We start from the raw sequence: 57,671 nt of genomic DNA on the forward strand, positions 1-57,671 counted from the left end.
TGCAAAAAATTATGTTCCACTTCCTAATTTTTAATTGTTACTGCATTATTACAAAAAAACATCTTGAATCTTCTAAAAATTTTGAGAGTGTTTTTTTCTGTAGATTACGTAAAAACACCTATAAATATATTTAATTTAAATGGATATATTTGATCGTAAAATAATCTTTTAATTTCTAATTTATAAAATTGCTTAAACTTAAAATAACACAAGCCTAAATTGAAATAATGGATAAAAATCTATCTAAACTAATAAATTTAATCATTGATCAGAAAAAATTGCAATTTCCAGAGTCAGAAGTAAACTTTGACAATTCCTTATTTGAAAAAGCGATTTTAAAATTAGAATACAAAAAAGTTTTAATAATTGATTACGGCAGTATAATTGAAGATTTTTTAGATATCTATAAACAAAAGCTAAATTTTAAAAGTTCAGCTAAGTTTATTGATATTGTAGAATTTATAAAAGAATTAAAAGAAGATTTTCTAGCCGAGGGGTATGTATATGATTTTCTTACACTAGAAAAGAAAATATGGAAAACTTTTATATTAGAATTTAATGCAAAATACAAATGTTCATTTGATAATTTTTTAAATTCACTTGATAAAGAAAATAAATCTGATATGATATTTCTATTCATAGAAGCTTATTCAGAAGCTTTACCTCTTTTAGAAATTCCCCCTTTGACTATATATGAGAATTCTATGATTTTAATGGAATTCGCTAAAAGTGATGCACAATATAACATACCTCTTGGAAGTATATTAAATGGTATTAAAAATACATGTAAGACGAATTATGATGTGGGATTGTTTCTTTTATCAAAATCGATAAATATTGATGAGGATAAAGAAAGTTTTTTATCTGCTGTTATAGCTGGTATTTCCGAAAGCAAAAGAAATGAATTTTACAATCCTACATTAAAAGATTTAGTAAATAAGCAAAATAAATTAAACGCAATCTTCCACGGCTTATCCAATATTTACGAACTAGAACAAACTGAATGTGAGTTATTTTTAGACTTTGTCAAAACACATAAATCTAATCCGTCATTAATTTTATCATTATCATCTCTCCTTATTTCAATCTTAAAATCAAATCAAATTAATTATCATAAATCCTGTTTTGATGAATTGAGTTTAATAATAGAAGATGAGCTAGTAGTTAATTATATTTTAAATAATTTAAATCAAATTAATAATTATGATCAAGAAAAAACAGAGCTTATTCTTAAAATAATTAGTCAAGAATATTTCTCAATTGAAAAACATATAAATTCTATTAGTAATTGTTTTTGGGATTTAAAAGAAATTGAATCCTTTAAAAAAGTAGTTCTTGCTATAATTGAAAAGAAACCTTTTAAATCATTTTGCAAAGCATTTGCTTCGTATTTCTCCGAAATGAATCAAATCAAATTAGATGAATTTATAATTGAACTATTAACAGATAATTTGGCTAGTAAAAGAATTGTCGGGGTAGATTTTTTTGACGAGCTTTCCAATTATTCTCCATATAAATTTATTAAAAACTTATTAGAACTTCCATCATTTATCCAATATAAACTATGGGTTTCTTTAACTTTAGATTTTCATCAACCTAAAAATAGATTAATTGCTTTGTTACCTCTTTTAGAATCAAAAAGTAATTGGGTAAAGATTAGTTTTATATGTAAATTACAAGCCCTTTCAGAAGATTATGGTGGGCTCATAACAAAAATACTTCAAGAAAATCTTGATCTTAACAGACCCGAAAACATTGAAGTAATCGAAAAGATTTCTACTTATATTGAAATGTTTTATGATGAAAATATTAATATTAAAAATTCAATAAATGAAATTAATCCTTTTTATACCCATTATAAAGAAATAAAAATTTTCGATGAGTTATTTTCAAAAAAAATGAGCGAATCAATAAGTAAAGGAGCCACTGAAAATAGCTTGCTAGGTCAATTAGGAATAAATACTGTTCAACTTTCAAAAGGTGGAGGATGGAGATTTGGAGCAAATGAAAAGATTTCACAATTAAGTAAAATCGAATCAAGTTTTTCACTGCCTAGAAGTTATTTTATTAATCCAGATATGTTTGAATTAGAAAAAGATTATTTAATCAAAGAAGATTGGAATGATAATGAATTTATAGAAATTAAATCCTATCTTGAAAATGAGTAGTAATAGTTTGATTGTTCGAGAATATTTATCTTCACTTAAAGAAGATCAGGAATTAGATTATCTATTTCCTATTGTTTTAAATCTTATGGGGTTTAGAATAATTCAAACTGCAAAAGATTCAAAAGGTCAATCGCAGTATGGCAAAGACATTATTGCTATTGGCAAAGATGAAAAAGGAATTAAATATAAGTGGTATTTTGAACTAAAAGGATATTCTGATAAAGATATATCAATTACCAATTTTTCAAAGTCTGATGGAATTAGAGAGTCTATTTTAGAAGCAAAATATAGCATTTTTAACGACTCTACAATTCCTGAATTCAATGATTTACCTAAAAAAATCGTCATTGTTCACAATGGTGTACTGAAAAGTAATTTTAGAAACACATTTGAGGGATTTATATCTCAGGAATTTAGTGATGGAGAATTTGAAAGATGGGATATATATTATTTAACAGATATATTTAGTCAATATCTATTCAATGAATATCTACTTTCTGATGATGCAAGTAATAAATTATTAAAAAAGACATTAGCATTTCTAGATTCTCCAGATAATAATTATAAAGAATTCAAAGAATTAGTTAATATCCAATTTAACAAAGTAAATGATGTAAAAAGTAGAGCTTTTAATAAACTTTTCGCAACATTAAATCTTTTAAATTCATTAGTCTATCACTATAGTAATGAAAATAATTATTTGGTTCCTTCAAAAGAGTGTTCTAAAATTTTAGTTTTAAAAACATGGCATTGGATAGTCGAAAATGATTTAGAACAAAAGCAACCAGTTGTAAAAGAATTCAAAAAATTACTAAAAGGACAATATAATATTTTTAATAAATATTTTAGTAAAACATTCCCTATTGCAAAAATAGAAAACGGTCTTTTCTCTGAAAATGGAGCTTTTTTTGAAAGGATTGGTTATCCTTTAAGATGTTTTGAATATTTAGATGATCTGATTTATTATTGCAGATTAAGACAATGTATCTTTAAATCTTATAATTCCGAAAAATTAATAAACAAACAAAAGGACTTATTAATAGAAATCATTGAGAATAATAATGGTTTTAATAAACCAATAATTGACAATCACTCTATACCCATAATTCAACTACTTTTATTCTTTACAGACAACGGTCATTTAAGAGAAAAAGATGTGAATTTTTTGCATAATCACTTTCAACAAATTATTACTCATTTAAAAATTGAAAAAATAAGACATAAAAGACATCCAGAATTAGGCAACAGACTAAATCTTCTCATTGAATTTTTGGCAACTGGTGTTAAACCTCAAGAATATTGTGATAGCTCTTCGGTCTTAATTGCAACACTATTAGAGATCTCTGCTATTTTTGATTCGGAAGATTTTTTTTCTCAAATTTTATCATTCATTGACGATAACTTAAGCCTACAAATAGTTTCAATTGATTTTAACACCAACGATGTTGAAAAGCTTTTATTTCAAAAAAACTTGCATAAGGAATATTATGTCGATTGTATTGAAAGAGTTCAGGATGGTTTAAAATTACTTAAAAAGGATGCCAATTTTAATGATTTTAAGAAATCAATTCTAGAGAAAAGAAAAGAATGTTATTCTTACAAAACTGACAAATTAGGAATTTCATGTATTAGATATTTATCTCATAGTTTTTTTAAGAATGAGATATTACCTGAAGAATGGAGAAAATTAATTGAAAGCTAATAAAAAACCTCGATCCTTAAAAAAATCGAGGTTTTTCCATTTTATAAACTTACTCCTCCCTCAAATAAGGATTCAAAATCTCCGCCAATTCATTGACCCAATAATAATTGTCTTCGAAATTTGTTAGTCCAATTTGGAGGGTTTCGTGTTGTCGCATTACACCGAGCGCTAAAATGCAGTTTACTTGTCTTAAGATTTTAGCCATATCTTCGGGATCGATAATATGGTTAAAAAAATCAATCAGCCTTGTTTCGGCTTCTTTGGAAAGGGTGTTTGTTTTCATAAAGTGAAGAATTTAAGAAAAACCCTCGTGCCTTAGCAGTCTTACGCTTCTTCACGGCGTCAAAGTCCTTTCGGAGCTTTACTACATAGCACAAGGGCAAATTTTGATGCGTTCTTAATGTGAAGATTTAAGAACTACAAATATAGGAAAATTCTTTGTTTTTATATTCTTTTTCTTACAACTAATTTATGTTCTTTAACAAATATACTAAATCTATATTTCGGCAAGCATTTATCACATTTTTGTCATTTCGACGGAGGAGAAATCACACTAGAAACTCCGTACAGAATGTCGCCAATCTTTGTCGATTAGCAAGTGTGATTTCTCGTTCCTCGAAATGATAACTACATTATAAATTCCACCAAAAAAAATGCAAGACCAAAATTGATCTTGCATTTTAATTTGAATATAAAACAAAGACAGTTTTTAAACCCTCTGACGCTCGTGTATTCCTTCTTTAATTTCTTCTACCATTTTTTTATTAAAAGCAGGTAAATCATTAGGATTTCGGCTGGTTACTAATCCGTTGTCTACGACAACTTCTGAATCTTCCCATTGTGCTCCAGCATTTTTCAAATCGTTTTTAACAGAGAAGAACGAAGTTACTTTTCGACCTTCTAAAACATCTGCATCTACCAGAATTTGTGGTCCGTGACAAATAGCGGCTACTGGTTTTTTACTTTCAAAAAACGAACGTACAAATTTTACTGCAGCCTCTTCTCTTCTTAATAAATCAGGATTTATAACTCCTCCTGGAAGAACCAAAGCATCGTAATCGGCTTCATTTGCTTGATCCAATACGACATCAACATTATATTCGGTGCTCCAATTTCCGTCTTTCCAAGATTTGATCGTTCCAGATTTCAAACTGACGATATCTGCGTTCCAACCTTGCTCTTCTAGATAGGCTTTAGGCGATGCTAATTCTGATTCTTCAAAACCGTTTGTTGCTAATATGGCGATATTCTTTTTCATAATTTCTAATATTTAAAACGTGATTAATTTTGATTTATCTAAAATTAGTTATTTCAAATAGCCAGCGAAAACAGATGATGTTAAACCTTTCTTTAATAAAAGTTAATTAATTGAATTACAAGTTTTTATTAAAAATTAAACAAAAATTATATAAGATTGAAGTCGCTAGGATTTGCTATTTTATAGCCTGAAGCTGACCTTTTCGCCTTTGCTCCTTTGTGAGATTTACAATAGAAAAACAATTGCCTCCATCTTTAGATGGAGGTTAAATCAAAAATATAAATGGCTTTAGCCTAAATTGCATTTGGCTAAAGCCTTCCTTTACAAGCTATTTAATTCCTCCAGCTAAAGCAGGAGGCAATTCAAATAATTGGAATCTTTAAAACTCCTATAATAGTCTATCTCAAATCCTTCTTAATAACCAAATATTTCAAATTGGTATTTCCGGCATTGCTTATTCCGTGCTCGGCATTTGGCGGGCAGTATAAACTTGTATTTGGACCGACAACAACCGTTTTTCCATCTAAGAAAAAAGAAGCCGAACCTTCTAGAATATAAAAGAATTCTTCTTCAGGATGATGGTGTGGCGCGTGTGTCGATTTTCGTGGTTCGACAATACTCATTTTTAAGGTATTTTCCTGAGTAAAGGTTTTATCGGCAAACCAATATTGATAGCCTACTTTGGTTTTCGTGGCTTTGTCTAATTCAAAATGATTGACACAATTTTCGATTGAGTATTGTGGTGCTGCGGTTTCTTTTTTGATTTCCTGAGCAAAAGTTATTTGTTGGAAAAGTAAAAGAGCAAATGTGGTTTTAATGGTAGTTAGCGTGTTCATTTTTTTATTGTAATGTTACGAAAAATTGACGTTCATAGATAATTCAAAAAAATAAAATGTAATCATTAACATGGAAATTAGACTTTTGTCTTAACTTTGTTTACCAACTTTAGTAAACTTTAAAATCATGCAAGCAATTAATATCACAGCGTATACAGAAGATGCTTCTCAAATTGAGGCTGTAAAAGCTTTTATGAAAGCACTAAAGATAAAATTTGAAATTGCAAATGTAAAACCTTACGAATTGTCCGAAGAACAGCAACACATTTTAAATGAACAAATAACTTCAGACAAAAAACTTTACTCTGATGCCGAATCCATTTATACTGATTTAAAGAAAAAGTATGAATTATAAGGTTATTGTTTCTCCAATTGCATTAAAAAATATTGAAGAAGCCGTTGAATATTATATAATAAAAGCTAGTAAGAAAGTTGCCTTAGACTTTCTTAATGATTATAAAAAAATCTATAAAGCTTTACAGTTAAATCCACTTCATCAATTTCACGATAATAATTATCGTTATCTTCCTTTTAAAAAATTTCCTTACATCGCATTTTTCATTGTTGATGAAGTAACAAAAACTGTTTTTCTAAATGCTGTTTTTCATACCTCACAAAATCCTGAAAAATATCCTGCGAAATAACGGTCATCAGAATAATAACTAACTGAAAAAAATTATAAAAAATATACTTTCTCGCCTAGCCCCGATCGAAATGGTATCCTTTTATGGTGGGGTTCACCATAAAAGATATAATGTAGAGCGGGACAAATGTTCTTGAAAAACGAAAATTTGCTGCTCCTGAAAAATATTTCAGGAATTAAAAACTTAGTAAATTCAATACTTTGCAAGCGTTTTTAAAATTGCTTATTGTACGATAAGAAAATATTATGACAAAAACATTTTATAATTCGAAAAACCGCCATACATTTGCCTAACAGTGTTAAACGATTTAATACTCGAATAAAATGGCTAGCAAAGATCGAATTTTAAGACAAAAAGAAGAGACAAGGAATAATATTCTTGGCGCTGCTTATGATATCGTAAAAGATGAAGGCTGGAATGGTTTGAGTATGCGTAAAATTGCCGACAGAATCGAATATACTGCTCCTATTATTTATGAATATTTCTCGAATAAAGAAGCAATTTTAGAAGAACTGACTGGCAAAGGTTTTATCAAACTGACTAAAGAGTTGCAAACTGCAATAGATAAGTTTGAAAAACCAGAAGATCAATTGGAAGCCATGTGGATGACTTACTGGGACTTCGCTTTTACTAATACTGAAATGTATCAGCTAATGTTTGGTGTTCAAATGACGTGCTGTGCGCAACGATGTTCGGCTCAAGAGGGACCTTACAAATTATTCACTCAGGTAATTGCTGAAGTAATGAAAAGCAGCAACCCGAGTCAGGATATTATAAAACAAAAGTACTTCACTTTCTTTTCTGTTATACATGGTTTAATCGCCATCAATATCATTAACAAAAGTGACATTTTAGAAACAATTAATGCCCAAATTTTGAAAGATGCCATTGGTGGTATCATCAAATCAATACAATAAAAAAATTTTCAATTTTACTTAACAGTGTAAAATGATTTAAACGGGATAATGTAAAATCCTTTTTTTATAACTTTCGCTTAACACTGTTAGAAAATTTAATCGAGGTAATAAAACTCTTTTTTTAGACTTTTACTTAACGACGTTAGATAATTTAATACTGATTTTAAATAAGATTGGAATGGCTTGCTGTATTGAAATTTGTGCACTTTTACTTAACAACGTTAGATAATTTAATTCAATTAAATATGAATCCCGAGAATACCAGAATACCAGAATTTTTTACCCGAGAAAATGTTCAACCAATTAAAACCACAATGAAAATGAAAAATGTAATTATAACCAGTTTTATTCTGGCATTAGTTTTAAGCAGCTGTGCCGATAAAAATCAGGCTCCTTCTGCTCCACCTCCGCCAGTTTTACCAGTTTTGGCGATAACTAGTGCAAACACAATCACAGACTCTGAATATCCTGCTTCTATACAAGGAACTGTTGATGTTGAAATACGCCCACAAGTGAGCGGAAACCTTGACAGAATTTTTGTAGACGAAGGCGCTTACGTAAATAAAGGGCAAACGTTATTCAAGATTAATGAGCGTCCGTTCCGCGAGCAGTTAAACAATGCTTTAGCAAGTCTTCACGCTGCTGAAGCGGCTTTAATCAACGCTAACTTAGAAGTTGATAAATTGACTCCGTTAGTTCAAAACAAAGTAGTTTCTGACTATCAGTTGAAAACGGCTAAAGCTTCTCAAAAAATTGCTGCTGCCAATATCGAGCAAGCAAAAGCAATGGTTGGTTCTGCTAAAATCAATTTAGGATATACAAATGTTACTGCGCCAGTAAGCGGATACATTGGAAGACTGCCTAAAAAACAAGGAAGTTTAGTTTCTGCTTCTGATGTTGAGGCTTTAACAACTCTATCTGATGTTCACGAAGTTTTTGCTTATTTCTCTTTGGGTGAAACAGATTTCATCCACTTTAAAGAGCAATACGCTGGAAGTTCATTAGGCGATAAAATCAAAAAATTGCCTCCTGTTACTTTGATTTTGGCTGATAACAGCGCTTATCCAAAAACAGGAAAAATCGATATGGTTGACGGTCAGTTTGATAAAACTACTGGAGCAATCACGATTAGAGCTACTTTCCCTAATGCAAACGGAATTTTACGTTCTGGAAACACAGGAAGAATTCGTTTAGGATTAAACCACGACGATGCAATTTTGGTTCCGCAAGCGGCTACTGTTGAAATGCAAGATAAAGTATTTGTTTTCACAGTTGGAAAAGACAACAAAGTAACCAAAATGCCAATCACTGTTGTAGGTAAAAGCGGTACAAATTATTTAATTAAAGACGGCGTAAAATCTGGTGATCAAATCGTTTTAAGCGGTATTGACAAACTTCAGGACGGACAAGCTATTCAACCTGAAAAAACAACTAAAGTTGCCGAAGTAACTAACAAAAAATAATCAAAAGAAATAATGTTCAAAATATTTATACAAAGGCCGGTACTGGCAACTGTAATCTCCATTTTGTTGGTGATCTTAGGTGTACTTGGTTTAACGAAACTGCCTTTACAACAGTTTCCTGATATTGCGCCTCCATCGGTTTTGGTAACGGCGGTATATCCTGGAGCTAACGCAGAAACGGTTTTACGTTCTGTTGCACCTTCTCTAGAAGAGTCTATAAATGGTGTAGAAAACATGACTTACATGAGTTCTACGGCGAGTAACGATGGTAGTTTGGCGATTACTGTTTTCTTTAAATTAGGAACAGATGCCGATCAAGCTGCAGTAAACGTACAGAATAGAGTTGCCCAAGCAACGAGTCAATTGCCTGCCGAAGTTGTACAACAAGGTATTATCACGGCGAAACAGCAAAACAGTTTCATCATGGCGATTGGTATGTACACAGATGATGAGGCAAAATACGATCAGACTTTTGTTGCCAATTATGCTCAAATTAATATTATTCCAGAGCTTAAACGTATTCCCGGAGTTGGTTCTGCTAGTATTTTTGGTGGTGTAAAAGATTACTCAATGCGTGTTTGGTTGAATCCGACACAAATGTCAACTTATAAAGTAACGCCAAATGAAGTGATGGCAGCAATTCAGGACAAAAGTTTGGAAGCTGCGCCAGGTAAATTTGGTGAAAGAAGTAAAGAAGTTTTTGAATATGTAATTAAATACAAAGGAAAACTTACCAAACCAGAAGATTATCAAAATATTGCCATTCGTTCTAATCCTGATGGTTCTGTCCTTCGTTTAAAAGATGTCGCAAGAGTTGAATTAGGAGCTTATTCTTACAACAGTTTAACTCGTCTGAATGGTAAAAAAGGAATTGTAATTGGAGTTATTCAGTTGGCTGGATCGAACTCAAATGATATTCAGATTGCGATTAATAAAATGATGGAAAAGGCTTCTAAAGATTTTCCAAAAGGCATTAAACACAATATTTTCTATAGTACAAAAGTATCTTTAGACCAATCTATCGAACAGGTTGAACACACTTTACTGGAAGCTTTTATTTTAGTTTTCATCGTTGTATTTATCTTCCTGCAAGATTTCAGATCAACATTAATCCCGGCTATTGCTGTACCTGTAGCAATTTTAGGAACGTTCTTCTTCATGCAGTTATTCGGATTTTCGATCAACCTTCTAACGCTTTTCGCATTAATTCTGGCGATTGGTATTGTGGTCGATGACGCGATTGTGGTCGTCGAAGCCGTGCATGCGAAAATGGAACACAAACGTTTGTCTCCAAAAATCGCAACCCATGAAGCAATGCACGAAATAACGGGTGCTATTATCTCGATTACGCTGGTAATGGCTGCTGTATTCCTGCCGGTTGGTTTTATGGAAGGCTCAACAGGAGTTTTCTATCGTCAGTTTGCCTTTACGATGGCAATTGCAATTGTAATTTCGGCTGTTAATGCCTTGACATTGAGTCCAGCTCTTGCAGCTTTGTTCTTAAAAGACAATCACGGAACTCACGGTCACGATGCGCCTCATGAGAAAAAAGGATTTAAAGAGAAATTCTTTAGTGCTTTCAACAGCAGTTTTGAATCGCTTACGAATCGTTATGTTGGCGGACTTAAATTCTTAATCCGTAAAAAATGGTTTAGTTTAGGAGGTTTGGCATTAATTACATTGGCAACAGTTGTATTAGTAAAAACAACTCCAGCTGGATTTATTCCAACAGAAGATCAAGGATTTATTGCAATTGCGGTTAACACGCCATCTGGAACTTCGCTTGACGGAACTCAAAAAGTAATGACCGAAGCTGAAAATACATTAAGAGGTTTAGATGCTTCACGATTTGTAACAGCAATTTCTGGTTTCAACTTATTGACGAATTCTACAAGTCCATCTTCTGCGGTTGTTTTCGTATTGCTTAAACCAAACGAAGATCGTGGTAATATTAAAAATATTGACGAAATCATGAATCAGGTTCGTGGTAAACTGGGTGAGATTTCTGGTGGAAGTTTCTTCGTATTCAGTTTCCCAACTGTTCCAGGATTTAGTAACGTTGAGGCGTTGGATTTAGTTCTTCAAGATAAAACTGGAGGAAAATTGGATAAGTTCAGTGGTATTTCTCAAAATTTCATTGGCGAATTAATGAAACGTCCAGAAATCGCAGTTGCCTTTACAAGTTTCAAAGCCGATTATCCTCAATTACAATTGGATATCAACGACGAAAAAGCGAATCAATTAGGTGTAAATGTAAAAGACATTTTACAAACCATGCAAGCTTATTTTGGTAGCGCGCAGGCATCAGATTTCAACCGATTTGGTAAATATTACCGTGTGGTTGTTCAAGCTGATATTGCCGACAGAGCCGATCCAACAGCTATTGATCGTGTATTCGTAAAAAATAAAACAGGCGAAATGGTTCCGATAAATACTTTAGTGAAACTAACTCGTATTTATGGTTCTGAAACCGCTTCTAGATATAATTTGTTTAACTCAATTTCTATTAATGCAATTCCGAAACCTGGATTTAGTTCTGGAGATGCCATTAAAGCAATTGAAGAAGTTGCCAAACAACAATTGCCTGCAGGTTACGGGTTTGAATTCTCGGGCCAAACGCGCGAAGAGATTTCTTCTGGAGGGCAATCGGCTACAATTTTCTTACTGTGTTTGATATTCATTTATTTCTTACTTGCTGCACAGTATGAGAGTTATATCCTTCCTCTAGCGGTTATTTTATCAATTCCTGCAGGTATTTTTGGAGTATTTGTGGCAATCGGTTTAACAGGAATCGAAAACAACATTTATGTACAAGTTGCCCTTGTCATGCTGATCGGACTGCTCGCCAAAAATGCCATTTTGATTGTGGAGTTTGCGGTTCAAAAAAGAAAATCAGGTATGGCGTTAGTTAGAGCTTCTATAGATGCTGCAAAATTACGTCTACGACCAATCATCATGACGTCTCTTGCCTTTATTGTTGGTTTAGTGCCAATGATGAGCGCCAAAGGACCATCGGCTCAAGGAAATCACTCAATTAGTATTGGAGCTGCGGGCGGAATGATTTCGGGAGTAATTTTAGGATTATTCATTATTCCGGTTTTATTCATCGTCTTCCAATATTTACAAGAAAAAGTTACAGGAAAACCTGTCGCAGTTATTCACAACGAAGAAAAATAAAAATGGAAAACTATATAACGACAATCCTAGTTGCCATCCTATTTGGCATCGGATATATATCATACAGAATCTCGAAAGATCTTGAAACCAAAAAAGATATTTGTACAGAGATATAATCTGCTGGTGAGATTTAAAAAATAAATTTTAACACATTAGAGACATAGAATTAGTGAAACGCCTCTTTTAAAGTTTACAAAAACTATGTTTCTATGTGTTTAAAAAAATTATACCCAAAGCCAAAGGGTACAGAAATCTAATAAAAAGACAATGAAAAATTATATAACCAAAATCGTGACCTTCGCCATTCTGATCACGACCATAATATCCTGTAAAGTATCAAAGGATATTGAAACTCCTAAAGATGCACTTCCTGAGAATTTCAGGAATGCATCGGTTTCGAGTGATACAACAAGTATTGCCGATATTGAGTGGAAAAATTTCTTTACAGAAAAAGATATTGTTACGTTAATCGACAGCGCGGTTGCTAGAAATAACGATCTTCTTATTGCGCAGAAAAACATCGAAATCGCACAATACAGATTTACACAATCTAAATGGGGAAATGTTCCTCAGGTTAATTTAGTTGTAAATGCCAGCACAAGCAATCCTTCTGATAATAGTTTTACCGGAATGAACTTGGGGCAAGCATTAGGACAAAAACATATTGACGATTATTCTGCTGGAGCTTCGCTTTCTTGGGAAGCTGATATTTGGGGAAAGATTAGAAACCAAAAGAAAGGTGCTTACGCAGGATATCTTCAATCTGAAGAAGTAAAAAAAGCATTGCAGACTAATATTGTTGCCAATGTTTCAAGAGGATATTATAATCTTTTGATGTTGGATGCTCAGTTGAAAATTGCACAGCAAAACCTAAGATTAAATGACAGCACAACTACTATCATTAAGTTAAAATACGATGCTGGTCAGGTAACAACTTTAGCCATTCAACAGTCTGAAGCACAAAAATTAAACTCAGAGCAATTAATTCCGTTATTGGAACAAAACATTGCGATTCAGGAAAATGCTTTGAGTGTTTTGACAGGTTCATTCCCGAATTCAAAACAAAGAACTATTTTTTTAAATTCTATTGAAATTAAAAGCAATCCATCTATTGGAATTCCGTCTTCATTAGTAAGCAGAAGACCAGATGTAAAAAGTGCTGAATTGGCGCTTAAAGTAGCAAACGCAAATGTCGGTATCACAAAAGCGGATTTATACCCAGCTCTTAGAATTACGGCTCAAGGCGGTTTGAACTCTTTCGAAACGAGCAGCTGGTTTAACATTCCGGCTTCTCTATTCGGAACTGTTGCGGGAGGTTTAACGCAACCTATTCTGAACAATAAAAGAGTGAGAACGCAATATAATATCGCTGTCGCGGAAAGAGAAAAAGCGGTTCTAAGTTTTAGACAATCGGTTTTAGTAGCTGTAAGCGAGGTTTCGGATGCTTTGGTAAAAGTGGAGAAATTACAGCAGCAGGAAACGTTCTTAAAAGAAAAAGTAAAAACATTACAGCAGGCAATCAAAAATTCAAACTTGTTATTCAAAAACGGATTAGCAGAATATCTTGAAGTTTTAACTGCTCAAGCGAATCTTTTACAAAGCGAATTAGAATTAGCAGATCTTAAAAGACAACAACTAACAGCCAATACAGATTTGTACCGCGCTCTTGGCGGAGGCTGGAAATAATACCCGTTACCCGTTAATTATTTATTTTTTGAGATGAAAACGCTATGGAACCTTTTGGTTTCATGGCGTTTTTTGTTTTTTTAATTTGCCACGAAGGCACTAAGGCATGAAGATTTTTTCTCGCAGAAATCCTGTTTTTTTTTGTTTCTCGCAGATCTAACAGATTAAGCAGATTTTTTTATCTCATTTAATGTCCTCCTGAGCGAAGTCGAAGGACGCGCACAGTGAGACACACTATATAGATTAAGCATAGTCCTTCTACCTAAGCTTCGGGACGGCTCAGGGAGGGTAAATCTTTGCGAATTACTTGTGAAGATTTATCTTTCGTCGAAAAACAAACTTCGACTTATTTTCTTACTTTTGACAAAGAAAATCTCACGTTTCCCAAACATTTATGCCACAATAATTAATTAAACAAATTTAAACTAATGAAGAAAATAGCATGTATCGCGATTTTAGCTTTACTATTTACAAATTGCAAGCCAAAGAATTCAGAGGAAGAATCAGCTAAAACTCCTGCTGATACTGTTACCGCAGTTAAAGAAGAAATAAAAGAAGAGAATCCAGAAACAGATGGAGATTGCAAGGATATTGAAGTAGAAATGGGTTCTGGAAGAGAATGTATTCTAAAAGATACAGATATAAATGAGGTTTATCAAAATATCATTAAAAATAAAGAAGTAGATGAATCTGAATATTATTTAACTACGCTTCCAACTGAAAAAAAATCTGTTGAAGTAAATAAAGAAGGATTAATGTCTATTGATTATGAAATTTCTAAAGACAAAGTTGCTATTTCAATGAACTATGCAGGCGGTGTAACCGAAGTAACGATTGAAAAAATAGATAATACAGTTAAAAGAAGCATTTATCATTATGCTGATTAATGCCTATAATTAATGTTTTTTGAAACCGCTAAAAGCTTTGAGTTTTTTAGCGGTTTTTTATTTGCTAAATGAAGGCATAAAGATTTTTTGTTTCCCGCAGATTTCACAGATCAAGCAGATTTATTCTCATTTTATGTCCTCTCGATGACAAGATTGCGCAAAAAAAACTGTTCTTTATAGAACAGCTTTTTTAGATATTTCATAAATATTATTTCCACTTTAGTTTTTCTATTTCTTTTTTCATGATATTAATTTGCGATTGTTGGGCTTCAATTTCTGCTTGTTGATCTTGGATACCTTTAACCAATACTGGTATCAGTTTTGCATAGTCTACAGCCCATGGATTGGTTTGAGCATCATCTCCTCCAACTTTTACTGCACTTGGAATAACTTTATAAAGGTCTTGTGCCATTACACCAGTATTAACCGTTTTCTCCGCATCTGTTTTATAGTTATAGTCAAAAATGCCAATTTTCATTACATCAGAAAGACCATAGTGAGTGTTTACAATATTTTCTTTCAAACGTTTGTCACTTACCGCAATAACCGCAGTACCTCCACCATTATACGCTATTCCACCAACGCTATTGCCAGCAACTCTAAAATCAAGAAAATATGCTCCCCATCCTTGAGTAGTTATCCCTGCTGGCTTAGAAAGCAATAAGTTTTGAAGTGTACTTTGAATACCCACTTGTCCTCCAGATATATAAGTTCCATTTTCAGTTGCTGTACCAATCACAACATTAGGAGAAACAGGATTGCCTGAAGCACTTACACCAATATCGCCTTTAACTTGTAATTTATTGCCTATTGTATAAGTCCCAATACCAACATTTCCTTTGCCTGCATACACATCAGCAGGTTTAGCGGACATTTCTGTAGCAAAAATTAGCCCACCTATACTCATTTGATTGGAACCATTCACATTAGGTACATTTGCATAATTTCCAATCATTATATTGTCATCGCCGCTCTTTTGTTTTGTGCCAGCTTCTGCTCCTACGGCTGTATTTCCATATCCTTTTACCGCATTTAGCGTCCTATACCCTAATGCAGTATTTCCAGTTCCTGAAATTACGGTGCCTAATGCTGCAAATCCCAATGCTGTATTAGCAACCCCGGTTGTCAATTCATCTATCGTAAAATTCCCCACAGCCACATTAGTCGACCCAGTGGTACAGGCGGTAAGGCTCTCGTAACCCAAAGCCATATTATTATTTCCTCCTCCTGTTTTAAGAGCATGATATCCTAATGCGGTGCTATATAATTCTGATGCACCTCCTCTTCCAACAGTTACATCATTTATCAATGCATCGGCAACTACATCTAATTGTGCCTGTGGGTTATTTTTTCCAATACCCACTTTTCCCATTTGGTAAATATTCTGAGTGTTGGCTGTTGCGCCTGCTTGAGTTGCTACATTATACCAAGGTTCGGCACCGCTTGCTCCGCTTCCTTCGGCTGCAATGCGCACCCATTTTGTACCGTCGTAGTAATACTCTCCAGGTGTTACGGCTGTTGCGCCAGATCCTGCGGTAGCGAGATTGTAGACTTTCATGCCAGACAGAACGGTTCCTATAAGTGGCGCTACATTATCGGTCGCGACCAAAGAAACTCTTGGCAAGAGTAAGCCTTTGTTGTTTTGACTATTGGCACCATTCAAATCTAATTGTGCATTTCTTTGAGGATTATTTGTTGGCATTCCAACTTGTGCATTTGCACTTACAGCTCCAAGAGCTAACAACAAAACCGTTGTTCTTAACATTTTAATCATTGTTTCATTCTTTTAAATCATTGTTTACCCTCTAACTTCTAAATTAGTTTCGCAAATTCTCTATGTATAAAAACACGCTCTTTTGTTAAAAAGAATGTTGCCATATCAAATTTGCGAAACAGGTTTGTTTTAACTCCACTCAAAAACGAAAATCAATTTTTGCATAAATTATACTCCTATCTAAACTTTTACAAAATCCATTTGAGATCTTACTTAATCTCAAACAATAGAAAAACATTCGGAAGAAAAAACATTATTTACTAAAATTCGCGAAGCTGTTTATTGCTTTTATGGCTTCGTTTTCTAATTTTTTATATTCATTTTTAATTTGGTCAGGCATAATTCCTACCCTATCTCCTCTTATAGATTTTCGCACATAATCTATCGTATAGCCATATCTCGTGGCAATTATTTCTAAAGCCTGTCTATTGAAAGTCTGTTTTTTCTTCATATTTTTACAGATTAATGTGTTTGTCTACAAATTAGGACAAAAAAATAGTTTTTTTTCAATATTAAAAAGCAAATGTATAAATTTTTTCTTACATAAAAAATATTACATGTACTTTTTTCAATATTTTTCTTACAATATGAGTAAAACCACGACGGAACGGTTAGCCGATTTTATAAATCACAAAGGTCTCAACAACAATAAACTTACTATTAATGCAGGTTTATCGGTTGGACAAATTGGTAAAGCGATTGCGAACAATTCAGGAATCAACAGCACTTCTGTTGAAAAAATTCTACGTGCTTATCCTGAATTAAATGCCGAATGGTTATTAACTGGCGTAGGAAAAATGATTAAAGACAGCGAAGAGGATATTGAAAACGCTGAAACTAATTCAGAAATCCCGCTTATTTCTTCCGATGCGATGCTCGTTTATACCGAAAACGAAACGCACATGATAAACAGCGAGTCTTTTAAAAAATATAAAATTCCAGAATTAGAAGGTAAAGGTGTTGAATACTTACTAAAAGTTTCTGGTTCTTCGATGTATCCAAAATACAATAGCGGCGATATATTGGCGTGCAAACCACTAAAAGATTTGTCTTTTTTTCAATGGGGCAAAACCTATGTTCTCGACACTGATCAAGGCCCGATTGTAAAAAGATTATTTCCTAGTATTGACGACAAAAATGCTTTAGAATGCCGCTCTGACAACAAAGAGGAGTACCCGCCTTTTATTATTTCTAAATCATCGATTAAGGCAGTTGCAATTGTTGTGGGGGTGATTTGTCTGGAGTAAAATGAGAAACTCGACAAAGATTGAGAATTTTGTTTGCGGAGTCACTTGTAGAGATTTGCTTCGCCTATTCGCTATCGCTGGAAATGAAACTTGAACTTATTTCTTTATTTTTGAAAAAGAATAATTTGTGTCTTAGCGCCTTCGTGGCAAAACTTCAAAAAAATGACTTTCAATAAAGAACCATACCTAAAAAATCTGAAAATCACTATTGAAAGTTATTATCCCATTTCTGAAAAATCATGGGAAATGATTGAAAATATCACGAGTTTTCAAACACTTAAAAAAGGAGAAACCCTATTGCAGAATGGAGAAATTGCTAAAAATCTTCATTTTATTGCAAAAGGAGTTTTAAGGGCTTTTATAACAGATGAACAAGGAAATTTCTATAACAAAAACCTTTTTCTTGAAAATTATCTTGCAGGATCTAAAGTTTCACTGATGCTTCAAACACCTTCCAATTTTACTATTGAAGCTTTGGAAGATTCTATTGTAATCAATATCAATTATAAAAAATACATTGAACTGATTAACGAAAATGATGATCTTAAAAACTTTTATATCGCTCATTTAGAAAAACATTGGATTATCGAAAAAGAAGAAAGAGAAGTCGCACTCGTTATGCAGAATGCAACAGAAAGATATGTCGCACTTTTGAAAAAACATCCTGATATGGCAGATCGTGTTCCTTTATTGCATATTGCATCACATTTAGGCATTACGCCAACGCAGTTAAGCCGAATTAGAAAAAGTCTAGAAAAAGAGTTGTAAATCGACATATGTAAAGGTTTTTCAAGAAAGCTAATTCTATCTTTGTTTAGATTTAAATTCGATATCCAAAAAATGAAAAATACAGACCTCATAAAAGACAATATTGACAATCTTACAGCACTTTGGAAAACTGTTGCCACTCCTCTCCTTTCTTACCATAAAAATGATCCGTTTCAATTCAGTCAGATAAAAAATTCAGGCTGGCCCAACCGATTGTGGTTTCGAGAAGATATAACAGAAGAAAATCTGCCGCAGATTCTAGAAATTATTGATCAAAATCCAGGTTTGATAATTCCGTATTGGGATATTTTTGGAAGCAATTCAAAAGAAATTTTCGAGAAAAACGAATTCAAAATACGAATTCAACTCATGGCGATGGTTTTAAAATTGGGAGAAAAATTTCCAATTGAAAACATTCTAACTTTTAAAAGAGTTTTAAATGAAGAAGATGCTGAAACATGGTCAGATATTTATCCGTTATCTTTTAGTTACATAATCAGTAAAGAAACGCTGATTCATAATTATGAAAATGTGAAGTTTTATTTGGTTCATTTAAATGAAAAACCAATCGGAACGCTTACTCTTTTTCAAACCGGAAAAATTATGGGAATTCATGGTGTCGGTGTAATTCCAGAAATGCGTAAAAAAGGTTATGCCGAAGAAATCATGAAGTTTGCCATCAACGAAGCCATTGATGCTGGCACTGAATTCGCTCATTTACAAGCCTCGCCTTCAGGAAAAGGCATTTATACAAGATTAGGTTTTGAGGATTTATTTCTTATTACGAATTATTTTTTGTGATAAATTCTAATTATCCGCATTTTATGTCCTCCTGAGCGAAGTCGAAGGATCGCATGCTGAATCTATAAAGCATGTCCTCACTTTGCGCGTCCTTCGACTTCGCTCAGGAGGACAAACTGTTGCGGTTTATCTTGCGAAAAATATTCTCTCGCAGATTTTGCAGATTGTACAGATTTTTTTAATCTCATTTTATGTCCTCCTGAGCAAAGTCGAAGGATCTCATGCTAAATCTATAAAGAATGTCCTCACTTTGCGCGTCCTTCGACTTCGCTCAGGAGGACAAACAGTTGCGGTTTATCTTGCGAAAAATATTCTCTCGCAGATTATACAGATTGTACAGATTTTTTTAATCTCATTTTATGTCTTCCTGAGCGGAGTCGAAGGATCGCATGCTAAATCTATAAAGAATGTCCTCACTTTGCGTGTCCTTCGACTTCGCTCAGGAGGACAAACAGTTGCGGTTTATCTTGCGGAAAATATTCTCTCGCAGATTTTGCAGATTGTACAGATTTTTTTAATCTCATTTTATGTCTTCCTGAGCGAAGTCGAAGGATCGTATGCTGAATCTATAAAGCATGTCCTCACTTTGCGGGTCCTTAGACTTCGCTCAGGAGGACAAACTGTTGCGGTTTCCTTGCAAAAAATATTCTCTCGCAGATTTCGCAGATTATACAGATTTTTTTATCTCATTTTATGTCCTCCTGAGCGAAGTCGAAGGATCGCATGCTGAATCTATAAAGAATGTCCTCACTTTGCGTGTCCTTCGACTTCGCTCAGGAGGATAAACTGTTGCATTAGAAATTTATGCTCTACAATTCATAACTCATAATTCATAACTCATAATTCATAACTCAAAACTCACATTGTCCAAAATGCCCCTAAAATAGTCGCAAATGTATATTTTTTTAAAAGGAAAACATTCTTAGATTTGTAATACATTAACTAATAACCTTTTAAACAAAACCTAATGAAGACAACAAAAATTATTTTTTGGACTACTACAATTCTTATTTTCTTATTTGAAGGCGTAATGCCAGCTTTAACTTCACAAACCGAATTGGCAAAAGAAGGAATCAGACATTTGGGTTATCCTGAATATTTTGGAAACGCATTAGTTGTGTTTAAGATTCTTGGAGTTTTAGCTTTAATTATTCCGCAAGTTCCTGGACGTATTAAAGAATGGGCTTACGCAGGATTTGCTTTCGATTTCATATTTGCTTCAATAAGCCACTTTGCAGTAGACGGAATAGATTTTCAAGGTTTTTTCCCTCTAATTGTTTTTGCCATCTTAATTGTATCGTATGTAACATATCATAGAATACGTCGTTATAAAAATATAGCGCTCTAAAAATCAAAACTTTATGATTGAAGTTTTTAAAACAAATGTTCAAGAAGAATCTCAATGCTCGATAATCATTGAGAGGCTTCTGGAGCATTATCCGAACAGCTCGATCAACTTCGATTTAGAAGATTGTGACAAAATCCTCCGTATTCATGCGCCAGCAATTTCGAATACAAAAATTATCGACATCTTAAATTCGCACGGCTACATCTGCGAAGCGCTTCCATAAAATTAACACTTACCAAATACTTGATTTATAGTATTTTAATATTTTTTATTGTATATTTGAAGAAGTACCATTTCCACTAATTCTATAAATTTAATTTCACAAATAATGTACTGAGGTTTTCATAAGCCAATCGGTAAGCATGAACTGTAGAATTTTCAATTTCTAAAATTAAAAAAATGAAGAGCTATTCAAAATACCATATTAGAAACTTACGGCAAATTGCACGATTTCACATTTTGCAATTGTACATACGCATGAGCTAAAATCGATTTACTAACATATTAAAAAACAATAGACTAGTATTTAACTCAAAATTAATTTTATGAGATCAAAAGTTAAGACCATTGTTTCATCTGGCTTAGTTGCAGGAGCATTAGATATTACTGCTGCTATTTTGATTTATGCGGGCATACTTCATAAAACAACAGCCGAAAAAATTTTACAGTCTATTGCAAGCGGCATTTTTAAAAAAGACGCATACGTAGGCGGAACAGAAATGACTCTTGCGGGTTTAGGACTTCATTTCTTAATTGCTTTTATTTTTGCCTGGTTTTATTTTAAAATTTTCCCTTACATCCCATTTTTCAAAATAAATACTTTGCTATCGGGTGTTTCGTATGGCTTTTTTATTTGGGTGATAATGAATCTTGTAGTTCTGCCAATTGTATTTCCAGTTTTACCCGAGAAGAAATTAGATTTTCCGCTTTTGCTTTCCATTCTAATTGTAATTTGCTGTGTCGGAATTCCGATTGCTTTTATAACTAGAAAATATTATGCGAAATGGTATTAGTTTGAGGCACTAAGAATCTAAGGTTCTGAGGCGCTAAGATTAATTAGATTCTAAGATACTGATTGTAAAAGCTTATAAGGTTCAATTTGATAAAGTAAAAAACCTTAGAATCTTAGTAGCTCAGTATCTTAGAACCTAAAGAAAATTAAACTTTTTTTCTTCCTGTAATTAATGAAATAATAAACAGGACTAAAAAGATGAAGAATAAAACTTTTGCGATGCTTGCGGCTCCGGCAGCAATTCCACCAAAACCGAAAATTCCAGCTATGATAGCAAGAATTATAAATATAACTGTGTAACGTAACATAATATTTGATTTTTAAGTTCTTAATACGACTATTTTACAAGCCTTTTTTTTGCTTATCACAAAGTTCTTTTATTCCTACAAATCTTGTTAACTCTATACGCTTAATTATTATCCCAATAAAACTAAACTAAAGCCAGAGTACACGCCACTTTCACTATTATTTGCAAGCCTTACAGAATTACCATGTTTATGCTTTTGAGTTAATTTTTAAACGGATTGCGTTAATCGTCGCTTCAGTCTCAAAGTAATTTTAGATAAAATTTTGAACTGCACGAAAAGAAATGGCTTCATTAAAAGTTTTTGCTTAAAAAATTGATAATTGATACCAATGAAAATATTATGGCGCTGCCGATGATACGATTGCGGTGGCAATTTTGAACCTTAACGAGTTATTAACCGAATTAAAATGTGTCTCATGAAAACAATATCAAATAAATCAAAAATCGTTTTTTTATCTACTTTTCCGCCTACGCAATGCGGCATAGCAACCTATACTCAAGATACCATCAAAGGAATCACAGATGTTTATGGTAAATCTATCAAATGCGAAATATGTGAACTTGTTGACAAACCCAAAGACCAACCAACACAAGCATTTACCTTAAACACAAAAAACCGAGAAGAGTATGCCAAAGTCGCTGAGGAAATTAATCAGGATGAAACAGTGAAACTCGTTCATATTCAACATGAATTTGGTTTGTTTTCAGGAAATTATGGAGACCATCTTTTAGATTTTCTAAATGTTATTAAAGCACCAGTTACGTATACTTTTCACAGCGTAATTCCGAATCCGAATGACGAATTGAGAACATTCGTAAAGCTATTGTTGAGCTACAGCAATTCGGTTTTTGTAATGACGAATAAATCTAAAGAAATACTAATTAACGACTACGAAATCAATGAAGAAATAATTACTTGCGTACCACACGGAACTCATATCGTAATATATGAAACTCCAGAACAGGCAAAAGAAAAATTAAACATTCAAGACAGATTAGTTTTATCTACTTTCGGACTTTTGGGCGAAGGTAAAAATATAGAAACAGGTTTGCAGGCTTTACCAAAAATTGTAGAAAAAGCGCCAAATGCTTTATACCTAATTATTGGCAAAACGCATCCAAATTTAATTAAAGATGGAGTTGATGCTTACAGAGACAAATTGGAAGGTTTGGTTAAAGAACTAAATCTTGAAGATAATGTTCGCTTTATCAATCAATATCTAGATACAGACGAGCTTTTAGAATATTTGAAAGCCACAGATATTTATATGTTTACATCAAAAGATCCTAATCAGGCAGTTAGCGGCACTTTTGCGTATGCGATGAGTTGCGCTTGTCCGATTGTGGCTTCAAAGATTCCGCATACAAAAGAAGTTTTGACAGCAGATTCTGGAATTTTGTGTGATATCGGAAATTCAGATCAATTTGCAGCAGCGGCAATTAAACTGATTGAAAATGAAAATTTAAGACACGAAATGGGAATCAGTTCATTTACCAAAATGAGAGCTTCTTCATGGGAAAATGTCGGAATCACGCAAATGAATGCTTATAAAAAATTATTTGCAAATCCGGCAGAAATTAAATTCAGCTATCCTGACATTCAATTAAAACATATCAAAAAACTGACTACAGAATTAGGTATTGTTCAATTTAGCAAAATTTCAATTCCAGATTTAGATTCAGGTTATACTTTAGACGATAATGCTAGAGCTTTAGTTGCATTTTGCATGCATTACAAATTAACTCAAGACAAAGAAGATTTAGCTTATATTTTAATATATCTGGATTTCATTCAGCGTTGTCAACAGCCAAAAGGTGACTTTATTAATTATGTAGATCAAGAAAACCGAGAACATGTAGAACAAAACGCCGAAGTTAATCTAGAAGATTCAAACGCAAGAGCATTATGGGCTTTAGGAACAGTAGTTTCTATTTCTGATATTCTTCCTGAAGCGATTACAAAAAAAGCGACAAAATGTTTATTGAATTCATTAAAATGGGCAGAAACTATTCAATCGCCACGTTCGATTGGTTTTGCAACTAAAGGATTATATCTGTACCATTCAACTGTTCCGAATTTGTATGTTGCGGCAATCATTAATAAATTGAATGCTAAACTTTTGGCAAACTACGAAGATACAGCCACAGAAGATTGGCAATGGTTTGAAAATTATCTAACGTACGGAAATGGAATTCTACCAGAATCTATGCTTTACGCTTATTTAATTACAAATAAACCTATATATAAAAAAGTGGCGTTAGACTCTTTAGATTTCTTAATTTCTAAAACTTTTGTCAAAGGAAATTTCAAAGCCATTTCTAACAGAAGCTGGTACCACAAAGGTTCAGAGCCACAAGAATTTGGAGAACAGCCAATTGATGTAACATACACAATTATGACTTTAAATGCATTTTATAATGAATTTAAAACTCCACAATATAAAAAGAAAATGAAAGCTGCATTTAACTGGTTTTTAGGTAAAAATCATTTAGGGCAGATTATGTATAATCCAGTAAGCGGAGGCGGTTACGATGGACTTGAAAAACATAATGTAAACTTAAATCAAGGTGCAGAATCTACCGTTTGCTTCTTGACCGCAAGATTACTAATGGAAAAATTAGCCCAATCACAATCTCGTGTTATTCCGTTAATAAAATCCCGAAGCGGAATCGCTATAAACTCTTAAATAATTGAAGCTAACCAAAATACTTCACTTTTAAACCCAGAAAATCCCTTTTGCATAAAAGGGATTTTTTGTTTTTAGAAACATCCAAACGTCCTTTCTGTTTTTTTATTGTGTAATAGCGATGAAAATTATATAAACTTCAAAAAAAGTTGTGTAAGATTTTTTATTCATAAAAAAAGTAATTTTCATATAGAAAAATAGTGGTTTTTATATCATTAAAATTTTCATTTTATATCATTCACATTAAAACAAAAAATTTTGATTCTCGATATTAAAAATACATTCGCCGAAATTGGAGAAACCACAATATTCGCCAAAAGGTTTTTTAAGGAGGTTTTTGTTCCGCCTTATGAGACTAGAGAGTTCCTAAAACAATGCTACATTATAGGATACAAATCTCTGCCGTTGGTTGCTATTACAGGTTTCATTATGGGATTGGTGCTTACATTGCAGTCACGCCCGACATTAGTGAAATTTGGTGCCGAATCGTGGCTTCCCGGAATGGTGGCGCTTTCGCTAATACGCGAAATTGCTCCTGTGATTACAGCTTTGATTTGCGCAGGAAAAATTTCGTCAGGAATTGGAGCCGAATTAGGATCGATGAAAGTAACAGAACAAATTGATGCTATGGAAGTTTCAGCTGTAAATCCGTATAACTATTTGGTTGTAACGAGAGTGCTTGCCTGCACTTTGATGGTTCCTCTTTTGGTGTTTTTTGCTGATGCGATTGGAATTATTGGCGGTTACGTGGGCATCAACATTCATGGAGATGTCAATTTTTACCGTTTTTTAACCCAAATCATTCAATCCTTAGCATTTTTAGATCTTTTTCCTGCCACGATAAAAACTTTCTTTTTTGGATTTATTATAGGCATGATTGGGTGCTATAAAGGATTTACCGCTTCAAACGGAACAGAAAGTGTGGGTCGAGCTGCCAATTCTGCAGTTGTAACAGCATCGTTAAGCATTTTTATTATAGATATGGTCGCGGTGCAAATAACCGATTTATTCTTTTAAAATGATGGAAGAAAAATTACATAAAGAACCTAAAACGAAAGAGAAAGATCAAACTCCAATTATTGAGATTAAAGATCTGCATAAAACTTTTGGAAAAGATAATACCATTTTAAAAGGCGTTAATCTCACGCTGAATAAAGGTGAAGATTTAGTCGTTTTGGGTCGTTCTGGCTCTGGAAAATCGGTAACTATAAAATGTATTGTTGGATTAATTGAACCAGACAAAGGCGAAATTAAAGTTTTTGATGAAAACGTTCTTAACATCTCCAAAAGCGAACTGAATGAAATTAGAGTCAGAATCGGATTTCTTTTCCAAAGCGGGGCGCTCTACGATTCGATGTCAGTTAGAGAAAATCTCGCTTTTACATTAACCAAACACAAACGCGATTTAAGTCACGAAGAAGTTGAAAGTGAAGTAATGGAAGCGCTGGAAAATGTTGGCCTTGCCGAAGCAGTAGACAAAATGCCTTCAGAACTTTCGGGCGGAATGAGAAAACGAATCGGTTTGGCGAGAACTTTAATCTTAAAACCAGAAATAATTTTATACGACGAACCCACAACTGGTTTAGATACGATCACTTCGAGAGAAATCAGCGAATTGATCTTAGATATTAAACACAAACAAAAAACTTCTTCGATCATTATTACTCACGATATGGCCTGTGCAAAAATGACTGCCGATCGAATTGTAGTTTTAAAAGATGGTGTTATTCACGCCGAAGGAACGTATGAAGAATTAGAAAAAGACGAAGACGAATGGGTACGCTCATTTTTTGAATAAAGCAAAATAAATAATCAAAATCATGAAAAAGGAATCTGGATATACTTGGAAATTAGGAATGTTCGTTACGATAGGTTTACTGCTTTTTGTTATGGCCGTATACTTTATTGGAAAACAGCAGAATCTTTTTGGTTCAACCTTTCACATTAGTTCTCAGTTTAAAACGGTAAGCGGTTTAGAGGTCGGAAACAATGTTCGTTTCTCTGGAATTAATGTCGGAACTGTAGAACAAATTCAGTTAAAAAATGACTCGACTGTAAGAGTTGTTTTGGTTATGAAAGAAGATGTTCGAAAATTCATTAAAACTGATGCCACAGCCAGCATTGGTTCTGATGGTTTAATGGGCGATAAAGTTTTAACTATTTCACCAGGTGCAAAATCTCAAAAAGAGATTGAAGACAACGGACAAATTGCTTCTGTAGACGGAATCGAAATGCAAGATATTATGAAAAGCGTGAAGAAAAGCGTGGATAATATTGGCGTGATTTCAGACGAAATAGCGATTTTCAGCCACAGTATGAACAACGGAAACGGCGCTTTGGCAAGATTGGTTAAAGATGATAAAATGGCTAACAGCGTTTCAAATACGCTTTCTAATTTAGAATCTGGAACGAAAGGATTTAGTGACAATATGGAAGCCGCAAAAAGCAATTTCCTTTTGAGAGGTTATTACAAGAAAAAAGAGAAAGAAAAAGCTAAAAAAATAGAAGAGAAAAAAGAGAAACAGGAAGAAGCGAAAGAGAAGCAAGAAGAAGAAAAGCAAAAAGCAGCTAAAGAAAAAGAAAAAAAGGATAAAGAGCTGAAAGAACAAAAAGAAAAAGAAGAAAAACAAAAACAGGAAGAAGCTAAAAAAGCAGAAACCGAGAAAAAATAAAAAGACAAATTCCAATCCTCTTTTTATGTCTTCCTGAGCGAAGTCGAAGGACACACAGTATAGACTTAGCATGAGATCCTTCGACTTCGCTCAGGAAGACAGCCAATCAGCATCTCACATCTCACAATTTACAATTCCACAATTATAAAAATATATGCCTAATTCATTCAAACATACCGCCTTTAAAGTTTTAAAAATTACTGGAATTACGATTGCTGTGGTTTTGTTTTTGCTTTTTATTATTCCGCTGCTTTTTCCCGGGAAAATTGCTACTGAAGTAAAGAAAATTGCAAACGAGCGATTAGACACCAAACTTGATTTTACGAAATCTAAACTTTCCTTTTTTACGCATTTTCCGTCATTAACCGTTTCGCTTGACGAATTATCTTTAACTGGTTCTAAGCCTTTTAGTAACGACACTTTATTAAAAGCCGATCAGGTAGCTTTTGGAATCGACATAAAAAGACTGCTTTTTGACAACGAAGTTAAAATCAATAAACTCTATGTTTCTAATGCTTTGATCAATGTTATGGTGAATGAAAAAGGTCAGGCAAACTATAATATTTATGTTGCTCCAGAAGATAGGAGCAAAAAAGTAGATCCGAATGCTCCAGAAGAAGGAACAGCAATTCGATTGGAACGTATTGATTTACAAAACTGTCACGTAAAATATAACGACCGTTCTGCAAAAATTTTGGTTGATGCAAAAGGTTTTAATTATATCGGAAAAGGAAATTTAAGCGAAGATATTTTTGACCTAGCAACCGATGCTAAAATCGATAATCTGGATTTCTATTACGATCGAACAGGTTATTTAAGACGAAAAGAAGTTCGCGCCGATTTAATTACCCGAATCAACACGCACGCCCTTACATTCATTCTTCAAAAAAATGAACTCCATATTAATAAACTTCCTCTAAAATTTACGGGGTTATTTAGCATTTTAAGAGACGGATATAAAATCAATATCAAAGCAGCTTCAGAAGATACAACTGTAAAAGATTTGCTTTCTGTAATGCCTCCTGAATATTTAACTTGGTTAGAAAAAACAGAAATTTCAGGAAGAAGCGATTTATTGCTCAGCTTTAAAGGAGATTATAATGTTCAGAAAAAGCAAAAACCAAACTTGGCTTTCAATTTAAAAATTAATGAAGGTTCGGTAAATTATAAAAATTCGCCCGTTCCTTTAACCGATTTTCAAATGGATTTGAATGCCATGCTTCCGTCTTTGGATACCGAACAATTATTGGTCAATCTGAGAACTTTGAAATTTAAGGTTGGCGAAAAAGATTATTTTAATGCTTATCTTCACAGTAAAGGTCTAAGCGAAATGTCGATTAATGCAAGTGTGAAAGGTGCATTAGACCTTGCTGTTGTTGATGCTGCTTTAGGTTTAGAAAATATTGACATCAAGGGAATTTTAAAAACCGATATTCAGGCACGCGGAGTTTTCAGCACTTCTAAAAAATTATTTCCAAAAACTATTGGAGGCATTTCACTTCGAAATGGATGGCTTAAAACCAAATATTATCCAAATCCAATTACGAATATCACTTTTGTGGCAAACATGCTTAATAAGGCTGGAACATATCAGGATTTGATTGTTGCCGTTGCTCCCGCTTCTTTTACTTTTGAAGGAAATCCTGTTTACGTAAACGCCGCTTTATCAGATTTTAGCGATTTAGCTTATAATGCCAAAATTAAAGGCGAACTGAATGTCGGCAGAATTTATCAGGTTTTCTCTCAAAAAGGCCTTGACTTAACGGGTTATGCCAAAGCTGATCTTTCGCTAAAAGGAAAACAAAGTTATGCCACCGCTGGGCAATATGATAAATTGGATAATAAAGGAACATTAATCCTTAAAAACATTAAAGCGACTTCAGAATTATTTCCGAAAGCATTCTTCATCAAACAAGGAAATTTCCGTTTTCAGAATGAAAAAATGTGGTTCGAAAAATTCAATGCTTCCTACGGAAAATCAGATTTTGATATCAATGGTTATCTGCTGAATACGATTAATTATTTTTTAGAATCGAAAGGAACTCTGAGCGGAAACTTCAAGCTAAAATCAAAACTGATTAATGTCGACGAATTTATGGCGCTTGAAGAAGGCGAAAACAAAGACCGAAACATTGAGGTAGAATATGCCAAAGAAGACCATCCAAAAATGAGCGGTGTGGTTATTATTCCGAAAAACCTAAACGTCAATTTAGATGCCAGCGCAGACAAAATAGAATTCAATAAATTGGTATTTAACAAATTAAACGGAAAAATAGGAATAAAAAAAGAAGGATTTTACTTAGAAAACATTACCTTTAATATAATTGACTGTGTTTTAGGAGTTAATGCGCTCTACAAGGACGAATCTCCAACCTCGGCACGTTTTGATGCTCATTTTACAGCTAAGGATTTTGATGTTCAAAGAGCTTACAAAGAAATTCCGATGTTTCATGACATGGTGACTGCTGCTGAAAAAGCACACGGAATAATCTCTGTCGATTACAAAGTGAAAGGAGATTTGAACGGAAATATGAGCCCAATTTATGAATCTATGCAAGGTGGAGGGACAATAAATTTACGTGATGTAAAAATTAAAGGACTGAAACTTTTTGACGGAATTAGTTCTAAAACAGGACAAAACGGTTTGAATAATCCTGACATGAAAGGAATTGAAATCAAATCGACTATAGACAACAATCTTATAAATATTGAGCCATTTACCTTTAAAGTTGCCAGTTTTAGACCAACTGTTAAAGGAACTACAAGCTTTGATGGACTTTTGGATCTTAGAATGCGTTTAGGTCTTCCGCTCTTCGGAATTATAGGTTTTCCGATTGTAATTACTGGAACACATGAAGCTCCAAAAATTAAAATATTCAGTAAAACGGGGCAAGAAATTAATCCAGCTGTTTATGATGAAAAAAATAATAAAGTAATTCGAGAAGAAAAAGTTAGTAAAAAGAAAACCAAATAGCAATGAATTCTAAAATAAGTACATAGCCGAAAAAAGAAAAACACTACACCAAAAATACCTCTAAAAAAATAACCAAAAATGAAATTGAGCTCTACTGAAACCTATTGGCCTTTAAAAAATGCCATAAAACAAAGTTACCCTTCAATAGATTCTGATATCCACACTGACATTTTAATTATTGGTGGAGGCATAACAGGAGCTTTAACAGCCTATAAATTATTAAACGAAGGAAAAAAAATAGTTCTTGTAGACCGTCGGGATGTCTGTGGCGGAAGTACATCGGGCAGTACCGCTTTATTGCAATATGAAATTGATGTTCCTCTACATCAGCTCATTAAACTTCGCGGCGCGAGATGTGCCGTTGATAGTTATCAAAACGGGAAAAAAGCTATTTTTGATCTTCGAAATATAATTGACACAGTAGGAAGTGATTGCGGTTTTGAGTTCAAAAAAAGCGTTTATTTCACTACTCTAAAAAAAGATGTTCCTTATTTAAAAAATGAATTTAAAGCTAGAAAACAGCATGGTTTTGAAATCAGCTGGCTGAGCAGATCAGAATTGCAAAAAATGGGATTGAATGCAATTGCAGGAGTAGAATCTAAAACTGCTGCTGTTATGGATCCTTTTAAGCTTGCAAGCGATCTTTTGTTTCATTGCCATGAGAAAGGAATGCAGATTTTTGACCGAACTAATATTGCTTCTATTCAGCATCAAAAAGGCGACATTATTGCCACTACAGATTCAAAACACGTCATCACGGCCGATCATATCATACACTGCACAGGTTACGAAAGCACAGAAACGCTAAAAGAAAAAGTAGTTGATTTAAAAAGCACTTACGTTATTACTTCCGAAAGTCTGTCTGATCTTCCAGAGAATTTTAAAAACACCATTTTTTGGGATACCGCAGCACCTTACCACTACATTCGAACTACAGAGGATAATCGAATTATTATGGGAGGTGGCGACGAAGATTTTAAAGATACTTCAAAACGCGATAAATTACTTCCAAAAAAAGAGGCTTATCTTTTAAAACAATTCTCAAAAAGGTTTCCTGGTTTAGATTTCAAAATCGATTATTCTTGGGCTGGCACTTTTGGGGAAACTAAAGACGGACTTCCCTATTTCGGAAAACCAAATCCGAGGAAAAATGAGCATTATATTTTAGGCTTCGGAGGAAACGGAATCACTTTTAGCGTAATCGGAATGAATTCAATTCTGGATTCTCTCAATAATAAAAAAAATACAGATTTGGATTATTATCGTTTTGGGCGTTAAAAAGACACCAAGACACTAAGATACTGAGATGCTAAGGTTCTAAGTTTTTTCTTAGTAGCTTAGCATCTCAGCCCCTTAGCAACTTTAAGAAATCACCAACTCCATCTGAATATTGCAACGTTTATAAGGTGTTTCAAGTCCGAAAACTTTTTCAAAGCCTAATTTATAATATAGATTTATTGCAGGTTTTAAGATGGTATTGCTTTCTAAATAAATTTTCCTTGCTCCCATTTCTTTAGCCGAATTTACGATTGCTTTTCCTAACATCCAGCCAATATTTTTCCCTTGTGCTTTTGGAGAAACCGCCATTTTTGCCATTTCAAAATCATATTCCGAATTAGTCATTTTGATTAGCGCGCATACACCAACAGGCTCATTTTCATACAATGCCACTAGAATCTTTCCTCCTTTTTTCAAAATATAATCTTCGGGATTATCCAAAGCTTTATAATCAGCTTCTTCCATTTCGAAATAAGTTGAAATCCATTCTACGTTTAATGCTTTAAAAGCTTCTTTGTATTGAGGCTGATATTCGATAATTTTTACATCTTTACTTTCCCTTTCTTTTTTCTGCTCACTGACTCTTTTAACCAATGATTTTTGCTCCAAAAGAAATTCCCATTCTTCAAGGGCAGCCCACAAATTATGTTTAGCTTCTGAAATTACGCCTTCAATTGCAACATCAATATCTTTTAATTGTTGTTTTACAATCTGAGAAATTGCGATTCCTTTTTCAGTCAAAACTACATTATTTTTGCGTTTGTCATCGGTTTTTAAACTTTCCTGAACCAAGCCTGCGGTAATCATTTCTTGAATAATTTTACTCACAGAAGGCTGAGAATGCCCGATTTCATTTGCGATTTCTGTAATTGTAATTTCACGTTCTTCAGCTAGCGTGTAAAAAACTGGAAACCATTTAGGTACAAAATCAACACCGTATAATTCATAAATTTTAGAAGCATCATCAGTAACAACAGCAGTCATTAAACGCAAACGGCTCCCAAGAGCAGATTTACCAACTTTATTAAAAAATTCCATAAATAATTAATTATATAACTAGTTATGCAAATGTACCTAAAAAAAACTTTTTGGCAAAAGTTTTTTTTAGGTACAAAGGTTCAGAGTTACAAAGTGACAAAGTTTTAAACTTTGAAACTCTGTTGCTTTGAACCTTTGCAACTTTTATATATTATGCTTTAGAGCTAACGACTTTAAATAAAAACTGTGTTTTCTTTAGTAGAACATCAAGTGAAATCTTTGAACCTTTGTTCCTTTGAACCTAATTAAGCTGTAATAGCCAGAGAATTCAAATTAAACTTATACTCTTTCGGGCTGCAGTTGAATTTTTGTTTGAATATTTTAGAAAAATAGCTTCTGCTGGTAAAACCAATGCAATACACGATTTCTGAAATATTTAGGTCGGATGTTCTAATTAAGATTTCGGCTTTTAAAACGCGCATGTGTGTAATGTAATCGTTGACCGTGCGATTGTGAATCATCTTGAAACCTTCTTGAAGTTTGTTTGGAGACAATCCAGATTTTTTACTTAGAGATTTAATTGAAAAAGCTTCTTCTGGACTTGATTTTATGAATTCCGAAAGCTCTTTTATTTCTTCCAATTCTCTCAAAGTAAGTCCGTTTGGTTCATTCGCGAAAGCGTGTAAATCATCAGAATGCTGCTGGATTTCCATTGCAAGAATAATTCTCATGATTCCTTCTTTCAACAAATTGCGAACAATTCCTGTTTGAGTAATAGAATTAAGCTGTTCAATTTTTTCTGCAATCTGCAAATTATATGAACCAATGTAAAAGAAATCAGTTACTTGATTATTTTCAAAGAAAGTGTCTTTTACCTGTTGGTTTAACGAATGAACTTGATTTGCTGCATCAATCTGAGTTCCGACAATAATTAAGGTAAGTTTTGTTTTCTTCCCTTTTTCAAAAAATAAAACATTGTCCTGATTTTCTTTTGATGTTACAATTGCAGTCTGAAAGGTTTTAAGTTTTCGCTCTTCTCCATCCAATCCAAAACTATGCGAAAGATTTCCTTTAGAACAATATGCAAAATAAATAGGTGACGATTTTACGTTTAGAAAATCCAGTCTGACATCTTCAGTAAATGTCATATCAAACTGAACATAAGAAATATTATCGTTAAATGAAGCTCCTATAATTGCGCCTTCAGCAAAGTTATTTTCTATTTCAAGTGAATATTCGTCTAAATCAAAAGTCACTTTTCCGCCAAAACTAGTCTGAAGTTCATCAAATATATTTTGAGTTTTTTCTGTATTTATAGTAACTATTTTCATGGTTCGCCGGATTTAAAATTATAATTTGCTAACAGATAATTTTGTAAAAATCTGAAATTCAAAGTTCGTTTAAAGACCCGCCAAGAATGTTATATAATTTTTTTGTTTTGTTTTATAATTCCTTATAAATGTTTATTTTAACATACATCACAATACATTTAATAGATTAAGTATGAAAAGTTTTTCGTTTGCCCCTATTAGTTCTCCAACTTCAAAAATTCTGATTTTAGGCACCATGCCTGGAACGAAGTCTTTAGAACTCAATCAATATTATGGTCACAATCAGAATAATTTTTGGAAATTTATGTTTCCTATTCTAGGAGAAGAATTTTCCAACGATTATGAAATACGAAAAGAATTATTAATTAAAAACAACATTGCGCTGTGGGATGTCTTACAATTTTGCGATCGTGTTGGAAGTTTGGATAGCGCCATCAAAAATGAGATTGCAAATGATTTTGAAGATTTTTTAGAAAAACATCCTGATATAGAAAGCATTCTTTTTAATGGACAAAAAGCGGCGGCATTTTTCAAAAAATATGTTCACTTGACAAAAGAATACCAAACCTTTACGCTTCCATCAACAAGTCCCGCTAATGCTAGCAAGACTTCCCAAGATAAATTAAACGAATGGAATATCATTAAAACCTTATTATAAAGCTTGCTTTTACATAATTACAATGCCAATATTGGAATCATGTAACTTTTTCTTCTTAAAGTATAACAAAAAACAACCACTCTCAATCTAATTTTACATCAAGAAAATAAGTCATATTGAAGATTGATAAACGAAATGAAAAAGGCTTTCTTCTTATTAAAATTTACAAAGCAAACTGTAAAAGGTTTAGTCTATAAAGAGAACATTGGTTATGTTAGTTTATTTTTGGGAAAAAGCTACTCTATAGAAATATAGAGTAGTTTTGTTTTTATAGAATGCCATTTAAACGTGAAAACATGAAAATTCAGACATATAGAAATCATATCAGGTTTTATACTCCACACCATTTTATATATTATCCTGTTTTAATTTTGTTCTTAATTGGCAGTATTTATTTGTCCATTACAACAGAAGATCATTTAATATGGGCATTTATTAGCGTGGGTTTTGTATTTCTTTTTGCACTTGCCTACATGCTGCGCCAACATTATGCTTTAACACTTCAAAATAGAATTGTACGCTTAGAAATGCGTTACCGATATTTTACACTTTCAGGCAAAAGATTCGAAGAATTTGAATACAAACTCACAGACGATCAAATATTTGCGTTACGCTTTGCGCCAGACGATGAATTAGTTCCTCTTGTTGAAGATACTTTAAAGAATAGCTTAACTGGCGACGCGATCAAGAAAGCAATTGTACACTGGAAAGCAGATTATCATAGAGTTTAAAAATGACAATTTCAAATTAAAACTTTTAAGCTTTATTCGGCATTGCGTATTAATTATTTTTGAAATTGTTATTTAACTTTTTTCTTATTGAAAGGAAGGTAAAACAAAAACAAAATGATCCAAACTGAAAAAATTACAGCAAAATAAATTCCAATAATATTTGGATGCAAATATTTAGGTTCGTAAAATAATCTATCTAGTGCTTTAAATTTTTCTGACAAAACTTGTCTATCAAAAACATTTCTGATTGCATTAAGCGGTTCTTCTTGATTATCTCTATAATGATATACATCTTGAGCCAACTCTTTCGGAACCAGCCTTGTTTCTATGTTGAATTTTCTTAGGAGCGTATCTAATTTCTGAAAGGTATATATCATCGAATCTTTCTTAGCCTTATAAAGTAAGTTATAACGCTCTACAGCCACTTCATATCGCTGTTTCTCAATTGAATCTCCGTGAATGGGCTTAAACAAAGATTTGTTTTCTAAGAAAATGCAAATATCATCATCATGTTCTGCATTCACAGAAATGCTCTTAAAAACAATTTCAGTACTATCTCCTACGATCTTTTTTGAGATCACTCTTTTGTGCAATTCTTCTTTATCAAAACCAACAATATCAAAGATACTGTCTGCCTTGCTTGTCGTCTTTTCAAAAGTATCTGTTAAAGTCCTTATGGTGTCAATACTGTAATAATTGGTTTCTGTAATAGGAAATTCACCTGGTACAATTGTGTCTACTTCCTTGATTACAGGATAAGGTTTTGGGTATAAAATGTTTTCATAATTGAACAATTTCTGCGAAGTATAAGAAGTATATGCATACAGAAACGGATTTAAAACATTGAGCAGTTTTTTATCCTTATTAAATTCATTTTCAGACAATTCAGCTTTAAGTTTGGCGTTCATACCGAAACTGTAGCTTATAAAAAATGAGAAAGTCAGAAATGAAATAAAAAGCAGGCAGCCGCTGATTTTAAGCAATTTTTTTCCTTCATAATTTCCTGTTGAATGATTTCGAATTAAAAAAATAAGAAAGAAAAACAAAAACAAACCACTCACGAAAAAATGCGAAATCGAAACGTCATCGTAAAATTTAAATCGATAAAACTCAGTGCGGTCACCGATATTTTTTAGTCCTTGAAAAGTAAAATAACCATACAAAAAGTATATTAAGTGAATTATGGCTAATACAATAACAGATTTTACAAAATAACGCTTTAGAGTTTTATTCATGGCTTTTTTTTAAAAGGTTCTGAGTTACTGAGCTTCTAAGATGCTAAGTCTTTTTGAGGTTTCTAATATACTGAAAATTTATTTTATCGAAAAAATATTACAAAAAAAAGACGCACAAAGTGCGTCCTCAAAAAGCGTCGAAACTTAGCATCTTAGAAACTCAGCACCTTAGTATCTTTATTTAGAAATATCAAATCCCTCTTTAACTATTTCGCTTTCAACTTTATCAATCAATTTATTAGTTTTCCCTGAAAGCCTTTCTTTCTTCCAGTCTCCTTTTATGTAAAGAATTAAAGTAATCAAAGCAGTTACAACTGAAGCAATTGGAAATGCCCACCAAATTCCGATTTTACCCAAAGAAGTATTGTGAGACAAGATATACGCTAATGGAAACTGAATTACCCATTGTGAAACCAAAGTTAGAATCATAGGCAATTTTGTATTTCCTACGGCACGAAAAACTCCCGTTAAGCAAAGCTGTAAACCTAAAAATCCCCATGAAAGACAAGTAATTCTCAACAATTCTGTTCCTCCTTTAATAACCGCTTGATCATTAGGAACAAAAAATGCGATTAAATACGGCGCAAAAATAAAAGCGATAATTCCAAGACCCGTCAATAATCCGAAACCTAAATAAGCGCCGAGTTTTGAGATTTCTCCTGCGCGTTCTATATTTCCTGCACCAATATTTTGTCCGACAAGAGTCGCTATCGCCATTGATAATCCTAAAGCAGGAATTAAAATCAGCTGAATCAAATTGGAACCTGCTCCATAAGATGCTACCGTTAGAGTTCCAAAACGAACGATCAAAAATGTGATGGCCATCATTCCTAAAGCGCGCATAGATTGTTCGATTGAAGAAGGAAATCCAATTTCAAAAGCTCTTTTTATGTGTTGGTAATCAGGTTTAAAATCCGAAATGCGAAGATGGATTCCGTGTTTTCCTCTAAACAAAATTGCGAAACCAATCATAATAGCCAGAAGTTGTGTAAATAAAGTTGCTAAAGCCGCACCTTTTACGCCCATTGCAGGAATAAAATTCCATCCGTAAATAAACAGCGGATCAAGAGCAAAATTCAAAATCACAGTTCCTAAAACAATGTAAACCGGCAATGTCACACGCCCGACTCCACGCATAATCGACTGGAAAATCATAAATCCGAAACTAAAAACCAAACCGACAAAGGCGACACGCATAAATCCTAATGCATCAACATAAACCGCTGGCTCTACCTTTAGCAGATATAAAAAATACGGACTTAAAAAATATCCTATAATCGATAAAAAAACAGAAACTATTATCACCATCGACAAAGTCTGCGCTGCCACATGATTGACCATTTTCTGGTTTCCTGCACCAAAATATTGTGCAATCAAAATAGAACCTGCTATCGCTAATCCGGTTCCTAAAGCAATGGTTAAAAATATTACTGGCGTACTTATTGAAACCGCGGCAACGGCATCGCCACCTAAACGTCCTACCCAAAAAGCATCAACCAACTGATATGCGGCTTGCAGTAAATTAGCAATCATAATCGGAACTGCTAATTTTAATAAAGAAGAAAGGATTGGCCCTTCTAACAATTCATTTTTTTTCATTTATTCAAAATAATTATTTAAAAATAAGTTGACATGTCAACTTTTAAAGTTTAAAAAAAATTAAAGGGTTTCTAATTTGTCTGCATACAGTTTTATTGTGTTCAACGCTTCAACTCTTTCTTTTGGAGAAAAAACAGACATTACTTCCTCTTCTGCCCTTTTCATTAGGTAACGAATGTTTTTTGCCAGCGTAACGCCTTCATCTGTAAGACTTACAATATTTTTACGTTTGTCCATTTTATCTTTTACAACCTCAACCAGTTTCTTTTTTTCAAGTGCAGAAATACTTCTCAAAATAGATGATTTATCACGCATTGTTTTGTCTGACAATTCTCTTTGCGAAAGACTTTTATGATGCAAAATCATTAGCAATGGCAATTGTTCCAACTGCAATGTGATTCCTGCTTCATTCATTAGCGCATTTGTTCTTCTAAAAATGGCTCTTTTTATACGGTGAATCTGAAAGAAGAAACTTTCTGATATTTCTTCTTTCCAAAAATTTGAAAAACCTTCCTTATCTGTATGTTTATTTTCCATGATGCAAAATTACGAAAAATATTGACATGTCAACCATTTTTAAATAAAATCCTTATTTTACTGATATACAATTGATTCACAAAAATATTTCAACTTCAAAAACAAAAATGAACGATTATTTTTACTAACTTTAATTGTTAAATATTACCTAATAAAAACTTAAAAACTACTCTGATGAAACAATTATTTATTTTTTTGGTAATGATGCTCCTTTGGATTCCGCTAAACGCTCAAACTGTTGCTGAAACCACTAATAATGAAGATTTAACAGCAAACTTAAAAATCGAAAACAAAGATTTTCAAGATACTAGCTTAGAAGATCTTCCTTGGCATAATAGACGATTTAAAGTTTCTGCCGGAGGTTTTTTTCCTGTAAATAATACCATCGTTAAAGTTGAAGGCAACAACGGAAATGTAGGAACTGAAATTGATCTTGAAAGTGATTTAGGTTTTTCTAAATCATCTGCGTCTTTTTTAGGAACATTTGACTGGAGAATATCTAAGAGATCAAGATTGGGTTTTGAATATTTTGTATTAGATAGAACTGCAACCAAAACGCTTCAAAGAGATATCAACTTTGGAGACAATACCTATGAAGTAAATGGAAGAGTACGAGGTACTTTTAATGTTCAGATTATGAGAGTTGCTTATGGCTACGCCATTCTTTCTAAACCAAAGTATCAAGCTGGTTTATTGGTCGGAGCCCATGTGCTCTTCGCAGATTTAGGCTTGCAATTAGAAGCTAACACACAAAGCATAGAAAAGCATGATAGTTTTGACTTTACTGCTCCGCTGCCAGATGTTGGAATTTGGGGTGAATTTGTTCTGGGAAAACGCTGGGGTTTATATGCTAACGTAAATTATCTTGCCGTACAAATTGATGAAACCGATGGCCGAATTATAAGTTATGGTTTGTCTGTTTTATATAATGTTCATCAAAACTTTAGTCTTACAGCGGGTTATACTGGATTGAATTTTAGAGTAGATACAGTTCAGGAGCGTTTAAACGGTTTCCTAAAATGGGGTTACAACGGACCAACATTAACTGCAGTCTATACTTTTGGAAAGCATGTTAAGGTTACTAAATAAAGGTTCCAAGTTACTAAGTTGCTGAGATGCTGAGATGCTAAGATTCTAAGTTTTTTTACCGCTAAGAACGCAAAGATATTTTTATTAAGCATTCTAAATATAGCCTAAAAAATAAGTTCGCAAAGCTTTGTGTAGATAAAGCTTTGCGAACTTATTTTTTTAAATGACTCAAAAAAACTTAGCGGCCTTGCGTAATTCTTTACGCTTTTTGCGGTAAAAGCAACATGCTAAATAAAAAAACAAACCCCATAACTTCTCAGCTATCGGGTTTGTCACCAAACTTAAACTTACTTAACTCAAAATAAAACTTTATAAACTAGAATCTAAAAAACTTTAGAACCTCAGCATCTTAGAAACTTAGAACCTTAAAAAACTATTTTTCAATTGGTGTGAATTTCACTGCTGTTCCTCCGCCAGCTGCTAATTTGATATCTAATATCGTTTTGCTATTTACTTTTTGTTTAGAGATTGTAACTGGATATGGATTTGTTTTATAATTTGCCCCTGGTCCGTCTTCGTAGATTTGAGCTTCGTATTCTTTATCTTTGTCTAAAAACGAAAGTGCTACTTTTAAATCTCTTGCATTTCTATTGGTAATCGAACCCAAGTACCAATTTTTCTCATCCCAATCTTTACGGGCAATTGTGGTGTATTCTCCAATTTTAGAATCTAAAACTTTGGTGTCTGACCAAGTGCAAGGCACATCTTTTATGAATTGAAACTCTGGCTTTCCTTCATAATTTTCAGGTAAATCTGAAGCCATTTGCAACGGACTGAAAATGATCACATACAATGCCAACTGATTCGCCAAAGTCGTTTGCACTTTTGCTCCAGAAGGTGTTTTATAGTCAAAATTGAAATTACCAGGTGTGTAATCAAAAGGTCCTGAAAGCATTCTTGTAAAAGGCAAAGTCGTTAAATGCTCTGGCGTATTTCCGCCATCTACAGACCATGCATTATATTCTTGTCCGCGTCCGCCTTCTTGTGACATAAAGTTCGGATAAGTACGCTGTAAACCAGTTCCTTTCATTGGTTCGTGGTTATCAATCATGATATGGTATTTAGCAGCCATTTCAATTACTTTTCTGTAATGACGAGCTCCGTATTGACTATCATGCCATTCTTTTTTATCCAAAAATTTATTGACATAACCTGTTTTAACCGAATTTACTCCCATTTTCTGATAGAGTTTGAAAGCCTCTTCCAATTGGTTTTCATAATTTTTGGTTGCTCCAGCTGTTTCATGATGTCCAATTAAACGAACATTTTTCATAGCTGCATATTTTGTGATTTCTTCTAAATTAAAATCTGGATAGGCTTTTACAAAGCTAAACGCAGATCCGTCTGCTGTCCAATCTCCATCCCAGCCTTCATTCCAGCCTTCGACCAAAACTCCGTCAAAATTATTTTTCGCAGCAAAATCAATGTATTCTTTTGTATTTTTAGTTGTAGCGCCATGTTTTAAGCCTTGTCCCCAAGTGTATTTTTCTAAATGCATTCCCCACCAAATTCCGATATATTTTGAAGGTGTGATCCAAGATAAATCTTCAATTTTCGATGGTTCGTTTAGATTTAGCATAATGGTCGAAGTTGCCACATCACCTGGAGTTTTACCTACAACAATAGTTCTCCAAGGCGTTTTAAAAGGAGTTTCTGCATATACTTTTACGCCATCAGCCCACGGCACTAAATCACTTTTATATTGTTTGTCTTTTGTTTTTAAAAGCGTCATTGAAGCAAAATCTGTTAGGTTGGCTTCGTGAATCGCAACGTACAATTTATCTTTAGTTTCAAAAGTTGCAGGCGTGTTAATCGTGTCTGTTTTACTCATTAAGGTTTTACGATATTCACTTTCGTAATAACTATTTTCACGGTGAACTGGAATCCACCAAACTTCATTATTATCTTTAAAAGTAAATTGCGTTACTTCATTAGAAATTTTGACTTTTCCTAAATGTGGCTGTTTCGGAAATTCATAACGAAATCCAACTCCGTCATCAAAAACTCTAAAGATGATATCGACCAAACGCTCCTCGCCTTTTGCTTCTTTTAAATGAACAATCAGTTCGTTATGATGATCTCTCACTTTTTTGAATTCGCCCCAAGGCTGTTCCCAAGTTTCATCTGCTGATTTTTCTTCTGTTGAAACCACTTCGAAACCGTCGGTCATTTTTGCTAAACCTTGAAATTCAAATCCCATAAGTGAAGGTTCAATAACCGATTTTCCGTTAGAAGAAAAACTATATTGAGGCTGTCCAGAAGGTGTTAGTTCAAAAGTTAATTCAGAAATCTTTTCCGGAGAACTGATTTTATACGTTTTTTTAGTACTGCAAGCCATAACGAGCATCGAGGCAAAGGCGATTAGACAGTATCTATATTTTCTGTTTTTCATTATTTATATTGTATTAATTACAGCTCTATTTTATTTCGCTTAATGTTTGTTTTGCTTTTGCAGGCTGCATTGAAACAAAATAATTAAACGCCTCATCGAGTTTTTTCTGGGCTTCGACATTTCCTTTTTTCTGTACGCGTAAATCATACAATTTGCTGATATCTGGAAATACACTTTCTGTATTTTTTACTCCAGCAAAAGCTTTTATTTTTTCAATGAAAGAATATCCAAATTCAACTGTCGGTTCAATCATGGTTCCTTCTCCGAAATCATTCCATGTAATCAGCTGCAGGTAGTTGATGTTTGCATTTTTAGCTAAAGCTAAAGTCTCGTCCAATGTCGCTCCGTTGTTGTGTTCAATCGTCCATGCGATTGCTGCACCGCCTCCGCCTTCAGCATAAAAATCTTTGAAACCAGGATAAGCGCTCCCCATAGCAACACCCAATTTTGGTTTGGTATTGGTATAGAAATTAGTTAGGTAACTATTGTCTTTGTACACCCAAGCATATTCGCCAGAAGCATTTTCTCCTGCCATTGAAGAATGATCCCAAAGTGTTAGGAAAGTCGGTTTTGCTGTTAAAGTATTAAAGACATTTGTCCATTCAGCTGGGGTCTTAAGTACAATTGGTCCAAAATTCATTAACAGCGGTTTACCATTAATTTTGATGTAATTTGCATCATAAAAATAATTCTTCTCTACATAAGCCAAATCTGTTTTTGCAGCGCCGGTTACCGAAATTGCTTTTCCTGCATTAACAACATTTGTCAGAAATCGGTCTTCGTACACAATCGCATATTCTAAACCAACTTTATCGAGCATTTCGATTAACTGATCTGTATTTTCTTTGACCATTGCATAATCGTTTACATCGTAAGTGCCGTACCAATCAATCAGAATTCCGTCAATTCCTGAATATTTCATCAACAGTAAATGATTTTCGATCACATTTTTATCGCCTGAGTGATAAGGCCCAATCAGCGGATAATAGTATGATGCAATTTCTTTACGGCCGTTTGCTCCTACGTTATTCGGATTTTTGTTTGCCATTGTCCAATGATATCCCCATTTTTTATCGGCACTGCTTTCGTTGGTTTCAAACCACGGCATGTAGTGCATATAAATTTTGGTGCTGTTGGTTTTCTCAATCGCAACAGGTTCTGTTTTTTCTGGTTCTACCGGTTTGTCTGAGCCTTTGTCATCGCTGCTGCAGCCAGCAACCATCGCAATGCTCATCAAACCAAAAACCAACGATGTGATATATCTTTTCATATTGATGTATTATTTTTTCTCACTGATTAAAGAATTAAAAGATTTGTTTCACGCAGATTTAAAAAAGATTTTAGCAGATCAATAAGGATTAATATTATTTGCTTTAATAAAATCTGTTTCAATCTGCAATAATCTGCTGAATCTGCGTGCAACAAAATCACTTTAATGTTTAGCTAAAAAACTGTAAATCTTTAAAAACATGTCAGCCTTCCACGACTAACCAACATGGAAGACTGACATTCTAGTACCCTAATTTGGATACCCAGGATTTTGTTTAAGGTTTTTATTTGTAGTTAAAACAGTACTTGGAATTGGGAAAATCGCTCTGTATTTCTCCGTTGCTCCTTTTGACCACCATGGCTCGAAGAATGTTCCGAAACGAATGTTGTCTGTTCTTCTTCTTCCTTCGAATGTAAATTCTTTCAACAATTCTTGATCTATGAACGGAAGATCAATTGTTGCTGGCAATTCTTCGCCTGCGCGAGACGCTACTTGCTGTACAAATGGTCTTGCTAAATCTGGCGCGCCTAAACGAACGTAGCATTCTGCCTGCATCATCAAGATTTCAGAGTAACGGATTAAAACAAAATCGTGATCACGTTCCCATTGTTCTCCTGCTTTCATTTCGTATTTAGACAAACGAACTCCTTCATTCTCTTTTGCATCTTCCAGACTAGTTAAGTTTTCCGTATAAGTAAGTGGTTCTCCGTTGTCCATCATAATCACAGTTCCTGTTGCAAGATTGATCTGATCGCCCTGAAGCATACATTTTTTTCTCTTGTCTGTATCTCCAAAAGCAGAATAAACTCCAGGTTGTGCGCACATTCCGTTTGCGCTCCAAGGGTAATTGTTTGGAATTGCAGAAATCGCTAATTTTTGATTGTAATGTGCAGACATTGAGTTCATATAATTCCCAACTGTTCCTGCTTTTGAATCGTAAGGAATAGCAAAAATAATTTCAGGAGAAATCTGATTTTCAGTCACAAAATTGGCAAAGAAATCTGGTGTCAAACTGTATCCTGTAACTTTCTGGCACATGTCGATGCAATCTTGCCAACGCGCCTGCCCAATAAATGCTTCCGAATTAAGATATAATCTAGCCAAAATAGAATATGCTACATTTCTAGTTAATTTAGAATACACCGGATTTGGATTTAAATATGGAAGAGCATCTGTCAATTCTTTTTCAACAAAATCGTAAACTTGTTTTCTTGTCGAATTACTTGGAAGATCTGTATCTTCAAAATTGGTTACAATTGGCACATTTCCGAATAAATCTAAAAGATTGTAGTAGTAATACGCTCTAAGCGCTTTTAATTCTGCAAAAATTGGCTCTTTTGATTTTTCGCTAAGAGATGATTTATTGATCTGATAAATGATTGCGTTGATCTTAGCAATTCCAGTGTAATTGTAACGCCAAGCCGAAAGAATCATTCTGTTATCTGATTTCCAAGTATGTTTTTGAGCATCTTGATATTGCCCGCCATCGTACCAGTTTGTACCTCTTGTCGGAATTGTAGCTTCATCTGAAACTACTTCATTCAAAAAGAAAACATATTCGCAAGTCGGGAAATTATTTGAGATTGCATCAGAGAATCCTCTTAACGAAGAATAAGCTCCACCTACCAGCGCATCGATTTCTTTGGATGTATTTCCGAAATTTCCATCTTCTACCTGATCATACAACTGCTCGTTCAAATCAGTACATGATACCGTAAAAAGCATGCTTAAAAGTATTGCTGCTGTTATTTTGATTTTCATTGTTAATATTTTATGGTTATCAATTCGCTTAGTTATTCAGCGTAAAATTTAATCCAACAGAAATTGTAGTTGGTCGAGGATAATTGTTGTATCTGTCAATTCCAGGAGCTGCCAAACCAGTTTGATCCATTTTTCCAGTTTGGTTTATTCCGTCCTGAGCATTTAAACCAATCTCTGGATCTACACCTTTGTAACCTGTAATTACAAATAAGTTTTCTCCCATTACATACATTCTCACTTTAGATTTTTTGTATTTCAATGGTAAAGTATAACCAAGAGATAAGGTTTGAAGTCTGAAGAAAGAAGCATCTTCGATCCAATAATCTGAATACTTTGGAGCCGAAGTAATACCGCTGCTTAAGAAAGAATCTGGCACATTAAAAGCGGGTAATCTGTTTGGATCGTTCAACATCATGTTTGTAGCATTTAAAGCCTTTTGTCCAAACATTCCGTATCCAGAAACTCCAAGATCAAAATTTCCGTAAGTAAAATTCATACCGATACCCAAAGTCAAATCTGGCTGAATGTTTCCTAAATCTGTTTTATCATCATCAATCAATGCATTTTCAGCAACTACTTGTCCTGCTGCATTATAATATTGAATTTTTCCATCAGCATCTAAACCAGCATTTTTGAATCCCCAGAAAGTTCCAACAGGATATCCTTCAGCAATAATTTGAGAATATTGTCCCGACATACCTGCTAAACCATGAAGAGATCCGCTGTAGATAACATCTGTTTTATAAGTCGGATTTGAAAGTTTCTCGATTTTCTGAACGTTATGTCCAAGAGTCAAATTCGCATTCCAATTGAATTTTTCCCCTTTAATAATATCAGCGTTTAAAGTTAACTCAACTCCTTTATTTGACATTTCACCAACATTCGCAAGCATTGTTCCTACTAAATATGGAGGCTGAGGCACTTCATAAGTATATAATAAATCTTTTGTCGTTTTAGAATAATATTCAAAAGATCCTGTAATTCTATTGAAAAGTCCGAAATCAAAACCAACGTTAATTTGTTCTGTAGATTCCCATTTCAAATCAGGATTTGGGTTTTGTTTTGGAGAATAAGCCAAACTCCACGTTTTGGTAACTGGATCGTAGTAACTGTCGCTTCCAACTCCTAAAATAGAAAGCGATTTATATTCGCCAATTCCATCTTGATTTCCTGTAACTCCGTAACCCACTCTCAGTTTTAAATTATCCAACCAGCCTTTTGAAGATTCCATAAATTCTTCGTTAGAAATTCTCCAAGCCGCAGAAGCAGATGGGAAAGTTCCCCACTTATTATTTTCTCCAAAACGGCTAGATCCGTCGCGTCTTACTGTTGCAGTCAATAAATATTTGCCATCGTAGCCGTAATTCGCACGAGCGTAAAAAGACACTAAATTTGATTTTCCTTTATATGAATACACATCATTTAAACGATAGTTGTAACCAGCACCTAAATTATTATAACTGAAAGCATCTGTTACAAAACCGCCTCTTTGCGCTCCAAAACCTTCGTAAATGTTTTCAAGGTAAGAATACCCCGCCAAAGCTCCGATGTTGTGTTTGTCTATAACTTTGCTGTAATTTACGTACAGTTCCCCTTGCGCATTTGTATATTCTGCATAAGTTCTTTGTGCAAAACCGCCTTCAGTCTGCCCTTCCATAACCGCGTAAGATGGCTTGTAAGTTCCCGCTTTTACTGCATTATGTTCTAACGAAATATTTGCTGTAGCCGTAAAGTCATTCAAGAATTTTACATCTGTTTTAAAGTATCCCAAAAGTCTGTGTCTTTCGTTATCGAATGTTCTATTCGTTAAAATCTCAACTGGATTTTCGTAAATATTTCCCGTTACAACACTAAAATTTCCGTTGGAATCGTAAACTGGAATCGTTGGATTTAAATTGTAAGCTCTTTCAAAAATTCTGTAATCAATTGGATGCCATTTGTCAATGTTTGCAAATAATCCCATATCAAATTTCACCTCTTTATTGTCTCCAAGAAATTGGTAAGCGCTAACATTTCCGCTTAATCTTTCTAAACCAGATTTTTTAATAACTCCTTCATTGTTTAAGTAAGAAAGTGAAGTTCTAAAACCACTGTCTGCTTTACCCGAATTGATGCTCAAAGTGTGAGATTGAGAAATTGCCGTTTGTTCGATTGCTTTCTGCCAGTTGGTATTTGCTCCATAATCAACCGCATCTGCAATTTGATTTTGGCGTACATATCCTCTCCATTGGTTTGCTGAAAGAAGATCTAAATTATCATTAACAAAACCAAAACTAGTTTGTCCGTTGTAAACAACAGAAACGCCTTTTGTTCCCGATTTTGTTGTAATCATGATTACTCCATTTGCTCCGCGAGAACCGTAAATTGCTGTTGCCGAAGCATCTTTAAGAACATCAACCGATTTAATATCTGAAGGCTGAACCACATTAATATCAACTCCTGCAATACCATCTACAACAATTAACGGACTATTGCTTGCTGTTAAAGAAGTTCCTCCACGAAGACGAATTGTAGAACCCGCTGCAGGATCTCCAGAAGGACGAATAATATTCAATCCTGCTACTTTTCCTTGCAAAACCTGCTCTGTGGAAGAAATAGTTCCTTTTACTAAATCATCTGCTCCAACTGTAGAAATTGCTCCAGTCAAATCTGATTTTTTTACTTTTCCGTAACCCACAGAAACTACCTGAACTTCTGCCAATGCATATCCGTCATTTTGCAAAGTAATTTCGTAATGAGAAGTATTTCCGGTAATCTGAACTTTCTGCGTTGTCGATCCGATAAACGAAATTTCGATTGCACTTCCTACAGCTACCTGAAGGCTAAACTTACCATCAAAATCTGTTGTCGTTCCGTTTTTAGTTCCTACTTCAATGATAGAAGCTCCTGGCAATACATTCCCTATATTGTCATAAACAGTTCCCGATATCTTTTTCGTCTGCGCGAAAGAATTGGCAGAAAGAAAAAGCATAAAAATCATCAATACCGCTGCCTTAGCAGTCCACATTTGATGCAGGACGCTTTTTGTATTTTTACTATTCATTAGAATTGGTGTTTTAATTTAATAGTGATTATTTATCTAAAGTTTTTAGCGGAATCGTCGTATCCGAAATCGTTTTGTCTTTATTGTCTTTTACCAAAACATGAATTTCACTTAAACTCGGAACTCCATTTAGTTCTGAAACCAGATTGACAAAACCTTTAATTTCTGCAGTTCCTCCAGTAAACTCACCAGAAATTGTTTTTGGTCCAGCTGTAATCGTGTAGATTAATTTGTTTACACCTGCTTCGTTATTTTTTCTTGACATTCCAAGAAAATCTTTCTGACTGATTTGTGATGGAAAGAAAGCAAAACTTGGTGGCGGTGGCGGAATAAATTCTCCTGCATAAATAACCTGATCGCCAGAAGTTGCTGTCCAATCTTTCGCAACCATCAGGAAAGTAATATTTTCCATAACAAAATCTGGTTCTGTATTGTAGTATTGCTGCGGAATCAAATCCATTCTGTAAAAACCGTTTCCAAGATCTTTTAATTTTGTTTTCTCAGACACTTCTGGAATCCAAGCTTGGTATTCTTGTAAAACTGCCCAATCGTTCAATCCGCTATGAAAATGAACGCTTGGAACACCAGCAAAACCATCTTTCAAATTAGAATTGAATAAAATACTTACCGGTTTATCAATTAAAGGTTTTGAGGGATAAGATCTAATTAACTCATTTGCCGTATAAAACGACGAAAAATCAGTGTAAGCCATATTGGCAACTTCACTTTGTTTAGATCCGTTTTTGTTTTTTAAACGAAACCAGAATCCGTCACTCGCTGCAATTTGCTCTGGAGTTTTAGAAAAATAAAGTGTTGGAGTCAATGTAAAACTCCAGATTTTATTTCCTTCATATTTCAGTTTTGCAAAATCTGATGAGTTTTCCCAGTTTCCAGCATCTGGTTCAGATGGAGACCAGATCCAGATATATAAATCTTCTGTTTCAGCAAATGTCGATGCCGACATATCAAAATACCAAGTAACTTGTTCATCATATTTGTAAACAACAGGAAATGATGACATTGGTCCCACAGATCCAGCAGCTTCCTGTGCATGAATAAAATTTGGAGCCATCAACAAGGCAAGTAAAATTGTATATATAAACTTTTTCATATTACTTTTTAATTAATAGCATTTAATTTAAACACATAAGACACGAAATCTACACCACCAGAAGAATGCGCCAATTGAATCTGCATTTCTTTGCTTTTACCTGGAACTGAAATAAATCTAAGTTCATCTGTTTTTTGCGTTTTCTGAGCATCGCTGTACAAATAGATTTTTGTTCCAACACCATTGGACTGCTGAAAATCTGCGCTAAGCGCCCAATATCCCTTAGGAGCAAATAACGGAGGAACATCTCCTGTCACTTCATAACTTGTAGGATTGTTATTCTCGTCTACATTAAATTTGATTTTGAAATCTTCGTAGTTAAAATAAGTACTCAAGTTTTCTTCGTTTGGTTCGATCTTATTTGCTTTCGCAACTTCATCAACCATTTTCAGATTTGTTAATCCCCAATTTCCATTTACTTTTTCATAAAGGGTAATCGGTTCTACGTAGCTTCCGTCATCTGTGTTATCGCATCCAATAGCAAAAAAACACATCAAAAAAGCTAGCCAATAAAGACTTTTACATTTCATAAATTTTTGGTTTTCGTTAGTTTGTTATCCCCTTCAAAAGGATATAGCGAAACTAGACGTTAAATAAATCCGAAAAAAAAAATCTGAGAAAAATCAAGATAAAATTTGAATACAATCAAACACAAATAACTATTAATCAGTCTTTTATATTTTTATTTATAAGTAAAAAATCAAGATGCTGTTGAGATAAAAAATGCCGATTTTCAAATGGTAAAAATGACAATATGTAAAATAATCAGTATAATTTTTTCATTATACATATATATAAGTGGTTTTTATTGTATAATTGCAAACAAATCAACTGTTTTAACATTTGTCGCTTATTTTTACTCCGAAAATCCCCTTCAAAAGCGATGCTATTAAACTATTTACCATAGTCCGATAAAAACAGATTTAGCTTAATCTCAAACTTATTCTTAATTTTAAATCGAATTAATTAACTATCAATCAACCAACCTTTTCCCTAAACCAAAACAAAATCATGCGAAGAATATTAATGCTGCTTTTCTTCTTAGGAGGTTTTTCTCTTATTGCAAAAGAGACTAATCCTTATTTAGAAGAATTAGATCAGGTTCTCTTAAAAAAAGAGGTTTACCTGAAACAGAAATATCGAAAAATAGAAGCTTTAAAGAAAAATGTATCCAAGTTTACGCTCAATCAAAATAATGAAGAGCTCTACAATTGCTATATGTTATTGTTTGATGAATACAAATCGTTTAAGTACGATTCGGCATATTATTATTTAGATGAAGCAAAAATCAAGGCAAAAGCTTTAAAAAACCCGAAATATTTATCTAAAAGCCGAATAAAAGAAGGTTTTGTTCTGCTTTCTTCTGGACTTTTTAAAGAAGCAATTGATACTTTAAATGTGATTGATGAAAGCAAATTGGATATCAAAAATGGATTTGAATACTATAGCATCAAAGCCCGTGCTTATTACGATTTAGCAGATTATAGCAGCGATAAACGGTTTAATATCCATTACATACAGCAGGGAAATTATTTTCTGAAAAAAGCATTAGAATTAATCGAAACGAATACAAATGAATATTGGGCAGCAGAAAGTTTAAAACGCTTGAAACAGCAAGATTGGCGTGGTGCCGAATTTGCTTTCAGTTATTGGATTAACAACTACAAGCTGCCTCCTGATTATTATGGAATCGCAACTTCGAGCCTTGGTTATATTTATTCGGAACGAGGTTACACCAAAAAAGCCATTCAGTATTTGGCACTGGCCGCAATTGCCGATGTTAAAAATGCAACCAAAGAAACCGTTGCGCTTCGAAATTTAGCCAACGAACTCTTTAAAATGGGATATTTGGATAAAGCCAACGAATACATCAACATTGCCATGGATGATGCGACTTTTTACAATGCAAGACATCGCAAAATTGAAATTTCGTCGATTCTTCCTATTATCGAAAAAGCGCAACTGAATAATGTAAAAGATAAAAATGATAAACTAGAGAAAATCATTATTCTGTTGACGATTCTTACGGTTATTATTTTCGTTTTCCTCGGAATCATTTTCAAACAATTAAAAGAAAAAAATAAAGCCAGAAAAATCATGGCCGATTCGTACTTGCAATTGAAGGAAATGAATGTGAGTTTGAGCGAAGCCAATGCAATTAAAGAAGAATATATTACGTATTTTATTAAAGCAACTTCAGCGTTCATTAATAAAATAGATCATATACAGAAAAGTACTTTGCACAAAATCATCACCAAAAAAACCGATGAAGTTATTGCGAGTTTAAAACGTTATAATGTAAAAGAAGAACGAGAAAATCTTTTTCATCAATTTGATGAAATTTTCTTGAAACTGTTTCCAACATTTGTAACGGATTTCAATAATTTATTCCCAAATGATCATAAATGCATTGTCAAAAAAGGCGAGCTTTTAAATACAGAATTGCGAATTTTTGCTTTGTATCGATTAGGAATTCAAGACAGCAGTCAAATGGCAGAATTTCTCGAACTTTCTGTAGCTACAATTTATACGTACAAAACCAGAATTAAAAGTAAATCAGATTTTAAAGATACTTTTGAACAGAAAATTATGGAAATCAAAACGATTTAATTTTTTTTTCGCCACGAATTCACGAATTTTCTTTTTCTAATCAATTCGTGCAATTTATCGCGTACAAATTTCACGTATCCTTTTTAAATAAAAATTCGTGAATTCGTGGCTATCTTTCATTATTCAGTTACTTCCAACTGCAAAATAGTATTCTGATAAATTTTACTCAACGAAAACAACTGCTCCACAAAAATCATAATTGCAATTGGAACAAAGAAAAATATTAGCAAATCTTCTTCGTATAAAAAATAAGTCGAAATCAAGGCGAGACGAGCATATTCTAAATAGTAAATCCATTTGCGCTGTTCTAGTAAAGCACCGCAATTGATTAAAGTTAGAATAACTAGCGAAAGCACAAATATCTTGTCGTAGCTTTCTAAATAATCGAAATAATAGGTAAAAACGGTTAAAATAAGCGTACAGATTCCTAATTGTATATAAAGGTAATTTTTAAATCGAAGTCGTTGATTCGGCGCCGCTTTATCCTGCAGAAAACGCTTTTCAAGAATCGGACGAATATCTTGATCCATATCGGCTGGGCTTCCGAAAACTGCGCTCCATCTTGCTTTGAATCCGCTCGAGCGTTTCCATAATTCGTAGATTTCGAAGTAATAATGAAAATGCTGCCACAAGAAACTATAACTTTTTAGCGGATGCGTTAATCCGTATTTTGGTTTTTCTTCTTCAGTTTGGAAAGTTCCAAAAAGACGATCCCAAAAAGTGAACATATCACCGTAATTTTTATCCAAATATTTTTCGTCAGAAGCATGATGAACTCCGTGAACAGAAGGCGTTACAAAAACATATTCTAACCATTTTATTTTACCGATAAGCTGTGTATGCGTAAAAAATGAATAAGCGCCGTGAACGATCAGCATCGTAATCACCATACTCGGATGAAAACCAACAAAAGGCAAAATACACCAAAATCCCGTTCGAATAACGGCTTGAAAAGTAGTAATTCTGGCTGCAGCTGTAAAATTAAATTCCTCACTATGATGATGTACAATATGTGCTGCCCAGAAAAAATTGACTTCGTGGCCTAAACGATGGTACCAATACCAGACAAAATCGGTCGCAAGAATTAAGGCAAACCAAACTAAAGCATTACTCGGAATCTCGAATATTCTATAATCATCATAAATCAAATAATACAATTGGTAAAAACTCGCAGCAACAAATAAGTTAATCAAACGCTCTGCAATTCCGATGGAAATATTGGAAACAGAACTTTCATAATTAAAAATTTCAGGCCTTTTTCTGCGCTGAGCAAGCTTATATTCCAAAAACAAAAAAAGAAAAAAGGCCGGCATGGCAAATGCTAGAAAATTGATGTTTTTCATTTTGTATGATACTTTTCGATTCTAAAAATTATATTTAAAAGTTCAAACGGAAAAGACACTTCCATCAATTACGTTCTTTTGCGAGAGACAAAAAACGTAATCAACGAAAATGATCTTTTACGAAGTAAACCTGATTTTAATTCTGCTTAAACAAAGGAGCTTCCAACGCCACTTCTTTAACCGACTGTGTTTCGGCTACTTTTTTCAAAGCAATAATATAAGCAGCAATACGAGGCGTTACATCGTGTTTTACTGCAACTCTAAAAACAGTATCAAAACCTTTCTCTAAAATATCTTCCAGACGTTTGTTAATCTGGTGAATTCTCCAAGATTCCAAAAGCGAATTCTGAAGCCATTCGAAATAAGAAACGGTAACACCGCCCGCATTGGCCAAAATATCAGGAACAACTAATATATTTTTATCATGTAAAATCTGATCTGCATCTGAAGAAACTGGTCCGTTTGCTGCTTCAATAATAATTCTTGCCTGAATGTCGTTCGCATTTTTCTGTGTAATCACATCTTCTTTTGCAGCCGGAATCAAAACATCAACATCCAAAAGCAATAAATCTTCATGTTTTATTGCAACAGAATTTGGATAGCCTTTTATAGTTTTGTTATTCAAATTATAATATAAAATCAGTTCCGGAATATTGATTCCGTTCGGATTGTAAAATGCCTCTGAAACATCGCTCACTGCTACAATTTTCACTCCTTTTTCATGAAGGAATAAAGCAGAATGCAATCCCACATTTCCAAATCCTTGAATTGCTGCTGTAGCTCTTGCTGGTCTGATTTTCAATTTCTGAAGTGCCAAAAGCGTAATAATGCTCACACCTCTTCCCGTCGCTTCTACTCTGCCTAAAGATCCTCCAGAATGAAGATGTTTTCCTGTAACCACGGCATGAATTGGTCTTCCGTGCACTAATGAAAATTCATCCATTAGCCATCCCATTTCGTCTGGGCCTGTTCCCATATCTGGTGCTGGAACATCTTTTTCTGGTCCGAAAATATCAGCTAAAGTTTTAGTGTACGCTCTTGTAATTTTTTCTAATTCCGTTTTAGAATGGTTTCTCGGATCGCAAATAATGCCGCCTTTTGCTCCTCCAAATGGAATTCCAGTTACAGCAGATTTCCAGGTCATCCAGGCGGCAAGTGCTTTGACTTCATCCAGATTTACAGCTGTATCGTAACGGATTCCACCTTTTGAAGGTCCTAAAGCAGTATTGTGAATTACGCGGTATCCTTCGAAATTCTGAACGTTTCCGTTATCTAAAGTAATAGAAAAATTTACTGTGATTTGTTTTTCAGGGCGCTGCAATTTTTGTCTGATAGAATCATCTAAATTTAAAATATCTGCGGCGATATTAAAACGATCAATCATCGATTGAAACGGATTATGTTTTATAATTTCTGAGCTCATAGTATATAGTTTTTTGGTTTGGGTTATCTTTTTATGTTTTAATGATCTTCATTTTTTTGAAGATATTTTCTCTTTATTCTTCAATTTAGTTGCAACACGGAATTTTGATTAAGCAGCTGCGCATCAAAATTTTCATATTTCTGTTGGTTCTCATATCTAGATTTTTTAACGATTCAAAAAAAAGCCTTTCATGGTGCAATGAAAGGCTAAAAAAAAAAATAACTAACAAGTACTTTCTCTATTAACGCCATTTCAAAACGTGATTCATTACGCAGCACATCGCAAAGCTGCAATTGAAAGACGTCATAATATTTCGGCTATAGTTTTTCATTGTTGAGACAAATCTACAAAATTATATTTATAAATTCTATAGAATTAGTCGAGTTTATTTTAAATAAAAACACAATCAACCACTAAAACACCTGTAAACTAAAGGATTAAATGCTAAAAAAAATTACTTTAATTGCGAAAAAACTATAAAAACAACAGCAATCAAAGCCAAAAACAATCCTAAGATATTGATTTTGGATAGTTTTTCTTTGAAGAAAAAAGCTCCGATAAGAGTTCCTAAAATAATTACGCCCATATTCATTCCTGCAAAAACGGTTGATGGATTTTCTGCGAATGCTTTATGAGCTTTCAAATAGAATAATATATTTCCGAAATTGAAAATTCCAACCAATATTCCGAAAGGAATGCTTTTTAAAACAAAATTTTCTTTCGCTATAAACAACTTATATATGACAATAAGAATAGAAACCGCAAAAGCAATTAGAAAGACAAAAAATAAAGATGTGGTGTAAGGAACAACCGTATATAAGGCAATTTTCTTAAAAAGAATATCGACAACTCCAAAACCAAGTAAAACTGCTGCTGGATAAATCCATTTGTTTTCTGTATTGTCTGATGGCTTTTTTAAGATGAATAAAAGTGCCGCAAAACCAACCAAAACTCCAATAACTTTATACGTATTAAATCCTTCATTAAACAATAGCCAAGCTGCCAAAATCGGAATAAACAATGACAATCTTTGTGCTGCATCAGTTTTTGCAATTCCCATATATTTTATCGAAAGTGCCAAAAAAAGAAATAATATTGGAAGCAAAATCCCAACGGAAGTATAAATTTCTAAAGGTGCATTATTGTCTAAAGCGTTAAGATCTGGCGTAAAGGTAAAGTAACAAAGCGTAATCGCGGCAATGTAATTGAATGAAATAATCTGTGACGGATTAGCATCATATTTTCTAGAAATCTTGAATATAACGCCCACAATAACACTGCAAAGAATACTTAATATAAGGAATAACATAAATTTATTTTTGGACTGTAAAAGTAACTATTGCAAAATAAAAAAGCCCAGCCGGTTTTAAAAAACCAGCTAGACCAGATTTATTTTTTTTCAAACACATAGATTCGCTAATCTTTGTAGAGTTTCTAACGTGTCCTTCGACTTCGCTCAGGATGACAAACAGTAGTGAGTCTATGTGTTAGAAACTAGTTTCTTTCAATTACCTTTTTACAAATCTAAAAATCCTATGTTTCGATGTGTTTAAAAATAAACCCAATAAAATTTAATCTATTGGGTTTAACTTTATTAAATATAATTTTAGAATTTACTGATGTAACTTCCGTAAATATCTCTAAACTGATTTCCTTTTGCAAAACGATCTTTGCTCAATTTTTTATATTCAACCAATCCCCAAAGAATGAATTCCTTCATAAAATATTGATCTTCTTTTGCTAATTGAGGCTGATATTTTTTCAATAATTCGTCAAGCGGACTTACTTCATCTAAAATACTTTTATATTCTTTGTCTGAAGCATCGTCTAATAATTCGAAACCGCTTTCCGCGAAAAACCATTCCACTAAATCAGAATATGGCGTTTTCTCGTCTGGTTTTTCTAATTTTTCGATTTTTGGGAAATATTCAGGGAACAATGTTCGAATTGCAGAACCGATTAAACTTTCAGCTACAACATCGGCTCCCTCCTGCTCTCCTTCATAAACCAATTCGACTTTTCCTGTGATCGCTGGAATAATTCCGACAAAGTCTGACAAACGTAATGTCGTTTTATCAACGCCAGAAATCAAAGCGCGACGTTCTGCAGTACTAATTAAGTTTTCGAATGCCGTAATACTCATTCTCGCACTTACGCCACTTTTGTTGTCGATATATTCGCTTTCACGAGCTTCAAAACTAATCTGTTCTAAAATATCTCTCGCCAAACTTGGAACATGAACTACATCGGTTTGATTTTGATCTAATTTAGATTCTTGTTCTGTAATCGTTCTTGCAATTTCTATACTTTCAGGATAATGCGTTAAAATCTGAGAACCAATTCTATCTTTAAGAGGCGTTACAATACTTCCTCTATTGGTATAATCTTCTGGATTTGCCGTGAAAACGAATTGCATATCCAGAGGCATTCTTAATTTGAAACCTCTAATTTGAATATCGCCTTCCTGCAAAATATTGAATAAAGCAACTTGAATTCTAGCTTGTAAATCAGGTAATTCGTTGATTACAAAAATACAGCGATTCGCTCTCGGAATCATTCCGAAATGAATTACACGATCATCCGCATAAGACAGTTTTAAATTTGCTGCTTTAATCGGATCAATATCGCCAATTAAGTCGGCAACTGTAACGTCTGGTGTTGCTAGTTTTTCGAAGAAACGTTCATTTCTGTGCAACCACGAAATAGGAGTTTCATCACCTTTTTCAGCAATTAAATCCTTAGCAAAACGAGAAATCGGATTTAAAGGATCATCATTAATTTCTGAACCTTCCACAAACGGAATATATTCATCTAATAATTCGATCATTTTACGCGCCAAACGCGTTTTTGCTTGTCCGCGAAGCCCTAATAAATTGATATTATGACGAGATAAAATCGCGCGTTCTAATTCTGGAATTACTGTATTTTCGAATCCGTGAACGCCTTCAAAAACA

Annotated in this window: 46 protein-coding genes (1 of these 46 only partly in view); 25 read left to right on the forward strand and 21 right to left on the reverse strand. The window is 33.6% G+C overall.

The window, feature by feature from the left end; genetic code table 11:
- The first annotated feature begins 227 nt into the window (after positions 1-227).
- Positions 228-2,168, forward strand: a complete 1,941-nt coding sequence (locus tag QLQ96_RS19780) for a hypothetical protein (protein WP_482492755.1) — start codon at positions 228-230, stop codon at positions 2,166-2,168.
- Complete coding sequence (locus tag QLQ96_RS19785; RefSeq protein WP_482492756.1) at positions 2,161-3,870, forward strand: hypothetical protein; 1,710 nt, start codon at positions 2,161-2,163, stop codon at positions 3,868-3,870. The genes QLQ96_RS19780 and QLQ96_RS19785 overlap by 8 nt, the downstream gene beginning before the upstream one ends.
- A gap of 49 nt (positions 3,871-3,919) precedes the next feature.
- On the opposite strand, the gene QLQ96_RS19790 is transcribed toward QLQ96_RS19785, so the two are convergent.
- The 3 genes from QLQ96_RS19790 to QLQ96_RS19800 all read right to left on the reverse strand — a co-directional run bounded on the left by QLQ96_RS19790 (position 3,920) and on the right by QLQ96_RS19800 (position 5,964).
- On the reverse strand, positions 3,920-4,153 hold the full coding sequence (locus tag QLQ96_RS19790) for a hypothetical protein (RefSeq protein ID WP_379700309.1): 234 nt from the start codon (positions 4,151-4,153) through the stop codon (positions 3,920-3,922).
- Positions 4,154-4,579: 426 nt separating this feature from the next.
- On the reverse strand, positions 4,580-5,128 hold the full coding sequence (locus QLQ96_RS19795) for a type 1 glutamine amidotransferase domain-containing protein (protein ID WP_482492757.1): 549 nt from the start codon (positions 5,126-5,128) through the stop codon (positions 4,580-4,582).
- Between the two features lie 398 nt (positions 5,129-5,526).
- Positions 5,527-5,964 carry a cupin domain-containing protein gene (locus tag QLQ96_RS19800; RefSeq protein WP_482492759.1) on the reverse strand — a complete coding sequence of 146 codons (438 nt, stop codon included), beginning with the start codon at positions 5,962-5,964 and terminating at the stop codon, positions 5,527-5,529.
- Positions 5,965-6,091: 127 nt separating this feature from the next.
- Between QLQ96_RS19800 and QLQ96_RS19805 the strand changes: the two genes are divergently transcribed.
- The 7 genes from QLQ96_RS19805 (at position 6,092) to QLQ96_RS19835 (ending at position 14,738) form a co-directional block, all read left to right on the forward strand.
- A complete protein-coding gene (locus QLQ96_RS19805; RefSeq protein WP_482492761.1) occupies positions 6,092-6,319 on the forward strand; it encodes a DUF2683 family protein in 228 nt (75 codons plus the stop codon).
- The gene (locus tag QLQ96_RS19810; protein WP_482492763.1) at positions 6,309-6,608 is read left to right on the forward strand and encodes a type II toxin-antitoxin system RelE/ParE family toxin; all 300 of its coding nucleotides are present in this window, start codon (positions 6,309-6,311) and stop codon (positions 6,606-6,608) included. Before QLQ96_RS19805 ends, QLQ96_RS19810 begins: the two co-directional genes overlap by 11 nt.
- 323 nt (positions 6,609-6,931) lie before the next feature.
- The gene (locus tag QLQ96_RS19815; protein ID WP_482492765.1) at positions 6,932-7,525 is read left to right on the forward strand and encodes a TetR/AcrR family transcriptional regulator; all 594 of its coding nucleotides are present in this window, start codon (positions 6,932-6,934) and stop codon (positions 7,523-7,525) included.
- 245 nt (positions 7,526-7,770) lie between these two features.
- Positions 7,771-8,988, forward strand: a complete 1,218-nt coding sequence (locus QLQ96_RS19820) for an efflux RND transporter periplasmic adaptor subunit (RefSeq protein ID WP_482492767.1) — start codon at positions 7,771-7,773, stop codon at positions 8,986-8,988.
- Positions 8,989-9,000: 12 nt separating this feature from the next.
- Entirely contained in the window at positions 9,001-12,165 is a 3,165-nt protein-coding gene (locus QLQ96_RS19825) for an efflux RND transporter permease subunit (protein WP_482492768.1), read from the forward strand.
- Between the two features lie 267 nt (positions 12,166-12,432).
- Positions 12,433-13,851: a TolC family protein gene (locus tag QLQ96_RS19830; RefSeq protein ID WP_482492770.1), complete on the forward strand. Its 1,419-nt coding sequence runs from the start codon at positions 12,433-12,435 to the stop codon at positions 13,849-13,851.
- 428 nt (positions 13,852-14,279) lie between these two features.
- Entirely contained in the window at positions 14,280-14,738 is a 459-nt protein-coding gene (locus QLQ96_RS19835; protein ID WP_482492772.1) for a hypothetical protein, read from the forward strand.
- 208 nt (positions 14,739-14,946) lie between these two features.
- On the opposite strand, the gene QLQ96_RS19840 is transcribed toward QLQ96_RS19835, so the two are convergent.
- Together QLQ96_RS19840 and QLQ96_RS19845 are read right to left on the reverse strand one after the other, a co-directional pair.
- Positions 14,947-16,512: a tail fiber domain-containing protein gene (locus QLQ96_RS19840; RefSeq protein WP_482492773.1), complete on the reverse strand. Its 1,566-nt coding sequence runs from the start codon at positions 16,510-16,512 to the stop codon at positions 14,947-14,949.
- A gap of 253 nt (positions 16,513-16,765) precedes the next feature.
- Complete coding sequence (locus QLQ96_RS19845; RefSeq protein ID WP_482492775.1) at positions 16,766-16,963, reverse strand: hypothetical protein; 198 nt, start codon at positions 16,961-16,963, stop codon at positions 16,766-16,768.
- Between the two features lie 106 nt (positions 16,964-17,069).
- Here QLQ96_RS19845 and QLQ96_RS19850 point away from each other — a divergent pair, with 106 nt between their 5' ends.
- From QLQ96_RS19850 to QLQ96_RS19875, 6 genes are all read left to right on the forward strand, one after another.
- Complete coding sequence (locus QLQ96_RS19850) at positions 17,070-17,759, forward strand: S24 family peptidase (protein WP_482492777.1); 690 nt, start codon at positions 17,070-17,072, stop codon at positions 17,757-17,759.
- A 162-nt stretch (positions 17,760-17,921) separates the two neighbouring features.
- A complete protein-coding gene (locus tag QLQ96_RS19855) occupies positions 17,922-18,527 on the forward strand; it encodes a Crp/Fnr family transcriptional regulator (protein ID WP_482492782.1) in 606 nt (201 codons plus the stop codon).
- A 72-nt stretch (positions 18,528-18,599) separates the two neighbouring features.
- Complete coding sequence (locus QLQ96_RS19860) at positions 18,600-19,328, forward strand: GNAT family N-acetyltransferase (protein ID WP_482492783.1); 729 nt, start codon at positions 18,600-18,602, stop codon at positions 19,326-19,328.
- Positions 19,329-20,295: 967 nt separating this feature from the next.
- Positions 20,296-20,676, forward strand: a complete 381-nt coding sequence (locus tag QLQ96_RS19865; RefSeq protein ID WP_482492784.1) for a DoxX family protein — start codon at positions 20,296-20,298, stop codon at positions 20,674-20,676.
- A gap of 13 nt (positions 20,677-20,689) precedes the next feature.
- Entirely contained in the window at positions 20,690-20,899 is a 210-nt protein-coding gene (locus QLQ96_RS19870; RefSeq protein WP_482492785.1) for a hypothetical protein, read from the forward strand.
- Between the two features lie 322 nt (positions 20,900-21,221).
- Positions 21,222-21,689 (forward strand): DUF1440 domain-containing protein, encoded by a 468-nt coding sequence (locus tag QLQ96_RS19875; RefSeq protein WP_482492786.1) that lies wholly within the window; start codon positions 21,222-21,224, stop codon positions 21,687-21,689.
- Between the two features lie 145 nt (positions 21,690-21,834).
- Here the strand turns inward: QLQ96_RS19875 and QLQ96_RS19880 are convergent, their stop codons facing one another.
- On the reverse strand, positions 21,835-21,996 hold the full coding sequence (locus tag QLQ96_RS19880; protein ID WP_482492787.1) for a DUF1328 family protein: 162 nt from the start codon (positions 21,994-21,996) through the stop codon (positions 21,835-21,837).
- A 415-nt stretch (positions 21,997-22,411) separates the two neighbouring features.
- Between QLQ96_RS19880 and QLQ96_RS19885 the strand changes: the two genes are divergently transcribed.
- The 6 genes from QLQ96_RS19885 to QLQ96_RS19910 all read left to right on the forward strand — a co-directional run bounded on the left by QLQ96_RS19885 (position 22,412) and on the right by QLQ96_RS19910 (position 31,606).
- Positions 22,412-24,682, forward strand: a complete 2,271-nt coding sequence (locus QLQ96_RS19885) for a glycosyltransferase (RefSeq protein ID WP_482492788.1) — start codon at positions 22,412-22,414, stop codon at positions 24,680-24,682.
- Between the two features lie 258 nt (positions 24,683-24,940).
- Positions 24,941-25,699 (forward strand): MlaE family ABC transporter permease, encoded by a 759-nt coding sequence (locus tag QLQ96_RS19890; RefSeq protein ID WP_482492789.1) that lies wholly within the window; start codon positions 24,941-24,943, stop codon positions 25,697-25,699.
- A 4-nt stretch (positions 25,700-25,703) separates the two neighbouring features.
- Positions 25,704-26,480: an ABC transporter ATP-binding protein gene (locus QLQ96_RS19895; protein ID WP_482496987.1), complete on the forward strand. Its 777-nt coding sequence runs from the start codon at positions 25,704-25,706 to the stop codon at positions 26,478-26,480.
- 22 nt (positions 26,481-26,502) lie between these two features.
- Positions 26,503-27,354 carry an MlaD family protein gene (locus tag QLQ96_RS19900; protein ID WP_482492791.1) on the forward strand — a complete coding sequence of 284 codons (852 nt, stop codon included), beginning with the start codon at positions 26,503-26,505 and terminating at the stop codon, positions 27,352-27,354.
- A 154-nt stretch (positions 27,355-27,508) separates the two neighbouring features.
- Positions 27,509-30,328, forward strand: coding sequence for an AsmA family protein (locus tag QLQ96_RS19905; protein WP_482492792.1), 2,820 nt, complete (start codon positions 27,509-27,511; stop codon positions 30,326-30,328).
- A gap of 78 nt (positions 30,329-30,406) precedes the next feature.
- Positions 30,407-31,606, forward strand: a complete 1,200-nt coding sequence (locus tag QLQ96_RS19910; protein ID WP_482492793.1) for an NAD(P)/FAD-dependent oxidoreductase — start codon at positions 30,407-30,409, stop codon at positions 31,604-31,606.
- 84 nt (positions 31,607-31,690) lie between these two features.
- Here QLQ96_RS19910 and QLQ96_RS19915 read toward each other — a convergent pair whose 3' ends face one another.
- Positions 31,691-32,644 (reverse strand): bifunctional helix-turn-helix transcriptional regulator/GNAT family N-acetyltransferase, encoded by a 954-nt coding sequence (locus tag QLQ96_RS19915; RefSeq protein ID WP_482492794.1) that lies wholly within the window; start codon positions 32,642-32,644, stop codon positions 31,691-31,693.
- Positions 32,645-32,889: 245 nt separating this feature from the next.
- Positions 32,890-33,915 carry a helix-turn-helix domain-containing protein gene (locus QLQ96_RS19920; RefSeq protein WP_482492795.1) on the reverse strand — a complete coding sequence of 342 codons (1,026 nt, stop codon included), beginning with the start codon at positions 33,913-33,915 and terminating at the stop codon, positions 32,890-32,892.
- A gap of 172 nt (positions 33,916-34,087) precedes the next feature.
- On the opposite strand from QLQ96_RS19920, the gene QLQ96_RS19925 reads away from it, so the two are divergent.
- Together QLQ96_RS19925 and QLQ96_RS19930 are read left to right on the forward strand one after the other, a co-directional pair.
- Positions 34,088-34,573 carry a DNA-deoxyinosine glycosylase gene (locus tag QLQ96_RS19925; protein ID WP_482492796.1) on the forward strand — a complete coding sequence of 162 codons (486 nt, stop codon included), beginning with the start codon at positions 34,088-34,090 and terminating at the stop codon, positions 34,571-34,573.
- Positions 34,574-34,869: 296 nt separating this feature from the next.
- Entirely contained in the window at positions 34,870-35,304 is a 435-nt protein-coding gene (locus QLQ96_RS19930; protein WP_482492797.1) for a DUF6526 family protein, read from the forward strand.
- Between the two features lie 68 nt (positions 35,305-35,372).
- Here the strand turns inward: QLQ96_RS19930 and QLQ96_RS19935 are convergent, their stop codons facing one another.
- From QLQ96_RS19935 to QLQ96_RS19945, 3 genes are all read right to left on the reverse strand, one after another.
- Entirely contained in the window at positions 35,373-36,539 is a 1,167-nt protein-coding gene (locus QLQ96_RS19935) for a hypothetical protein (protein ID WP_482492799.1), read from the reverse strand.
- Between the two features lie 177 nt (positions 36,540-36,716).
- Positions 36,717-38,138 (reverse strand): MATE family efflux transporter, encoded by a 1,422-nt coding sequence (locus tag QLQ96_RS19940; RefSeq protein WP_482492800.1) that lies wholly within the window; start codon positions 38,136-38,138, stop codon positions 36,717-36,719.
- 60 nt (positions 38,139-38,198) lie between these two features.
- Positions 38,199-38,675, reverse strand: coding sequence for a MarR family winged helix-turn-helix transcriptional regulator (locus tag QLQ96_RS19945; RefSeq protein ID WP_482492802.1), 477 nt, complete (start codon positions 38,673-38,675; stop codon positions 38,199-38,201).
- Between the two features lie 174 nt (positions 38,676-38,849).
- Here QLQ96_RS19945 and QLQ96_RS19950 point away from each other — a divergent pair, with 174 nt between their 5' ends.
- The gene (locus tag QLQ96_RS19950) at positions 38,850-39,764 is read left to right on the forward strand and encodes a hypothetical protein (RefSeq protein ID WP_482492804.1); all 915 of its coding nucleotides are present in this window, start codon (positions 38,850-38,852) and stop codon (positions 39,762-39,764) included.
- A gap of 373 nt (positions 39,765-40,137) precedes the next feature.
- Here the strand turns inward: QLQ96_RS19950 and QLQ96_RS19955 are convergent, their stop codons facing one another.
- From QLQ96_RS19955 to QLQ96_RS19980, 6 genes are all read right to left on the reverse strand, one after another.
- Positions 40,138-42,156 (reverse strand): glycoside hydrolase family 97 protein, encoded by a 2,019-nt coding sequence (locus tag QLQ96_RS19955; RefSeq protein WP_482492805.1) that lies wholly within the window; start codon positions 42,154-42,156, stop codon positions 40,138-40,140.
- A 25-nt stretch (positions 42,157-42,181) separates the two neighbouring features.
- Positions 42,182-43,426 (reverse strand): glycoside hydrolase family 99 protein, encoded by a 1,245-nt coding sequence (locus QLQ96_RS19960; RefSeq protein ID WP_482492807.1) that lies wholly within the window; start codon positions 43,424-43,426, stop codon positions 42,182-42,184.
- A 249-nt stretch (positions 43,427-43,675) separates the two neighbouring features.
- Positions 43,676-45,187: a RagB/SusD family nutrient uptake outer membrane protein gene (locus QLQ96_RS19965; RefSeq protein ID WP_482492809.1), complete on the reverse strand. Its 1,512-nt coding sequence runs from the start codon at positions 45,185-45,187 to the stop codon at positions 43,676-43,678.
- Between the two features lie 28 nt (positions 45,188-45,215).
- A complete protein-coding gene (locus QLQ96_RS19970) occupies positions 45,216-48,230 on the reverse strand; it encodes a SusC/RagA family TonB-linked outer membrane protein (protein WP_482492811.1) in 3,015 nt (1,004 codons plus the stop codon).
- Positions 48,231-48,258: 28 nt separating this feature from the next.
- A complete protein-coding gene (locus QLQ96_RS19975) occupies positions 48,259-49,341 on the reverse strand; it encodes a hypothetical protein (RefSeq protein WP_482492812.1) in 1,083 nt (360 codons plus the stop codon).
- A gap of 8 nt (positions 49,342-49,349) precedes the next feature.
- Complete coding sequence (locus QLQ96_RS19980) at positions 49,350-49,871, reverse strand: DUF5004 domain-containing protein (RefSeq protein WP_482492813.1); 522 nt, start codon at positions 49,869-49,871, stop codon at positions 49,350-49,352.
- 481 nt (positions 49,872-50,352) lie between these two features.
- Here QLQ96_RS19980 and QLQ96_RS19985 point away from each other — a divergent pair, with 481 nt between their 5' ends.
- Complete coding sequence (locus QLQ96_RS19985) at positions 50,353-51,951, forward strand: DUF6377 domain-containing protein (RefSeq protein ID WP_482492814.1); 1,599 nt, start codon at positions 50,353-50,355, stop codon at positions 51,949-51,951.
- Between the two features lie 119 nt (positions 51,952-52,070).
- Here QLQ96_RS19985 and QLQ96_RS19990 read toward each other — a convergent pair whose 3' ends face one another.
- The 4 genes from QLQ96_RS19990 to QLQ96_RS20005 all read right to left on the reverse strand — a co-directional run.
- On the reverse strand, positions 52,071-53,294 hold the full coding sequence (locus tag QLQ96_RS19990; RefSeq protein ID WP_482492815.1) for a sterol desaturase family protein: 1,224 nt from the start codon (positions 53,292-53,294) through the stop codon (positions 52,071-52,073).
- Positions 53,295-53,430: 136 nt separating this feature from the next.
- Positions 53,431-54,717 carry a Glu/Leu/Phe/Val family dehydrogenase gene (locus QLQ96_RS19995; RefSeq protein WP_482492817.1) on the reverse strand — a complete coding sequence of 429 codons (1,287 nt, stop codon included), beginning with the start codon at positions 54,715-54,717 and terminating at the stop codon, positions 53,431-53,433.
- Between the two features lie 454 nt (positions 54,718-55,171).
- On the reverse strand, positions 55,172-56,026 hold the full coding sequence (locus QLQ96_RS20000) for an EamA family transporter (protein ID WP_482492818.1): 855 nt from the start codon (positions 56,024-56,026) through the stop codon (positions 55,172-55,174).
- 297 nt (positions 56,027-56,323) lie between these two features.
- Positions 56,324-57,671 carry the 3' portion of an AAA family ATPase gene (locus QLQ96_RS20005; protein WP_482492820.1) on the reverse strand. It continues 116 nt past the right edge of the window, so the window shows 1,348 of its 1,464 coding nt (coding positions 117-1,464); the start codon falls outside the window, past its right edge; its stop codon occupies positions 56,324-56,326.

The sequence above is a fragment of the Flavobacterium sp. B167r genome (assembly GCF_056824315.1).

What these genes read in the sequence shown, in the direction of transcription:
- QLQ96_RS19780 (WP_482492755.1), top strand. Translation starts at nt 228, where the DNA reads ATGGATAAAAATCTATCTAAACTAATAAATTTAATCATTGATCAGAAA.
- QLQ96_RS19785 (WP_482492756.1), top strand. Translation starts at nt 2,161, where the DNA reads ATGAGTAGTAATAGTTTGATTGTTCGAGAATATTTATCTTCACTTAAA.
- QLQ96_RS19790 (WP_379700309.1), bottom strand. Translation starts at nt 4,153, where the DNA reads ATGAAAACAAACACCCTTTCCAAAGAAGCCGAAACAAGGCTGATTGAT.
- QLQ96_RS19795 (WP_482492757.1), bottom strand. Translation starts at nt 5,128, where the DNA reads ATGAAAAAGAATATCGCCATATTAGCAACAAACGGTTTTGAAGAATCA.
- QLQ96_RS19800 (WP_482492759.1), bottom strand. Translation starts at nt 5,964, where the DNA reads ATGAACACGCTAACTACCATTAAAACCACATTTGCTCTTTTACTTTTC.
- QLQ96_RS19805 (WP_482492761.1), top strand. Translation starts at nt 6,092, where the DNA reads ATGCAAGCAATTAATATCACAGCGTATACAGAAGATGCTTCTCAAATT.
- QLQ96_RS19810 (WP_482492763.1), top strand. Translation starts at nt 6,309, where the DNA reads ATGAATTATAAGGTTATTGTTTCTCCAATTGCATTAAAAAATATTGAA.
- QLQ96_RS19815 (WP_482492765.1), top strand. Translation starts at nt 6,932, where the DNA reads ATGGCTAGCAAAGATCGAATTTTAAGACAAAAAGAAGAGACAAGGAAT.
- QLQ96_RS19820 (WP_482492767.1), top strand. Translation starts at nt 7,771, where the DNA reads ATGAATCCCGAGAATACCAGAATACCAGAATTTTTTACCCGAGAAAAT.
- QLQ96_RS19825 (WP_482492768.1), top strand. Translation starts at nt 9,001, where the DNA reads ATGTTCAAAATATTTATACAAAGGCCGGTACTGGCAACTGTAATCTCC.
- QLQ96_RS19830 (WP_482492770.1), top strand. Translation starts at nt 12,433, where the DNA reads ATGAAAAATTATATAACCAAAATCGTGACCTTCGCCATTCTGATCACG.
- QLQ96_RS19835 (WP_482492772.1), top strand. Translation starts at nt 14,280, where the DNA reads ATGAAGAAAATAGCATGTATCGCGATTTTAGCTTTACTATTTACAAAT.
- QLQ96_RS19840 (WP_482492773.1), bottom strand. Translation starts at nt 16,512, where the DNA reads ATGATTAAAATGTTAAGAACAACGGTTTTGTTGTTAGCTCTTGGAGCT.
- QLQ96_RS19845 (WP_482492775.1), bottom strand. Translation starts at nt 16,963, where the DNA reads ATGAAGAAAAAACAGACTTTCAATAGACAGGCTTTAGAAATAATTGCC.
- QLQ96_RS19850 (WP_482492777.1), top strand. Translation starts at nt 17,070, where the DNA reads ATGTACTTTTTTCAATATTTTTCTTACAATATGAGTAAAACCACGACG.
- QLQ96_RS19855 (WP_482492782.1), top strand. Translation starts at nt 17,922, where the DNA reads ATGACTTTCAATAAAGAACCATACCTAAAAAATCTGAAAATCACTATT.
- QLQ96_RS19860 (WP_482492783.1), top strand. Translation starts at nt 18,600, where the DNA reads ATGAAAAATACAGACCTCATAAAAGACAATATTGACAATCTTACAGCA.
- QLQ96_RS19865 (WP_482492784.1), top strand. Translation starts at nt 20,296, where the DNA reads ATGAAGACAACAAAAATTATTTTTTGGACTACTACAATTCTTATTTTC.
- QLQ96_RS19870 (WP_482492785.1), top strand. Translation starts at nt 20,690, where the DNA reads ATGATTGAAGTTTTTAAAACAAATGTTCAAGAAGAATCTCAATGCTCG.
- QLQ96_RS19875 (WP_482492786.1), top strand. Translation starts at nt 21,222, where the DNA reads ATGAGATCAAAAGTTAAGACCATTGTTTCATCTGGCTTAGTTGCAGGA.
- QLQ96_RS19880 (WP_482492787.1), bottom strand. Translation starts at nt 21,996, where the DNA reads ATGTTACGTTACACAGTTATATTTATAATTCTTGCTATCATAGCTGGA.
- QLQ96_RS19885 (WP_482492788.1), top strand. Translation starts at nt 22,412, where the DNA reads ATGAAAACAATATCAAATAAATCAAAAATCGTTTTTTTATCTACTTTT.
- QLQ96_RS19895 (WP_482496987.1), top strand. Translation starts at nt 25,704, where the DNA reads ATGGAAGAAAAATTACATAAAGAACCTAAAACGAAAGAGAAAGATCAA.
- QLQ96_RS19900 (WP_482492791.1), top strand. Translation starts at nt 26,503, where the DNA reads ATGAAAAAGGAATCTGGATATACTTGGAAATTAGGAATGTTCGTTACG.
- QLQ96_RS19905 (WP_482492792.1), top strand. Translation starts at nt 27,509, where the DNA reads ATGCCTAATTCATTCAAACATACCGCCTTTAAAGTTTTAAAAATTACT.
- QLQ96_RS19910 (WP_482492793.1), top strand. Translation starts at nt 30,407, where the DNA reads ATGAAATTGAGCTCTACTGAAACCTATTGGCCTTTAAAAAATGCCATA.
- QLQ96_RS19915 (WP_482492794.1), bottom strand. Translation starts at nt 32,644, where the DNA reads ATGGAATTTTTTAATAAAGTTGGTAAATCTGCTCTTGGGAGCCGTTTG.
- QLQ96_RS19920 (WP_482492795.1), bottom strand. Translation starts at nt 33,915, where the DNA reads ATGAAAATAGTTACTATAAATACAGAAAAAACTCAAAATATATTTGAT.
- QLQ96_RS19925 (WP_482492796.1), top strand. Translation starts at nt 34,088, where the DNA reads ATGAAAAGTTTTTCGTTTGCCCCTATTAGTTCTCCAACTTCAAAAATT.
- QLQ96_RS19930 (WP_482492797.1), top strand. Translation starts at nt 34,870, where the DNA reads ATGAAAATTCAGACATATAGAAATCATATCAGGTTTTATACTCCACAC.
- QLQ96_RS19935 (WP_482492799.1), bottom strand. Translation starts at nt 36,539, where the DNA reads ATGAATAAAACTCTAAAGCGTTATTTTGTAAAATCTGTTATTGTATTA.
- QLQ96_RS19940 (WP_482492800.1), bottom strand. Translation starts at nt 38,138, where the DNA reads ATGAAAAAAAATGAATTGTTAGAAGGGCCAATCCTTTCTTCTTTATTA.
- QLQ96_RS19945 (WP_482492802.1), bottom strand. Translation starts at nt 38,675, where the DNA reads ATGGAAAATAAACATACAGATAAGGAAGGTTTTTCAAATTTTTGGAAA.
- QLQ96_RS19950 (WP_482492804.1), top strand. Translation starts at nt 38,850, where the DNA reads ATGAAACAATTATTTATTTTTTTGGTAATGATGCTCCTTTGGATTCCG.
- QLQ96_RS19955 (WP_482492805.1), bottom strand. Translation starts at nt 42,156, where the DNA reads ATGAAAAACAGAAAATATAGATACTGTCTAATCGCCTTTGCCTCGATG.
- QLQ96_RS19960 (WP_482492807.1), bottom strand. Translation starts at nt 43,426, where the DNA reads ATGAAAAGATATATCACATCGTTGGTTTTTGGTTTGATGAGCATTGCG.
- QLQ96_RS19965 (WP_482492809.1), bottom strand. Translation starts at nt 45,187, where the DNA reads ATGAAAATCAAAATAACAGCAGCAATACTTTTAAGCATGCTTTTTACG.
- QLQ96_RS19970 (WP_482492811.1), bottom strand. Translation starts at nt 48,230, where the DNA reads ATGAATAGTAAAAATACAAAAAGCGTCCTGCATCAAATGTGGACTGCT.
- QLQ96_RS19975 (WP_482492812.1), bottom strand. Translation starts at nt 49,341, where the DNA reads ATGAAAAAGTTTATATATACAATTTTACTTGCCTTGTTGATGGCTCCA.
- QLQ96_RS19980 (WP_482492813.1), bottom strand. Translation starts at nt 49,871, where the DNA reads ATGAAATGTAAAAGTCTTTATTGGCTAGCTTTTTTGATGTGTTTTTTT.
- QLQ96_RS19985 (WP_482492814.1), top strand. Translation starts at nt 50,353, where the DNA reads ATGCGAAGAATATTAATGCTGCTTTTCTTCTTAGGAGGTTTTTCTCTT.
- QLQ96_RS19990 (WP_482492815.1), bottom strand. Translation starts at nt 53,294, where the DNA reads ATGAAAAACATCAATTTTCTAGCATTTGCCATGCCGGCCTTTTTTCTT.
- QLQ96_RS19995 (WP_482492817.1), bottom strand. Translation starts at nt 54,717, where the DNA reads ATGAGCTCAGAAATTATAAAACATAATCCGTTTCAATCGATGATTGAT.
- QLQ96_RS20000 (WP_482492818.1), bottom strand. Translation starts at nt 56,026, where the DNA reads ATGTTATTCCTTATATTAAGTATTCTTTGCAGTGTTATTGTGGGCGTT.